This window comes from Nonomuraea sp. NPDC001699, assembly GCF_053596455.1.
On sequence record NZ_JBSFGF010000001.1, the window covers coordinates 54,436 to 110,411 of the forward strand.

52 protein-coding genes (2 of these 52 only partly in view) are annotated in these 55,976 nt (G+C 71.9%); 29 read left to right on the forward strand and 23 right to left on the reverse strand.

The features are described from left to right. Positions 1 to 681, reverse strand: the 5' portion of a protein-coding gene (locus tag ACWCSU_RS00330; RefSeq protein ID WP_449932535.1) for a class I SAM-dependent methyltransferase. The gene continues 501 nt to the left of window position 1, outside the view; the window shows 681 of its 1,182 coding nt (coding positions 1-681); its start codon is at positions 679 to 681; the stop codon falls past the left edge of the window. 42 nt (positions 682 to 723) lie between these two features. After that, a complete protein-coding gene (locus ACWCSU_RS00335; protein WP_449932537.1) occupies positions 724 to 1,218 on the reverse strand; it encodes a MarR family winged helix-turn-helix transcriptional regulator in 495 nt (164 codons plus the stop codon). A gap of 104 nt (positions 1,219 to 1,322) precedes the next feature. Here ACWCSU_RS00335 and ACWCSU_RS00340 point away from each other — a divergent pair, with 104 nt between their 5' ends. The 5 genes from ACWCSU_RS00340 (at position 1,323) to ACWCSU_RS00360 (ending at position 5,652) form a co-directional block, all read left to right on the forward strand. After that, on the forward strand, positions 1,323 to 2,177 hold the full coding sequence (locus ACWCSU_RS00340; protein WP_364085836.1) for an NAD-dependent epimerase/dehydratase family protein: 855 nt from the start codon (positions 1,323 to 1,325) through the stop codon (positions 2,175 to 2,177). A gap of 174 nt (positions 2,178 to 2,351) precedes the next feature. Then, positions 2,352 to 2,663: a co-chaperone GroES gene (groES, locus tag ACWCSU_RS00345; protein WP_139628731.1), complete on the forward strand. Its 312-nt coding sequence runs from the start codon at positions 2,352 to 2,354 to the stop codon at positions 2,661 to 2,663. Between the two features lie 69 nt (positions 2,664 to 2,732). Next, on the forward strand, positions 2,733 to 4,352 hold the full coding sequence (groL, locus tag ACWCSU_RS00350; protein ID WP_449932540.1) for a chaperonin GroEL: 1,620 nt from the start codon (positions 2,733 to 2,735) through the stop codon (positions 4,350 to 4,352). 467 nt (positions 4,353 to 4,819) lie between these two features. Continuing rightward, entirely contained in the window at positions 4,820 to 5,455 is a 636-nt protein-coding gene (locus ACWCSU_RS00355) for a sigma-70 family RNA polymerase sigma factor (protein WP_090930520.1), read from the forward strand. Then, positions 5,452 to 5,652, forward strand: a complete 201-nt coding sequence (locus ACWCSU_RS00360) for a hypothetical protein (protein WP_357705875.1) — start codon at positions 5,452 to 5,454, stop codon at positions 5,650 to 5,652. The genes ACWCSU_RS00355 and ACWCSU_RS00360 overlap by 4 nt, the downstream gene beginning before the upstream one ends. Here ACWCSU_RS00360 and ACWCSU_RS00365 read toward each other — a convergent pair. Continuing rightward, positions 5,613 to 5,990, reverse strand: coding sequence for a DUF5319 domain-containing protein (locus tag ACWCSU_RS00365; RefSeq protein ID WP_090930411.1), 378 nt, complete (start codon positions 5,988 to 5,990; stop codon positions 5,613 to 5,615). The genes ACWCSU_RS00360 and ACWCSU_RS00365 overlap by 40 nt on opposite strands. Before the next feature lie 39 nt (positions 5,991 to 6,029). Then, on the reverse strand, positions 6,030 to 7,040 hold the full coding sequence (locus ACWCSU_RS00370; protein WP_357705874.1) for a helix-turn-helix transcriptional regulator: 1,011 nt from the start codon (positions 7,038 to 7,040) through the stop codon (positions 6,030 to 6,032). 435 nt (positions 7,041 to 7,475) lie between these two features. On the opposite strand from ACWCSU_RS00370, the gene guaB reads away from it, so the two are divergent. The 4 genes from guaB to ACWCSU_RS00390 all read left to right on the forward strand — a co-directional run bounded on the left by guaB (position 7,476) and on the right by ACWCSU_RS00390 (position 12,128). Beyond that, entirely contained in the window at positions 7,476 to 8,957 is a 1,482-nt protein-coding gene (gene guaB / locus ACWCSU_RS00375; protein ID WP_357705873.1) for an IMP dehydrogenase, read from the forward strand. 4 nt (positions 8,958 to 8,961) lie between these two features. Beyond that, entirely contained in the window at positions 8,962 to 10,083 is a 1,122-nt protein-coding gene (locus ACWCSU_RS00380) for a GuaB3 family IMP dehydrogenase-related protein (RefSeq protein ID WP_357705872.1), read from the forward strand. 138 nt (positions 10,084 to 10,221) lie between these two features. Next, positions 10,222 to 11,439, forward strand: a complete 1,218-nt coding sequence (locus tag ACWCSU_RS00385; protein WP_449932544.1) for an RNA polymerase sigma factor — start codon at positions 10,222 to 10,224, stop codon at positions 11,437 to 11,439. A gap of 11 nt (positions 11,440 to 11,450) precedes the next feature. Continuing rightward, positions 11,451 to 12,128, forward strand: a complete 678-nt coding sequence (locus tag ACWCSU_RS00390; protein ID WP_449932546.1) for an SDR family NAD(P)-dependent oxidoreductase — start codon at positions 11,451 to 11,453, stop codon at positions 12,126 to 12,128. Here ACWCSU_RS00390 and ACWCSU_RS00395 read toward each other — a convergent pair whose 3' ends face one another. Beyond that, positions 12,129 to 12,695 carry a dihydrofolate reductase family protein gene (locus ACWCSU_RS00395; protein ID WP_449932548.1) on the reverse strand — a complete coding sequence of 189 codons (567 nt, stop codon included), beginning with the start codon at positions 12,693 to 12,695 and terminating at the stop codon, positions 12,129 to 12,131. Between the two features lie 70 nt (positions 12,696 to 12,765). Between ACWCSU_RS00395 and ACWCSU_RS00400 the strand changes: the two genes are divergently transcribed. Genes ACWCSU_RS00400 through ACWCSU_RS00410 form a run of 3 tightly spaced genes read left to right on the forward strand, consistent with a single transcriptional unit; the run spans position 12,766 to position 14,547 of the window. Further along, the gene (locus ACWCSU_RS00400) at positions 12,766 to 13,338 is read left to right on the forward strand and encodes a TetR/AcrR family transcriptional regulator (protein ID WP_449932550.1); all 573 of its coding nucleotides are present in this window, start codon (positions 12,766 to 12,768) and stop codon (positions 13,336 to 13,338) included. A gap of 1 nt (position 13,339) precedes the next feature. After that, positions 13,340 to 14,116, forward strand: coding sequence for a phosphotransferase family protein (locus tag ACWCSU_RS00405; RefSeq protein ID WP_449932552.1), 777 nt, complete (start codon positions 13,340 to 13,342; stop codon positions 14,114 to 14,116). After that, a complete protein-coding gene (locus tag ACWCSU_RS00410; protein ID WP_357705866.1) occupies positions 14,113 to 14,547 on the forward strand; it encodes a GNAT family N-acetyltransferase in 435 nt (144 codons plus the stop codon). Before ACWCSU_RS00405 ends, ACWCSU_RS00410 begins: the two co-directional genes overlap by 4 nt. Here ACWCSU_RS00410 and ACWCSU_RS00415 read toward each other — a convergent pair. The 4 genes from ACWCSU_RS00415 to ACWCSU_RS00430 are packed head-to-tail and all read right to left on the reverse strand — an operon-like array spanning position 14,537 to position 18,276. After that, positions 14,537 to 15,361 (reverse strand): class II fructose-bisphosphate aldolase, encoded by an 825-nt coding sequence (locus ACWCSU_RS00415; RefSeq protein WP_364085873.1) that lies wholly within the window; start codon positions 15,359 to 15,361, stop codon positions 14,537 to 14,539. The two genes, ACWCSU_RS00410 and ACWCSU_RS00415, sit on opposite strands and share 11 nt — an antisense overlap. Before the next feature lie 10 nt (positions 15,362 to 15,371). After that, a complete protein-coding gene (locus ACWCSU_RS00420) occupies positions 15,372 to 16,274 on the reverse strand; it encodes a 1-phosphofructokinase family hexose kinase (RefSeq protein WP_449932555.1) in 903 nt (300 codons plus the stop codon). After that, the gene (gene nagA / locus ACWCSU_RS00425; RefSeq protein WP_364085879.1) at positions 16,274 to 17,407 is read right to left on the reverse strand and encodes an N-acetylglucosamine-6-phosphate deacetylase; all 1,134 of its coding nucleotides are present in this window, start codon (positions 17,405 to 17,407) and stop codon (positions 16,274 to 16,276) included. The genes ACWCSU_RS00420 and nagA overlap by 1 nt, the downstream gene beginning before the upstream one ends. Next, positions 17,404 to 18,276, reverse strand: coding sequence for an SIS domain-containing protein (locus tag ACWCSU_RS00430; RefSeq protein ID WP_364085882.1), 873 nt, complete (start codon positions 18,274 to 18,276; stop codon positions 17,404 to 17,406). The genes nagA and ACWCSU_RS00430 overlap by 4 nt, the downstream gene beginning before the upstream one ends. 128 nt (positions 18,277 to 18,404) lie before the next feature. Here ACWCSU_RS00430 and ACWCSU_RS00435 point away from each other — a divergent pair, with 128 nt between their 5' ends. Both ACWCSU_RS00435 and ACWCSU_RS00440 read left to right on the forward strand, forming a co-directional pair. After that, entirely contained in the window at positions 18,405 to 19,175 is a 771-nt protein-coding gene (locus ACWCSU_RS00435; protein ID WP_357705861.1) for a DeoR/GlpR family DNA-binding transcription regulator, read from the forward strand. Positions 19,176 to 19,244: 69 nt separating this feature from the next. Beyond that, positions 19,245 to 20,981: a glycerol-3-phosphate dehydrogenase/oxidase gene (locus ACWCSU_RS00440; RefSeq protein WP_357705916.1), complete on the forward strand. Its 1,737-nt coding sequence runs from the start codon at positions 19,245 to 19,247 to the stop codon at positions 20,979 to 20,981. Positions 20,982 to 21,027: 46 nt separating this feature from the next. Here ACWCSU_RS00440 and ACWCSU_RS00445 read toward each other — a convergent pair whose 3' ends face one another. Both ACWCSU_RS00445 and ACWCSU_RS00450 read right to left on the reverse strand, forming a co-directional pair. Next, positions 21,028 to 23,082 carry a beta-propeller domain-containing protein gene (locus ACWCSU_RS00445; protein WP_449932558.1) on the reverse strand — a complete coding sequence of 685 codons (2,055 nt, stop codon included), beginning with the start codon at positions 23,080 to 23,082 and terminating at the stop codon, positions 21,028 to 21,030. 32 nt (positions 23,083 to 23,114) lie between these two features. Further along, on the reverse strand, positions 23,115 to 25,238 hold the full coding sequence (locus tag ACWCSU_RS00450) for a protein kinase domain-containing protein (protein ID WP_449932560.1): 2,124 nt from the start codon (positions 25,236 to 25,238) through the stop codon (positions 23,115 to 23,117). A 124-nt stretch (positions 25,239 to 25,362) separates the two neighbouring features. On the opposite strand from ACWCSU_RS00450, the gene ACWCSU_RS00455 reads away from it, so the two are divergent. Genes ACWCSU_RS00455 through ACWCSU_RS00475 form a run of 5 tightly spaced genes read left to right on the forward strand, consistent with a single transcriptional unit; the run spans position 25,363 to position 30,866 of the window. After that, the gene (locus tag ACWCSU_RS00455) at positions 25,363 to 26,868 is read left to right on the forward strand and encodes a succinic semialdehyde dehydrogenase (protein WP_449932562.1); all 1,506 of its coding nucleotides are present in this window, start codon (positions 25,363 to 25,365) and stop codon (positions 26,866 to 26,868) included. Next, entirely contained in the window at positions 26,865 to 28,523 is a 1,659-nt protein-coding gene (locus tag ACWCSU_RS00460; protein WP_357705857.1) for a GMC family oxidoreductase, read from the forward strand. The genes ACWCSU_RS00455 and ACWCSU_RS00460 overlap by 4 nt, the downstream gene beginning before the upstream one ends. Before the next feature lie 2 nt (positions 28,524 to 28,525). Then, the gene (locus ACWCSU_RS00465; RefSeq protein WP_449932565.1) at positions 28,526 to 29,131 is read left to right on the forward strand and encodes a TetR/AcrR family transcriptional regulator; all 606 of its coding nucleotides are present in this window, start codon (positions 28,526 to 28,528) and stop codon (positions 29,129 to 29,131) included. Between the two features lie 5 nt (positions 29,132 to 29,136). After that, a complete protein-coding gene (locus ACWCSU_RS00470) occupies positions 29,137 to 29,877 on the forward strand; it encodes an MBL fold metallo-hydrolase (RefSeq protein WP_449932567.1) in 741 nt (246 codons plus the stop codon). A 23-nt stretch (positions 29,878 to 29,900) separates the two neighbouring features. Beyond that, positions 29,901 to 30,866 (forward strand): PLP-dependent cysteine synthase family protein, encoded by a 966-nt coding sequence (locus ACWCSU_RS00475; RefSeq protein WP_449932569.1) that lies wholly within the window; start codon positions 29,901 to 29,903, stop codon positions 30,864 to 30,866. On the opposite strand, the gene ACWCSU_RS00480 is transcribed toward ACWCSU_RS00475, so the two are convergent. Continuing rightward, positions 30,841 to 31,554, reverse strand: coding sequence for an alpha/beta fold hydrolase (locus ACWCSU_RS00480; RefSeq protein WP_364085909.1), 714 nt, complete (start codon positions 31,552 to 31,554; stop codon positions 30,841 to 30,843). The genes ACWCSU_RS00475 and ACWCSU_RS00480 overlap by 26 nt on opposite strands. Positions 31,555 to 31,604: 50 nt before the next feature. Between ACWCSU_RS00480 and ACWCSU_RS00485 the strand changes: the two genes are divergently transcribed. The 4 genes from ACWCSU_RS00485 (at position 31,605) to ACWCSU_RS00500 (ending at position 36,376) form a co-directional block, all read left to right on the forward strand. Next, a complete protein-coding gene (locus ACWCSU_RS00485) occupies positions 31,605 to 32,603 on the forward strand; it encodes a LacI family DNA-binding transcriptional regulator (RefSeq protein ID WP_449932571.1) in 999 nt (332 codons plus the stop codon). Positions 32,604 to 32,709: 106 nt separating this feature from the next. Beyond that, positions 32,710 to 33,951: an MFS transporter gene (locus ACWCSU_RS00490; protein ID WP_449932573.1), complete on the forward strand. Its 1,242-nt coding sequence runs from the start codon at positions 32,710 to 32,712 to the stop codon at positions 33,949 to 33,951. A 10-nt stretch (positions 33,952 to 33,961) separates the two neighbouring features. After that, positions 33,962 to 35,452, forward strand: coding sequence for a DUF885 family protein (locus ACWCSU_RS00495; RefSeq protein WP_357705850.1), 1,491 nt, complete (start codon positions 33,962 to 33,964; stop codon positions 35,450 to 35,452). A gap of 39 nt (positions 35,453 to 35,491) precedes the next feature. Further along, positions 35,492 to 36,376: an SDR family NAD(P)-dependent oxidoreductase gene (locus ACWCSU_RS00500; RefSeq protein ID WP_357705849.1), complete on the forward strand. Its 885-nt coding sequence runs from the start codon at positions 35,492 to 35,494 to the stop codon at positions 36,374 to 36,376. Here ACWCSU_RS00500 and ACWCSU_RS00505 read toward each other — a convergent pair. Then, positions 36,321 to 37,274 carry a hypothetical protein gene (locus ACWCSU_RS00505; RefSeq protein WP_449932576.1) on the reverse strand — a complete coding sequence of 318 codons (954 nt, stop codon included), beginning with the start codon at positions 37,272 to 37,274 and terminating at the stop codon, positions 36,321 to 36,323. The two genes, ACWCSU_RS00500 and ACWCSU_RS00505, sit on opposite strands and share 56 nt — an antisense overlap. A 97-nt stretch (positions 37,275 to 37,371) precedes the next feature. Here ACWCSU_RS00505 and guaA point away from each other — a divergent pair, with 97 nt between their 5' ends. The 4 genes from guaA (at position 37,372) to ACWCSU_RS00525 (ending at position 42,465) form a co-directional block, all read left to right on the forward strand. After that, positions 37,372 to 38,919 carry a glutamine-hydrolyzing GMP synthase gene (gene guaA, locus ACWCSU_RS00510; RefSeq protein WP_449932578.1) on the forward strand — a complete coding sequence of 516 codons (1,548 nt, stop codon included), beginning with the start codon at positions 37,372 to 37,374 and terminating at the stop codon, positions 38,917 to 38,919. Positions 38,920 to 39,206: 287 nt separating this feature from the next. Then, a complete protein-coding gene (locus tag ACWCSU_RS00515) occupies positions 39,207 to 40,385 on the forward strand; it encodes a PP2C family protein-serine/threonine phosphatase (protein WP_357705846.1) in 1,179 nt (392 codons plus the stop codon). A 32-nt stretch (positions 40,386 to 40,417) separates the two neighbouring features. Beyond that, positions 40,418 to 42,004 carry a sensor histidine kinase gene (locus ACWCSU_RS00520; RefSeq protein ID WP_449932581.1) on the forward strand — a complete coding sequence of 529 codons (1,587 nt, stop codon included), beginning with the start codon at positions 40,418 to 40,420 and terminating at the stop codon, positions 42,002 to 42,004. Beyond that, positions 42,001 to 42,465: a response regulator gene (locus tag ACWCSU_RS00525; protein WP_357705844.1), complete on the forward strand. Its 465-nt coding sequence runs from the start codon at positions 42,001 to 42,003 to the stop codon at positions 42,463 to 42,465. Before ACWCSU_RS00520 ends, ACWCSU_RS00525 begins: the two co-directional genes overlap by 4 nt. On the opposite strand, the gene ACWCSU_RS00530 is transcribed toward ACWCSU_RS00525, so the two are convergent. From ACWCSU_RS00530 to ACWCSU_RS00575, 10 genes are all read right to left on the reverse strand, one after another. Further along, entirely contained in the window at positions 42,462 to 43,919 is a 1,458-nt protein-coding gene (locus ACWCSU_RS00530; protein ID WP_449932583.1) for a hypothetical protein, read from the reverse strand. The two genes, ACWCSU_RS00525 and ACWCSU_RS00530, sit on opposite strands and share 4 nt — an antisense overlap. Positions 43,920 to 43,947: 28 nt before the next feature. Continuing rightward, a complete protein-coding gene (locus ACWCSU_RS00535; protein ID WP_449932585.1) occupies positions 43,948 to 44,622 on the reverse strand; it encodes a polysaccharide deacetylase family protein in 675 nt (224 codons plus the stop codon). A 190-nt stretch (positions 44,623 to 44,812) separates the two neighbouring features. Further along, a complete protein-coding gene (locus ACWCSU_RS00540) occupies positions 44,813 to 45,511 on the reverse strand; it encodes a class I SAM-dependent methyltransferase (RefSeq protein ID WP_357705841.1) in 699 nt (232 codons plus the stop codon). After that, a complete protein-coding gene (locus tag ACWCSU_RS00545; RefSeq protein ID WP_449932588.1) occupies positions 45,498 to 46,730 on the reverse strand; it encodes a glycosyltransferase in 1,233 nt (410 codons plus the stop codon). Before ACWCSU_RS00545 ends, ACWCSU_RS00540 begins: the two co-directional genes overlap by 14 nt. Positions 46,731 to 46,854: 124 nt before the next feature. Next, positions 46,855 to 49,026 (reverse strand): hypothetical protein, encoded by a 2,172-nt coding sequence (locus tag ACWCSU_RS00550; RefSeq protein WP_449932590.1) that lies wholly within the window; start codon positions 49,024 to 49,026, stop codon positions 46,855 to 46,857. Between the two features lie 348 nt (positions 49,027 to 49,374). Next, positions 49,375 to 50,643, reverse strand: a complete 1,269-nt coding sequence (locus ACWCSU_RS00555) for an acyl-CoA reductase (RefSeq protein ID WP_357705838.1) — start codon at positions 50,641 to 50,643, stop codon at positions 49,375 to 49,377. Beyond that, a complete protein-coding gene (locus tag ACWCSU_RS00560; RefSeq protein ID WP_449932592.1) occupies positions 50,640 to 51,671 on the reverse strand; it encodes a LuxE/PaaK family acyltransferase in 1,032 nt (343 codons plus the stop codon). Before ACWCSU_RS00560 ends, ACWCSU_RS00555 begins: the two co-directional genes overlap by 4 nt. 190 nt (positions 51,672 to 51,861) lie before the next feature. After that, positions 51,862 to 53,178 (reverse strand): AMP-binding protein, encoded by a 1,317-nt coding sequence (locus ACWCSU_RS00565; protein ID WP_449932594.1) that lies wholly within the window; start codon positions 53,176 to 53,178, stop codon positions 51,862 to 51,864. Beyond that, positions 53,178 to 53,936, reverse strand: a complete 759-nt coding sequence (locus ACWCSU_RS00570; RefSeq protein WP_449932597.1) for an SDR family NAD(P)-dependent oxidoreductase — start codon at positions 53,934 to 53,936, stop codon at positions 53,178 to 53,180. The genes ACWCSU_RS00565 and ACWCSU_RS00570 overlap by 1 nt, the downstream gene beginning before the upstream one ends. Continuing rightward, positions 53,911 to 54,159 (reverse strand): acyl carrier protein, encoded by a 249-nt coding sequence (locus ACWCSU_RS00575; RefSeq protein ID WP_357705834.1) that lies wholly within the window; start codon positions 54,157 to 54,159, stop codon positions 53,911 to 53,913. The genes ACWCSU_RS00570 and ACWCSU_RS00575 overlap by 26 nt, the downstream gene beginning before the upstream one ends. A gap of 162 nt (positions 54,160 to 54,321) precedes the next feature. Here ACWCSU_RS00575 and ACWCSU_RS00580 point away from each other — a divergent pair, with 162 nt between their 5' ends. Together ACWCSU_RS00580 and ACWCSU_RS00585 are read left to right on the forward strand one after the other, a co-directional pair. Next, complete coding sequence (locus tag ACWCSU_RS00580) at positions 54,322 to 55,257, forward strand: hypothetical protein (RefSeq protein WP_357705833.1); 936 nt, start codon at positions 54,322 to 54,324, stop codon at positions 55,255 to 55,257. Further along, on the forward strand, positions 55,254 to 55,976 hold the start of the coding sequence (locus tag ACWCSU_RS00585) for a hypothetical protein (protein ID WP_449932599.1). The gene runs 1,002 nt beyond the window's last position; the window shows 723 of its 1,725 coding nt (coding positions 1-723); its start codon is at positions 55,254 to 55,256; its stop codon lies off the right edge, out of view. The genes ACWCSU_RS00580 and ACWCSU_RS00585 overlap by 4 nt, the downstream gene beginning before the upstream one ends.

The following is a 55,976-nucleotide window of genomic DNA, read 5'->3' on the forward strand; positions in this document are numbered from 1 at the left end:
CTTGACCTCGCCCTTCCAGGAGACCCATTCGGCCTCGGCGCCGTCGGGGATGAACTCGTACGGGATGCCGGGGGCGACCTTCAGGCAGGCCCGCGGAGCCCGCGCGACCAGGTCGAGCACGACCGGCCAGGGCGGTGAGTAGGCCATCGGGTCGAACGTCCGGCCCTTGCCGCTGCGGCGGGCCGGGTCGGCGAACAGTGCGTCGTACTCCTCGGGCCGGACCCGCGCCGCGTCGCCCGCGCGCACCCGCACCCGGTCGGCCAGCCCGAGCGCGTCGGCGTTGGCCGTGGCCACGGCGACGGTCAGCGGGTCGAGGTCGACGGCGTCGACCTCGCAGCCGGCGCGGGCGAGCGCCAGGAGGTCGCCGCCGATCCCGCAGCAGGCGTCGATCACCCGGGCGCCGCCCATACGGCGGGCGCGGTGGTCGGCGACCTCCCGGCGGGTGGACTGTTCCAGGCCGTGCGGGGTGAAGTACATGACCGCGGCGTCCGCGTCGAACTTCGCCCTGGCGCGCTCGCGCAGCGCCGCCTGCGTGAGCGCGGCGGAGGTGAGCGCCGCGTCGTAGGTGCGGCGCAGCCTGGTCGCCGCCGCCACCGGATCAGTCCCGGTCAGCTCGGCGGCCTCGGCGAGCGCCCGCTGCCCGTGCGGGGTCAGCAGTTCGCCGAAGGCGTCGAGATCCATGTACGCACTCCGCTCTCGGGATCGCTCACAACTCGGGACGGCTCACAGGGTGGTGTCGCCCAGGGACACCAGGAGCGTGCGCAGCAGCCCGGCCAGGGCTCCGCGCTCCTCCTCCGACAGCCCGGCGAGCAGCCGCTCCTCGTTGGCGGCGTGCAGGACGAGCATCTCGTCGGCGACCCTCTTGCCCTCGTCGGTGAGGGCGACCAGCGTCATGCGGCGGTTGCGCGGCGCGGGCCAGCGGTGGACGAGGCCGCGCCGGACCAGGTGGTCCATCCGGTTGGTGAGCGCGCCGGGGCTGACCATGGCGGAGGAGGACAGGTCCTTCATGCACATGGCGTCGGCGCCGCTGCGCAGCAGCGTGGCCAGCATGTCGAACTCCCACGCCTCCAGGCCGTGCTCGGCGAGGAAGTCCTTCACGCCGCGCTCCAGCAGGCGCGAGGCCCGTGAGACCCGGCCGATCACGCCCATCGGGGACACGTCGACGTCGGGCCGTGTCCGTGCCCACTGTCCGAGTATCGCGTCGACCGCGTCATCCACGGGGATCACCCTACCAAAGCTTCGACGTTGAAATGTTCGGGGTCGTGCGGTAGTGTCCACGACGTCGAAATGTTCAACATGGAAATGTTCGAGGTAGGTTCATCATGAAGGTGCTGGTGCTGGGCGCGACAGGTTACATCGGCGGCGCTGTGGTCGAGCGGCTGGCCGATCAGGGGCACGAGGTGGCCGTCCTGGTGCGGCCCGCCGCCGACGGGTCCAGGCGGGTGCCGGGCGTGGCGGACGAGCGCTACGGGGACCTGGCCGACACCGCCGCGCTGGCCGCCGCGATCACCCCGGACATCGACGCGATCGTGGTCGCCGCCCAGCTCGGCGGCGACAAGGAGGCCGACCTCGCCTCGATCGGCGTGCTCGTCGCGTCGGGCCGGAAGGTCGTCTTCACCAGCGGCGTGTGGGTGCTGGGAGCCACCGCCGAGGGGCACGAGGACAGCCCGGCCGACCCGATTCCGCTCGTGGCGTACCGGCACGAGATCGAGCGGCTGGTCACCGACGGCGGCGGCTCGGTGATCCGGCCCGCCGTCGTCCACGGGCGCGGCGGTGGCATCCCCGCCCTGATGCGCGCGCAGGCCGCCGAGCGTGGCGCCGGCGTGTACGTCACCGCCGGCGGCGAGCCGCACACCTGGACGTTCGTGCACGTCGACGACCTGGCCGACCTCGTCGTCGCCGTCCTGGAGAGGGGCGGCGCCCGCGTCTACCACGGCATCAGCGAGGAGGCCGTGTCCGTCGCCGACGTGGCCGAGGCGGCGGCTCGGTCCGCGGGCGTCAAGCCGCAGGCCGAGCCCTGGCCGGTGGCCGAGGCGGCCCAGGTGCTGGGGGAAGGCTTCGCCGAGGCCCTGGCGCTCGGCCAGCGCGTCAGCGCGACACGCACGCGCGCCGAGCTCGGCTGGAACCCCTCCCGGCCCGGTGTCGTCGCCGATCTGGTGGAGGGCTCCTACGTCTGATCGCTGTGAGCAGACGCGTTCGTGTTGACTGTCAAGGCCCTCTTGCATATGTTTCCTGTTGGCACTCTCACCTTGAGAGTGCCAACGTGCGACGAGGCAGGTCTGACACCCGCGACGGCAGGCCCCGCTGGTCGCCTCTTCTAGATCATTCAAATCTGAAGGGGAGGTCCGATCGTGACGACCGCCACCAAGGTTCCCGTTAAGCCGCTCGGCGACCGCATTGTGGTTCAGCCGCTTGAGGCAGAGCAGACCACCGCTTCCGGTCTGGTCATCCCGGACACCGCCAAGGAGAAGCCGCAGGAGGGCAAGGTCCTCGCGGTGGGCCCCGGCAACTGGGATGAGGACGGCGACAAGCGCATTCCGCTCGACGTCTCCGAGGGCGACGTCGTCCTCTACAGCAAGTACGGCGGCACCGAGGTCAAGTACGGCGGCGAGGAGTACCTCGTGCTCTCCGCCCGCGACGTTCTCGCGATCATCGAGAAGTAGGCCGGTTGTGTCGAGCCCCGGGCGCTCTTGAGGGCCCGGGGCTTTCGACGCCAGGAGAGGACTTTCAGCATGGCGAAGATCCTGCAGTTCGACGAGGACGCCCGCCGCGCGCTTGAGCGCGGTGTCAACGCCCTCGCGGACGCCGTGAAGGTAACCCTCGGCCCGCGTGGCCGTAACGTCGTCATCGACAAGAAGTTCGGTGCGCCGACGATCACGAACGACGGTGTGACCATCGCTCGTGAGATCGAGCTGGAGGAGCGCTACGAGAACCTCGGCGCCCAGCTCGCCAAGGAAGTAGCCACCAAGACCAACGACATCGCGGGCGACGGCACCACCACCGCCACCGTGCTGGCCCAGGCCATGGTCCGCGAGGGCCTGCGCAACGTGGCCGCCGGCGCCTCGCCGCTGTCGCTCAAGCGTGGCATCGACAAGGCCGCCAAGGAGATCAGCGACCGGCTGCTGGCCAGCGCTCGCGAGGTGGGCGACAAGAAGGAGATCGCCAACGTCGCCACCATCTCCGCCCAGGACGCCAAGATCGGCGAGCTGATCGCCGAGGCGTTCGACAAGGTGGGCAAGGACGGTGTCCTCACCGTCGAAGAGTCCAACGCCATGGGCATGGAGCTCGAGTTCACCGAGGGCATGCAGTTCGACAAGGGCTACCTGTCGGCCTACATGGTGACCGACCCCGAGCGCATGGAGTCCGTCCTGGAGGACGCGTACATCCTGCTCACCCAGGGCAAGATCTCCTCCATCGCCGACTTCCTGCCGCTGCTGGAGAAGGTCGCCCAGACCAAGAAGCCGCTGCTCGTGGTCGCCGAGGACGTCGAGGGCGAGGCCCTGGCCGTCCTGGTCACCAACAAGATCCGCGGCACCTTCACCTCCGTGGCCGTCAAGGCCCCGGGCTTCGGTGACCGCCGCAAGGCGATGCTCCAGGACATGGCCATCCTCACCGGCGGCCAGGTCGTCAGCGAGGAGGTCGGCCTCAAGCTCGAGCACGTCGGCCTCGAGGTGCTCGGCACGGCCCGCCGCGTCGTCGTCACCAAGGACGCCACGACCATCGTCGACGGCGCCGGTGACCAGCAGGCGATCGAGGACCGCGTCAAGGAGATCAAGATTGCCATCGAGCAGTCCGACTCCGACTGGGACCGCGAGAAGCTGCAGGAGCGCCTGGCCAAGCTCGCCGGCGGTGTGTGCGTGCTGCGCGTCGGCGCCGCCACCGAGGTGGAGCTGAAGGAGAAGAAGCACCGTCTCGAGGACGCGATCTCCGCGACCCGCGCCGCGATCGAGGAGGGCATCGTCTCAGGCGGTGGCTCGGCCCTCATCCACGTGGGCAAGGAGCTCGACGACCTCGGCCTGACGGGCGACGAGGCCACCGGTGTCGGCGTCGTGCGCCGCGCGCTGGTCGAGCCGGCCCGCTGGATCGCCGAGAACGCCGGCCTCGAGGGCTACGTGGTGACCCACAAGGTCGCCGAGCTGCCCGCCGGCCAGGGCCTCAACGCCGCCACCGGCGAGTACGTCGACCTGGTCGCCCAGGGCGTCATCGACCCCGTCAAGGTGACGCGGTCCGCGGTGCAGAACGCGGCTTCGATCGCGGGCATGCTCCTGACGACCGAGGCGCTCGTGGTGGACAAGCCCGAGGAGGAGGCTTCGGCCGCCGGCCAGGGCCACGGCCACGGCCACGGTCACTGACCCGCCTGGTTCCCCCGCGCCTGTACGGCCCGCACCGGTTCCCTCCGGTGCGGGCCGTCGGCTTTCCCGCCCCCGTCTGATTCCTCTGAACGCGGCCCGTCGGCTTCCGGGCCGTTCCTCATGCTCCGGTGCGGGGTGTCGGCCTTCCCGGCCCGTGCCGGCCCTTCCGGGGCTTCTGGGGCAGCCCGGAGGGGTTCGGGTGGGGCCGGAAATACGGTTGGGGCTCCTGGTGGCTGAGGGCATGCGGTGAGGAAAGTGAGGGAAGAGGTGGATTATTGGAGTAAACCGGGAGTGGAGGTTAAGCGTCGGGGGCTGGCAATTGTCGTGCATTTCGGGTTATCAGGTGAAATATTATGTCAGCTCTTAAGGCTTAGTGTGGTCATTCGATTACTGGTAGTTATCGCCGCTTCAATGTGACCAATCCGTAGCCGTTCGCCATGGGGACAGGCCGGATCAGTGCGGGCATCATGCCTATCGTGAGCGAGGGAAGCGTCGCCGACGCCAAAATTGGGGTAAGGCTCGCGTCGAGACTTCCGGCACGAACGGATGACTCCGACCTAAGGGAACTGACGAGCCTCGCCGTGCAGGGAGATCGCAGTGCGATCGAATCTCTGCTCGGGGAGTTGCGTCCCATGGTGGTGCGGTATTGCCGCGCCAGGCTGGGCAGGGTTTCAGGGCAATATCACATTGCCGATGACGTAGCCCAGGAGGTGTGCATCGCGGTGTTGTCCGCGTTGCCGCGATACCGGGACATGGGGCGCCCTTTCGCGTCCTTCGTGTTCGGGATCGCCTCGCACAAGGTGGCCGACGCGCTGCGCAGCTCGGTGCGCTCGGCCGTGCCCACCCAGGACCTGCCTGACGGGCCCGACGACGGCCCGGGGCCCGAGGAGACGGTGGTCCGCTACATCGAGGTCGAGCACGCGCGCAGGCTGCTGGCCAGGCTGCCCGACAACCAGCGGGAGTTGCTGCTGTTGCGGGTGGTGTCGGGCCTGTCCGCCGAGGAGACCGGTAATGTACTCGGTATGTCACCAGGTGCGGTCCGCGTAGCCCAGCATCGGGCGCTGGCCAGGTTGCGGCAGATGGCCGAGCTGGAGTCGGCTTGACGCCGGAGGACGACGAGCTCCATGCGCTCCTCGAGGCCGACGACCTGCGTAAGACCGACGAGCTGCTCGACGCGGTCGCACAGGGCCGGGCGCGTGACTCGTCCGACCCTGCGGTGCGGTTGCTGGGCGCGCTACTGGACGATGTCTCGGAAGTCGATCAGCGGCGCTCCTCCGTGTCGATGACGCCGTCGACGTAGCCTCGGGCGTACTCCCAGCTGACGTAGTCGGCGGGGTCGGGGTGGAAGGCCGGCTCGTGCACCTGCGGCTGGCCTTTCTCGATCATCTGGCGAAGGTTGCCGCGCAGCAGCTCCCAGTCGAAGAAGTGCTGCTCGCCGCACTCGGGGCAGTCGAGCACCAGGCCCAGCACCCCCTGCGGTTCGAGCAGGGAGCGAAAGACCTCGACGTCTGCCAGGTCGGTGATGGCCTCGTCGCGCTCGGCCGCGGTGAGTGGCTCGGCGTCGTCGAGAGCGCCCATCGCCGAGGACGGGTCGTTCGGGTCGTCCGCGAACGGGTCGCGGGGGACGTCTTCCAGCACCTTCCCACCATATGACCGAAGCGGCCCCGGCGGAGAGTATTAGCTGAGCCATCCCCGTCTGGCGGCCTCCACGCCGGCGTGGAAGCGCGACTGCGCGCCCAGCTCGGCCATGGCGTCGGCGAACCTCGCGCGTACGGTCCGGACCGAGACGCCGAGCTGGCGGGCGATGGAGTCGTCGCACACGCCCTGCGCGGCCAGGCGCAGCACCTGGACCATCCCGTCACCCCGGCGCCCCCACGGCAGGGGCACGGCGCGGCCCCACAGCTCGTGGAACAGCGAGCGCAGCACGCCGACGACGATCGGCGTGCGCACCAGGTAGAAGTTGTAGGCGTGGTCGGGCAGGTTGCCGCCCCAGAGCGCGGGCAGGCCGGCGACCTCGGGCCCGGCCGTCATGAACCAGCTCGGCACCCGGTCGAGTGTGCGCACCTTGCCGCCGGTGTCGAGCAGGCGGGTGAGCTGCTCGCGTACGCCCGGCAGGCTCAGCGTGGAGACCGGGATGATCACCTGGACGGTAAGAAGCTGCCGTTTCTGCGCATCAATCCATGGGTCCGCAAATTTACGAACAAAATCTGCCATTGTGCGCTCGTCGGGGATTGCGGTCAACAACTCCATCGGCGGCGATTGCACGGCTATGCCTACGACGCTCTCGTAGAGCACGTCCGCGCCGTTCACCATCTCCACCGGAAATGTTCCGCTCTGATAATCGCGACCGGCGTCGTAGTCGTGGATCAGCCCGCGGATCGAGCCGAGCGCGGAATCGATCCGCCGGCTCTCCTCGGCCAGCCGGTCGAGCCGCTCGGCGATGACCCGGCCGAGCGCCGCCGCCGGGTGCCTGGCCAGGTACTCGCCGGACTGCTCGTCGACCACCCCCAGCTTGACCAGGTCGTCGAGCTGGCGTCCGACCTTCTCGACGGGGCCGTCCATGGCCTGGGCGAGGTCGGTGCGCGTGGCTCTGTGCAGGCGCAGCAACGCCGTGTACAGGGCGGTCTGCGCCGGGTCGAGGCCCAGCGTCTCGAAGGGCTCTGCAACACGCCGAGGCTGGTTTCGCATTATGGGCGGCTCCGTCGGGGGGACACGGGCGTGCCGCGAGGATAACCCCCTGCCGCGTGCGTGTCCGGACCTTGCCCGGAATCATCGGCGGAACGTGCAACTTCGTGCAATTGCACGTTTTCACATTGCGCCGTGCCGCTGAGTGACGCAGGCTTTACCTAGCGTCGGCACCCTGAAGCGGGGCCTTGCGGCAGCCGCCATCAGGACGCGGAGGGGGGTTCGGTGGCGTGAACGCGCCGCGGGGCCTGGGTGCCGGTGGCCGGGGTATGGGGCGGATCACCGACCGTCCCATCCCCCGGCACTTTTGACGTTCCGGACGGCGAAGCCGGGAGGACGACGGACCATGGGGGTCGTCGTACTCCCGGCTTCGTTGCGTTTTGGAGGCAGGCCCTAGACTTAGGTCAATCAGCGCAGAGGTCAGGAGGGGGCCGAGGCATGTCCAAGTTCACCGAGATGGGTTTGACCTTCGACGACGTGCTGCTGGTGCCCGGCTACTCCGATCTCCAGCCAGGTGAGGCAGACACAGGGTCCCGCCTGTCACGGGACATCACGTTGTCCATCCCGCTCGTCTCCGCGGCCATGGACACCGTGACCGAGGCCCGCATGGCGGTCGCCATGGCGCGCCAGGGCGGCATCGGTATCCTTCACCGCAACCTGTCGGTCGAGGAGCAGGCCCAGCAGGTCGATCTGGTCAAGCGGTCCGAGGCCGGCATGGTGACCAACCCGGTCACCTGCAGCCCCGACGACACGCTGGCCGACGTCGAGCGGTTGTGCGCGACGTACCGGATCTCCGGGGTGCCGGTGACGGACGTGGCGGGCACGCTGGTCGGCATCGTGACCAACCGCGACATGCGTTTCGAGAGCGACCAGACCCGCCCCGTGCGCGAGGTCATGACCAAGATGCCGCTGGTCACCGCGCCGGTGGGGGTGTCGCGTGACGAGGCGTTCGCGCTGCTGCGGCAGAACAAGATCGAGAAGCTGCCCCTGGTCGACCCCGACGGCAGGCTGCGCGGCCTGATCACGGTCAAGGACTTCACCAAGAGCGAGCAGTACCCGCTGTCCACCAAGGACGCCGACGGCCGCCTGCTGGTCGGCGCGGCCGTGGGCGTGGGCGGTGACGCCGAGCTGCGGGCCAAGGCGCTGATCGAGGCCGGCGTCGACGTCGTCGTCGTCGACGTGGCCCACGGCCACTCCAAGGGGCTGGCCGACATGATCGCCAAGCTCAAGGCCAACAGCAAGGTCCAGGTCATCGGCGGCAACATCGCGACCAGGGCGGGCGCCCAGATGCTGGTCGACGCGGGCGCCGACGCGGTCAAGGTCGGCGTCGGCCCAGGCTCGATCTGCACCACCCGCGTGGTGGCCGGGGTGGGCGCGCCGCAGGTGACGGCCATCCACGAGGCGTCCAAGGCGTGCGGTCCCGCCGGGGTGCCGGTGATCGGCGACGGCGGCCTCCAGTACTCCGGCGACATCGTCAAGGCCATCGCGGCCGGCGCCGACACGGTCATGCTGGGCTCGCTGCTGGCCGGCTGCGAGGAGTCGCCGGGCGAGCTGATCTTCATCAACGGCAAGCAGTTCAAGTCGTACCGGGGCATGGGGTCGCTCGGCGCGGTGCGCAACCGCGAGCGCGGCGGCACCTCCTTCAGCAAGGACCGCTACGCGCAGGCCGACGTCGGCGGCGAGGACAAGTACATCCCCGAGGGCATCGAGGGGCAGGTGCCCTACCGCGGGCCGGTCGCGGCCGTCGCCCACCAGCTCATCGGCGGGCTGCGCCAGGGCATGTGGTACGCCGGCTGCCGCACGATCACGCAGATGCACACCGACTGCGAGCTCATGCCGATCACGGCAGCGGGCCTCAAGGAGAGCCACCCCCACGACATCCAGATGACCGTGGAAGCTCCGAACTATCACAGAAGGTAAGTTCATGACTCAGCAGGTGGAGATCGGCCGGGGCAAGACCGGGCGGAGGGCGTACGCGCTCGACGAGATCGGGCTCGTGCCCTCGCGACGCACCCGTGACCCGGAAGAGGTGTCGATCGCCTGGCAGATCGACGCCTACCGGTTCGAGCTGCCCGTCGTCGTCGCCCCCATGGACAGCGTGGTCTCGCCCGCCACCGCGATCGAGATCGGCCGGCTCGGCGGCCTGGCCCCGCTCGACCTCGAAGGGCTCTGGACGCGTTACGAGGACCCGTCCCCGCTGCTGGAGGAGTGCGCCGCCCTCGACGCCGCGGCCGCGACCCGCCGGCTCCAGGAGATCTACGACGCGCCGATCAAGGAAGAGCTGATCGGGCGCCGCATCGAGGAGATCCGGGCGTCCGGGGTGACGACGGCCGTCCGCCTGTCGCCGCAGCGCACGGTCCAGTACCACAAGGCCGTGATCGACGCCGGGGTGGACATCTTCGTCATCCGCGGCACCACCGTCTCGGCCGAGCACGTCTCGGGCCGCGCCGAGCCGCTCAACCTCAAGCAGTTCATCTACGAGCTCGACGTGCCGGTCATCGTGGGCGGCTGCGCCACGTACACCGCGGCGCTGCACCTGATGCGCACCGGCGCGGCGGGCGTGCTGGTCGGCTTCGGCGGCGGCGCCTCGCACACCACCCGCAACGTGCTGGGCGTGGCCGTGCCGATGGCCACCGCGATCTCCGACGTGGCCGCGGCCCGCCGCGACTACATGGACGAGTCCGGCGGCCGGTACGTCCACGTGATCGCCGACGGCGGCATGGGCACCTCGGGCGACATCGCCAAGGCCATCGCGTGCGGGGCCGACGCCGTCATGGTGGGCTCGCCGCTGGCCAGGGCGTCCGAGGCCCCCGGGCACGGCTTCCACTGGGGCTCCGAGGCCCACCACCCCGACCTGCCGCGCGGCCGCCGCGTGGAGTTCGGCCAGGTCGGGACGCTGGAGCAGATCCTCCACGGCCCCTCCAGCGTGGCCGACGGCTCGATGAACCTGATGGGCGCGCTCAAGCGCACGATGGCCTCCACCGGCTACTCCGACATCAAGGAGTTCCAGCGGGTCGAGGTCGTGGTCGCGCCGATCCAGCGCTGACCGACGTCCGCGACGGCTCCCGGGGGTTGCGACCTCCGGGAGCCGAGTGTTTTTCCGGCGGGCGCCGTGTCGATTCCGGGGGCCGCCGTTCGTTCAGGACATCCACAGGGACGCCCGTCACGGCGAGGTGGTTGCAGAATGTCCGACCGGGACGATCAGGTGGAACGCGCCTTCCGGGAGGAGTACGGCCGGGCGGTGGCCGTGCTCGTCCGCGCGTTCGGCGACATCGACGTCGCCGAGGAGGCGGTGCAGGAGGCGTTCGCGGTGGCGGCGCGGCAGTGGCCGCAGGCGGGCCCGCCGCCGAGCCCCGCCGGCTGGATCATCACGACCGCCAGGAACCGGGCCGTCGACCGGTTGCGCAGGGAGTCCGGCCGCCACGACAGGCACGTGCAGGCGGCGCTGCTGCACGCCCGGGACGAGCCCGCCGAGGAGGGGCCCGTGCGGGACGACCGGCTCCGGCTGATCTTCACCTGCTGCCATCCGGCGCTCGCCCCGCACGCGCGGGTGGCGCTCACGTTGCGGCTGCTCGGCGGGCTGACCACGGACGAGATCGCGCACGCGTTCCTGGTGCCGGCGGCGACCATGGCCCAGCGGCTGGTCAGGGCCAAGAACAAGATCCGGCAGGCGGGGATCCCGTACCGGGTGCCGGCGGCGGCGGATCTGCCGGACCGGCTGCGCGCGGTGCTGGCGGTCATCTATCTGATCTTCAACGAGGGGTACACGGCCAGTTCGGGCGAGCGGCTGGTCCGGGAGGACCTGTGCGCGGAGGCCGTCCGGCTCGGGCGGCTGCTTGCCGAGCTGATGCCGGACGAGCCCGAGGTGTGGGGCCTGCTGGCGCTGATGTTGCTGATCGAGGCGCGCAGGCCGGCGCGGACCGCGGGCGGGGAGCTGGTGCCGCTGGCCGAGCAGGACCGCGCGCTCTGGGACCGCGCGCTGGTCGAGGAGGGGCAGGACATCGTGCGGCGCTGCCTGGGGTGGGGGCGGCCGGGGCCGTACCAGGTGCAGGCCGCGATCAACGCCGTGCACGGCGACGCGCCGAGCGTGGGGGAGACCGACTGGGGGCAGATCGTCCAGCTTTATGACCTGCTGCTGACGTTCACGCCGGGGCCGGTCGTGGCGTTGCACCGCGCGGTGGCGGTGGCCGAGGTGGACGGGCCTGAGGCGGGGCTGACGCTGGTCGAGGGGCTGGAGGTGACAGGCTATTACCTGTTCCACGCCGTACGGGCCGACCTGCTGCGACGGCTGGGACGCGACGGGGAGGCGGCACGGGCGTACGGCGAGGCGATCGCCTGCGCGGGCAACGAGGTCGAGCGGGAGTTCCTGCGCCGCAGACGCGCGAGGTTGAGGGGGACGTGAAGGTGGACCGGGTGTGTGTGGTCACAGGGGCCAATCGGGGGATCGGGCTGGAGGTGGTCAAGCAGCTCGCGGCGGCCGGCGACACCGTCGTGCTGACCGCCAGGGACGAGCGCAAGGCCCGCGACGCCGCGGCGGGCATCCCCGGCGACGTGCTGGCGCGCCGGCTCGACGTCGCCGACGAGCGGTCGGCGGCCGGGCTGGCAAGTGAGCTGGAGTCGACTCATGGGCGGGTCGACGTGCTGGTCAACAACGCCGCCATCCATTACGACACCTGGCAGCGGGCCTGCGACGCGGACCTGGGCGTGGTGTCGGAGGCGCTGGAGACGAACCTGCTGGGCGCCTGGCGGGTCACCCTCGCACTGCTGCCGCTGTTGCGCGCCGGCGCGCACGGGCGGATCGTCAACGTCTCCAGCGAGGTCGGCTCGCTGGCCTCGATGGGGGGTGGCACGCCCGCGTACACGGTGTCGAAGACGGCGCTGAACGCGCTGACGAAGATGCTCGCGGCCGAGCTGCGCGGCGACGGCATCCTGGTCAACGCCGTCTGCCCGGGCTGGGTGGCGACCGACATGGGCGGCCCGGGCGGGCGGCCGGTCGCCGAGGGCGCGCGGAGCGTGTTGTGGGCGGCGGATCTGTCCGACGGCGGGCCGACCGGTGGGTTCTTCCGCGACGGGGTGCCGCTGCCGTGGTGATCAGCGGGTGTAGGTCATGAGGACCACACCGCCCTCGAACGGTCGGGTGCCGGTCAGGGTGAACGTGGTCGGCCGGAACGCCCCGTCGAACGCGGAGACGCCCGCTCCGGCCACCACCGGGTAGGACTTGATGATCAGCTCGTCGATCTCGGGCAGCAGGGCCGCGGCCAGCTTGCCGCCGCCGCAGAGCCAGATGTCGAGGCCGTCCTCCTGCTTCAGGCGGCGCACCAGGGCGAGCGGGTCGCTCTCGACCAGCTCGACGGCCGGATCGTCGATCTTGCCGATCGTGCTGGACACGACGTACTGGCGCAGGTGGGCGTACGGGCTGGTGATGCCGGCGTCGAGCGCCGGCTGGTAGGTGCCGCGGCCCATCAGGAGGGTGTCGAAGCGCTGGTTGGGCGCGTCGAGGCCGATCTGGGCCCTGATGTGCGTCGGCACGGTCTCGGGGACCTCGCCGTTGATGTAGCCCATCAGGGCGTCGCTCACGGGATAGAAGTCCACCTCGTGACCGGGGCCGGCGATGTAACCGTCGATGGAGACGCCGACGTAGTAGACAAGCTTGCGCATACGCAACTCCGTTTGAAGTACTATGAGTGAAGTGGTCACACCGTAGTACTACAGATGGAGTGGTGTCAACATGGTCCGACAGAACCTGGCCAGGCGGGCTGCGCTCGTCGACGCCACGATCGAGGTGCTGGCCGCCGAGGGCGCCCGCGGCCTGACCTTCCGCGCGGTCGACGCGCAGGCCGGGGTGCCGACGGGCACGGCCTCCAACTACTTCGCCAGCCGGGACGAGCTCTTCACCCAGGCCGGCGGCCGGATCTACGAGCGGCTCCAGCCGGACGCGCAGACCATCGCCGAGAGCCTGTCCGGCCCCCGCGACCGGGAGCGCGTGGTGCGGCTCATGATCGAGCTGGTCGACCGGATCTCGGCGTTCAGGCCGGGCTACCTGGCGCTGCTGGAGCTGCGACTGGAGGCCACCAGGCGGCCGGAGCTGCGGGCCGTGCTGACCGAGCGCATCCGCGCCGACGTCGAGGCCAACGTCGGCTACCACCTGGAGTCGGGGCTGCCCGGCGACGCCACCAGCGTGGAGCTGCTCTACCTGGCGATGAACTGGCTGGTGGTCGAACGGCTCACGCTGCCCGACGTGTTCGGCGAGGACAAGATCCGCGAGCTCGTACGGCAGGCGGTCGAGCGTATCCTGCCGTAGCATGGCCGATCTTGTGCACACCCATCTCCTCGACTTCGACGGAGACGTCGTCACCAAGCGCTACATCGACGGCAAGCCGGGCGCGGCCGAGCGCGAGTGGCGGGCGCTCACCCTGCTGGCCGAGCACGCGCCGGGCCTGTCACCGCGGCCGATCGCCTTCGAGGCCGGCGTCGTGCGCATGACCAGGATCGACGGCGCGCCCCTGCGCGGCCTGGCCGCCGAGGAGTCGCCCCTGGCCGCCATGGCCGCGGCGCTCACCGAGCTGTACGAGGCCGTCCCGTCGGGCGTGCTCCAGGCCGTCCCGGTACGTCCGTGGCAGATCGAGGCGGTCAGCGACTGGGTCAGGGAACGGGCGGCCGCCTGGCGGCCCCGCGACCCGCTGGCCGACCACGCGGTCGAGGAGGGCGCGCGCTGGCTGGCGGCCTGGCGTCCCGGTGAGGCGGGGGTGCGGCCGGCGTTCGGGGCGGGGGACGGCAACCTGGCGAACTTCCTGTGGGACGGCGTCCGCGTGCGCATCGTCGACTTCGAGGACTCCGGCCGTAGCGACCTGGCCCACGAGCTGGCCGAGCTGTCCGAGCACGTCTCGATGTGGGTGGACGGCGAGGTGGAGATCGCCCGCCGGTTCGAGCTGAGCGGGCCGGAGGAACGCCGGCTGCGCGACTGCCGCAAGCTGCAGAGCCTGGTCTGGCTGTTCCTGCTCTCGCACGACAGCCCGCGCAATCCCCCCGGCACCTTCGCTCGTCAGGTCGAGAGGGTGCTGCGATCATTGGGCGCATGAGACTGGCGCAGGAGGCCGACAGGGCCGCCGTCGAACAACTCGTCCACGACGCCTACCAGCCCTGGGCCGAGATCATCGGCACGCGGCCGCTGCCCATGGAGGCCGACTACCCGGCCCTCATCGCCGCGGGCCGGGTGCACGTCACCGACGGCCTCGAAGGGCTCGTCGTGCTCATCCCCGAGGAGGGCGCGCTGCTGGTCGACAACGTCGCGGTCCGGCCCGACCTGCACGGCAGGGGCATCGGCCGCGGCCTGCTGGCCTACGCCGAGCAGGAGGCCGCCCGGCTCGGCCTGCCCGCCCTGCGCCTCTACACCAACGTCAAGATGGCCTCGAACATCGCGCTCTACACCTCGCTCGGCTACGTCGAGACCGGCCGGGTCGATCTCGAAGGCCGCTCGGCCGTGCGGATGCGCAAGGAGCTCAGCCGGTGAGCACGCCCAGCAGGTGACTCACCTCGCGGGCCACGGCGTCGCGGCCCGCGTTGAGGTATTTGCGGGAGTCGACCACCCGCTCGTCGTGGGCCAGGTAGTCGCGTACGGCCCGGGTGAACGCCTTGTTCAGGTGGGTGGCGATATTGATCTTCTTCATGCCGTTGCGCACGGCCTCGCGCAGCACGTCGTCGGGCACGCCGGACGAGCCGTGCAGCACCAGCGGCACCGGCACCGCCGCCCGCAGCTCGGCGATGAGCTCCAGGTCGAGCACGGCGTCCTTGGTGGTCATGGCGTGCGAGGTGCCGACGGCCACGGCGAGCGCGTCGACGCCGGTCCTGGCGACGTAGTCGACCGCCTCGTGGGGCTTGGTGCGGGCGCCGGGCGCGTGCACGCCGTCCTTGCCGCCGACCTCGCCGAGCTCGGCCTCCACCCAGACGCCGCGCTCGTGGCACCAGGCCGCGACCTCGGCCGTGGCGGCCACGTTCTCCTCGTCGGGCAGGGCGGAGGCGTCGTACATGACCGAGCCGAGGCCCAGCGACACCGCCTCCTCCACCAGCGCGCGGTCGGTGGCGTGGTCGAGGTGGACCGCGACCGGCACCTCCGCACGGCGCGCGACGGCCAGCGCGGCCAGCGCGACGGGCTCCAGAGCGCCGTGGTAGCGCACGCAGTTCTCGCTGATCTGCAGCACGACCGGCAGGCCGAGCGCCTCCGCGCCGGCCACGATGGCGGTGGCGTGCTCCAGCTGGATCACGTTGAACGCGCCCACCCCAGCGGGGGACTGCCGGACGATGTCGCCGATTCCGGCGAGGGCCATGACGAGCTCCTTACGTGATGATGATCTGGGGGTGTATGTCGGCGTAGACCTCGCCGTCGAAGTCGCCGGCGACCGGCGCGGCGACGGCCGCCGCGCCCAGCGCCGCGGCCCGCCGCAGCCTGTCGGGCCACGGGGAGCCCTCGACCAGGCCCAGTGCCAGCCCCGCGACCAGCGAGTCGCCGGCCCCGGTCGGGTTCCCCTGGACGGTGTACGGCATCCGCGCCCGGAAGGTGCCCTCGCCCGTCACCGCGAGCAGCCCGTCGGCGCCCATGGAGACGACCACGGCCTCGGCCCCCCGCTCGCGCAGCGCGTGGGCGCCCTCCTCGGGGGTGCCGCCGGGGACGGCCCTGGCCAGCTCCTCGGCGTTGGGCTTGACGACGGACGGGCGCCCCTCCGGCGCGTGGCGCAGCGGGTCGCCGTCGGCGTCGACGATGGCCGGCACGCCCGCCCCGGCCGCGAGGGAGGCCAGGGTCGCGTAGACGTCGGCCGGCACGCCGCGGGGCAGGCTGCCGGAGATGACCACGGCCTCGGCGTCGGCCAGCAGCGACGTGTAGTGCTCCGTGAACGCCGCCAGCTCGGCCGCCGTGACCTCGGGGCCGGGCTCGTTGAACAACGTGGCGCCGCCCGGCTCGGAGACCACCAGCGTGGTGCGGGAGTCGGCGGCGACGCCGGTCAGGGCGGCGGGCAGGCCGGCGGCCCGCAGGTCGTGCTCGATCGCCTGCCCGGTGGGCCCGCCCGCCAGCCCTGTGACCAGGACCTCCTGGCCGAGGGCCGCCAGCACGCGGGCCACGTTGACGCCCTTGCCGCCGGCGCGCCGGTGGACGGCGCCGACCCGGTTGACGCCGTCCCAGGTGACGGACGGGACCTCGTAGGTCACGTCGAGCGCGGCGTTGAGCGTCACGGTGATGATCATCAGGGCTCCGTGATCCAGTCGCCGTTCTTCATCACGCCGTCGACCTCCAGCTCGCCGGAGAGCACGACCAGGTCGGCGGCCTTGCCGACGGCGATCGAGCCGATCTCCTCGGCCAGGCCGAGCACCCGCGCGGGGGTCAGCGAGGCCACCTGGACCGCGTCGGGCAGCGACATGCCCAGCTCCCGCACGCCGCGGCGGAAGGCGGCGTCCATGGTGAGGGTGGAGCCCGCGATCGAGCCGCCCTCGACCAGCCTGGCCACGCCGTCGCTCACGCGCACCCGCATGGGGCCGAGCACGTAGTCGCCGTCGCCGAGGCCCGTGGCCGCCATCGCGTCGGTGATCAGTACCGTACGGCCGGGGCCGGCCACCTCGTAGGCCAGGCGCAACATCGCCGCGTGCACGTGGACGCCGTCGTTGACCAGCTCGACCGTCACCCGCTCGTCCTCCAGCAGGGCGGCGATCGGGCCGGGCGCGCGGTGGCCGAGCTGCGGCATCGCGTTGTAGAGGTGGGTGGCGACGGTGGCGCCCGCCTCGATGGCGGCGATCGCCTGGTCGTAGTCGGCGTCGCTGTGGCCGAGCGCCGCGATCAGGCCCTCGCCGACGGCCGTGCGGATCGTGTCGAGGCCGCCGGGCAGCTCGGCGGCGACGGTGACCATGCGCGCGTGCCCGCGCGCGGCCTTGACCAGCCCGGACAGCTCCTGCGGCGACGGCTCGCGCAGCAGGGAGGGGTCGTGCGCGCCGCAACGCGCCTTGGCGATGTACGGCCCCTCGAAGTGGATGCCCGCCAGCAGCCCCTCCTCGCACAGCTCGGCCAGCGAGGAGGCGGCCCTGGACAGCCCGTCGAGCGCGTCGGTGACCAGGCTGGCCATCATCGTGGTCGTGCCGTGCCGCCGGTGCAGGGCCACGGCGTCGCGCGCCTTGTCCTGGTCGCCGGTCGGGAACGACCCGCCCGCGCCGCCGTGGTTGTGGATGTCGACGAACCCGGGGACGACGTGCCGCCCCCCGAGGCTCAGGCCGGGGCTGGGCGCCGATCCGTGGCCGACATGCGTGATGCGGCCGTCTTCGATGGTCAGCCATCCTTCGTGCACCCCTTCGGGGGTCACGATCCGGGCGTCGGCGAGAGTAAGGCTCATGAAGAAAGGATCACAGATCGCGTGAGGTGCATGGGCTCGTCGGGGTTCAGCCCACGGGCGAAGGCCCGCGCGACCGCCACCCGCTGGGCGCGCACCAGCTCGGCCATGGGGTCGAGGCCGCTCTCGACGAACGTGCCGCCGGTCGCCTCGACCTGCTCGCGCAGGCCCTCGGGGGCGGTGCCGAGCATCCAGGTGACGCGGCCGGGGCCCGCGATGCTGATCGGGCCGTGCCGGTACTCCATCGCCGGGTACGCCTCCGTCCACGACCGCGACGCCTCGCGCATCTTCAGCGCGGCCTCCTGGGCCAGGCCGACCGACCAGCCGCTGCCGAGGAAGCTGAACTGCTCGGCCTCGATCAGCTCGGCGGGCAGCGGCTCGGCCAGGGCCCGCTCGGCGTCGGCGATCGCGCCCGTGAGGTCCTCGCCGAGGCTGGCGCGGAGCATGGCGAGCTGGGTGGTGGCGAAGCGGGTCTGCACGACCGAGGTCTCGTCGGCGTAGTCGAGCACGATGACCTCGTCGGCGGCCGTCATGACCGGCGTCTTCGGGTCGGCGGTGATGGCCGTGGTGCGGGCGTCCGTCCTGGACAGCAGCTCCAGGACCTCGGTCGTGGTGCCGGAGCGGGTCAGCGCGAGCACCCGGTCGTACGAGCGGCCGACCGGCGCCTCGGAGGCGGCGAACGCGTCGGTCTCGCCCTGCCCGGCCCGCTCGCGCAGCGTGGCGTAGGCCATCGCGATGAACCACGACGTGCCGCAGCCGATGACGGCCACCCGCTCGCCGGGCTGGGGCAGCGCGCCGGCGGGCACGTCGGCCACGGCACGCCGCCAGCAGGACGGCTGGGACTCGATCTCGGCTTCGGTATGGGTGGTCACCGCGTTCCTCCCCGTAGTTGTTTGTTTCTGCCTTTTTTATACAGTAAAAGCGCATCTTTGTGCAGTGGTCGCTCAGACCTGTCCGTCTGTGCCACGCTTGATCCTGTCCGGATCTCATTGGAGGCTTCGTGTCCCGCTACGATCGCTGGAACGCCATCCTGGAGCTGCTCGCGCAGGAGGGCCGGCTGTCGGTGGAGGAGGCGGCCGAGGCGCTCGACGTCTCCACCGCCACGATCCGGCGGGATCTCGACCAGCTCGCCCAGCAGCAGATGCTCATGCGCACCCGCGGCGGAGCCGTCACCCAGAGCGTCAGCTACGACCTGCCGCTGCGCTACAAGACCGCCAGGCACGCCGACGAGAAGCACCGCATCGCCGCCGCGGCGGCCGGCCTGGTCACCCCGGGGGCCGTGGTCGGCCTCAACGGCGGCACCACGACCTCCGAGCTGGCCCGCACCCTCGCCACGCTGTCCACGCTGGAGAGCGGGTTCACGATCGTCACCAACGCCCTGAACATCGCCGCCGAGCTGACCGTGCGGCAGCACGTCAAGATCGTGGTCACCGGCGGGGTGGCCAGGCAGCAGTCGTACGAGCTGATCGGGCCGCTGGCCTCGGGCGTGCTCGAACAGGTCACCCTCGACGTGGCCTTCCTCGGCGTCGACGCGATCGACGTCGACCTCGGCGCCTCGGCCCACCACGAGGGCGAGGCCAGCGTGAACAACCTGCTGATCAGCAGGGCCGCCCAGGTCGTCGTGGTGGCCGACTCCTCCAAGGTGGGCCGGCGGGCCTTCTCCCGCATCTGCCCGATCGAGCAGATCGACACGCTGGTCACCGACGCCCGGCTCTCCGACGAGCTCACCGGCCGGCTCACCGACGCGGGCGTCAAGGTCGTACGCGCCTGAATCCGTCCGGCGTTACATGGAACCGGGCGTACGGGTAGGTACTGACCGCAGACGACCCATGGGGGGATGATGACGGCTGGTAGGAGTGTGGCCCGGCTCGGGCCGGCCGAGCGCGCGGCGGCGCTGGCGGAGATGTCCGCCCAGGAGTTCGACGTGGTCGTGGTCGGCGGCGGCGTGGTGGGGGCCGGGACCGCGCTCGACGCCGCGACCAGAGGGCTCGACGTGGCCCTGCTGGAGGCCCGTGACTTCGCCTCCGGCACCTCCTCGCGCTCGTCCAAGCTCATCCACGGCGGCCTGCGCTACCTGGAGCAGCTCAACTTCGAGCTGGTGCGCGAGGCCTTGCAGGAGCGGGCCCTGCTGCTCCAGCGCCTGGCCCCGCACCTCGTCCGGCCGGTGCCGTTCCTGTTCCCGATGACCCATTTCGGGTGGGAGCGTCCATACGTGGGGGCCGGGGTGGCGCTCTACGACACGCTCGGCTTCGCCTCCGGGCTCACCCGCGGGGTGCCGGGCCATCGGCATCTGTCCAGGTCACGGGCGTTGCGGTTGGCCCCGGCGCTGAAGAAGAGCGCCTTCACCGGCGCCGTCCAGTACTGGGACGCCCAGGTCGACGACGCCCGCTACGTGATGACCATGCTGCGCACCGCCGCCACCTACGGTGCCCGGGTCGCGCCGCGTGCCCAGGTGGTCGGGTTCCTGCGGGAGGGTGAGCGGGTCACCGGCGTGCGGGCGCGCGACCTGGAGACCGGCGCGGAGTTCGACGTACGCGCCCAGCAGGTCGTCAACGCCACCGGCGTGTGGACCGACGACATCCAGGAGCTGGTCGGCGGGCGCGGCCAGATCCACGTACGGGCCTCCAAGGGCATCCACCTGCTGGTGCCGCGCGACCGCATCCACTCCAGCACCGGCGTCATCCTGCGCACGGAGAAGTCGGTGCTGTTCGTGATCCCGTGGGGCCGCCACTGGATCATCGGCACCACCGACACCGAATGGACGCTCGACAAGGGCCACCCGGCGGCCTCCCGTACCGACATCGACTACCTGCTCGACCACGTCAACGAGGTGCTGGCGGTGCCGCTGACCCGCGACGACGTCGAGGGCGTCTACGCCGGGCTGCGGCCGCTGCTGTCGGGGGAGTCCGACCAGACGTCGCAGTTGTCGCGCGAGCACGTCGTGGCGCATCCGGTGCCGGGGCTGGTGATGATCGCCGGCGGGAAGTACACGACGTACCGGGTCATGGCGCGCGACGCGGTGGACGCGGTGGCGCACGGGCTCGACCAGCGGGTGCCGCGCTCGTGCACCGACCGCGTGCCGCTGGCCGGGGCCGAGGGCTACCAGGCGCTGTGGAACTCCCGCTACCGCCTCGCCCACACCTCGGGCCTGCACGTCGCCCGGATCGAGCACCTGCTCCAGCGCTACGGCTCGCTCATCGACGAGGTGCTGGTGCTGGTCGAGGGCGATCCGTCGCTGGGCAGGCCGCTGGCCGGGGCCGACGACTACCTGCGGGCCGAGATCGTCTACGCCGCCACCCACGAGGGCGCCAGGCACCTCAACGACGTGCTGACCAGGCGGACGCACATCTCCATCGAGACCTTCCACCGCGGGCTGGCCGTGGCCCAGGAGGCCGCCGAGCTGCTGGCCGGGCCGCTCGGCTGGGACGCCGAGCAGGTCAAGCGGGAGGTGGAGTACTACACCAAGCGCGTCGAGGCCGAGCGGCGCTCGCAGGAGCAGGACTCCGACCAGGAGGCCGACGCCATCCGGCTGGGCGCGCCCGAGATCGTGCCCGTCGTCGCGCCGGAGCGCGGGTGACCGTCCCGGCGGACCGGTCACCCGCCCTCGCGAGGGGCCGCGGGGGTCAGCGCAGCGCGATCCACCCCTGACGGGCCAGCGTCGTGGCGTCGTTGACCTGGAGGCCGTCCCAGGACAGCGTCCAGAGGGCGTCGCCGATGATGATCGAACGCTGGATGCCGGGCTGGTAGGCGTAGTCCTCGGCCTGGTGCGTCGGGTGCTTGATCATGCCGAGCTTCGTCACGGCCGAGTCGTCGATCTTCAGCACCAGCGCGCCCGACTCCTTGGGGGTCATCAGCGGGATCACCGACAGGCCGGTCTTGGGCCAGTACAGGAACGCGTGCGGGTCCCACTCGGCCTCGGAGCCCGCCTCCTTCTGGAAGAGCTGCGACAGCCTGCGCGGGGCGGCCGGGTCGCTGACGTCGAACAGCGAGACCTGCGTGCCGAGCGTCCTGCCCTTGTCGCTGGCCTCCTGGCCGATGCCGATCAGCCGGCCGTCGGCGCCCGGATGCAGGTACGCCGAGTAGCCGGTGATCTTCAGCTCGCCGGTCACCTTGGGGGCGGCCGGGTCGCGCAGGTCGAGCGTGTAGAGCGGGTCCACCTGCTTGAACGTCACGCAGTAGCCCACCGGGCCGATGAACCTGACCGAGTAGATGCGCTCGCCCCGGCCGAGGCCGCCGACCTCGCCGACCTTGGCCATGGTGTCGGCGGCGAGCACGTACACGCTGCTGGCGCTGTCCTTGCCGTCGGTGGAGGTGAGGGTGGTGGCGACGCGGAGGTGGCCTTCGTACTCCGACAGCGAGTACTGGTTCAGCAGGCGGCCGGGGACCTTGCCGGAGGCCACGTACGTGGGGGCGCCGGGGGCGCCGATGTCGAACCGGTGGACCTCGGTCTCCTCGGGCGGGGCCGTCGGAGTGGGGTCGGGGGCGGGCTCGGACGTGGCGGGCGTGGCGGGCGCGGACGTGGCGGGCGTGGCGGGCGTGGCGGGGGCGCTGCTGGTGACCGCCGGTTCGGCCGGGCCGGTGGTCACGGCAGGGTCGCTCGGCGTGGGCTCGACGGCCGGGGCCCCGTCGGTGGCCGTCGGCACGGGCTCGACGGGCATCGGTTCGGTGACCACCGGGAACCACCAGCGGGGGTTGCTGGCGACGTACAGGCTCTTGCCGCTGCCGTAGACGGTGTCGCCGTCGGCGGCCAGGCTGATGGGCTCGGTGCCGGTCGCGGCGACGTCCTGGGCCAGGTCGATGGTGTGGACGGTCAGCAGCGAGGTGCCGGTGTAGTCGGCGGGGTGGCTGACCCGCTCGCACTTGACCGTGTCCTTCTTGACCGCGCCGGACCCGCTGGTGATCTCGACCGTGGGCAGCCAGGCGGTGAGCGGCGCCTGGCGTACGACGGCCTGGTTGGCCTTCTTGCGGTCGGCCTCGGTGGTGTCCGGGCTCTTGGGCTCGGGGAAGGTGATGTCGGGCTGGCTGCGGGTGACGAGCCGGACCGTGGAGCCGATCATCCGGGCGTCCACGTACGAGCCCTGCGCCCGGATCGTGCTGAGCACCTTCGGCTGCCCGGCCAGGTCGACCACGACGTAGCGGGTCTCGCCGGGCGGCGCGAAGCGCTTGAGCATGATGTCGCCGCCGCGGAACAGCACCAGCGCGCGGTCGCCGGACAGCAGCAGGTCGGCGGGGGCGAAGGTCGGCTCGTCCTTCTTGGTGAGCTTGAGCGACGCGGTGACCTTCTTGGTCGCGGTGTCGATGATCCGCAGGTTGCCGTCCACGACCGTGACGATCCGGTTGCCGTCGGTCTTGATCAGGTCGGGCTCGTCCACGCCCGCCTCGTGCACGTTCGTGGTGGAGTGCTCAGGGGTGTCGGAGGTGGTCTTCGCCCTCGCGGTGGTGGCGGTGTCCTCCATGTACATGATCTGCGGGCCGCCGAAGCCCCAGGGGCCGACGTTCTCCGCGGCGTGCTCCCGCAGGCCCGACAGCATGTCGTCGCAACTGTCGTAGGCGACCAGGCGGACGGCGTCGAGCGTGACCTTCGGCACGGGCGCCTGGCCCGTCGCCGCCGAGGTGCAGGCCGCCGTGACCGTGGCGAGGGCCGCGGCGGTCACGGCCGTACGGATCAGCGTCTTCATGACCTCCTTGACGGCTGCGCGGGCCGGATGGTTCAGGAGCCCTTGGCCGGGTTGGCGGTGAAGACCGGGCTGAAGTCCACGTCGCCGGGCACGTCGAGGATCCTGCGCAGGAGGGTGCCCTTGAAGTCGACGACCTGGATCTCGTCCTTGGTGTTGTTGTCCTGTTCCCAGCAGTAGAGGCGGCTGTCGTCGTACCAGCCGAGCACCTTGTCGCAGTCGGAGGTGAACTTGTGCGTGCGGTCGCCCGACTCGGTGTCCCACACGCAGGTGTCGCCGTCGCTGCCGTTGGGGCAGGTGGACAGGAACGACTCGCCCGAGGGGGAGAAGATGTCCTGGGTGCCGGCGGGCAGCGTGCCGATCGAGCGCACGTCGCGCGTGGCCTTGCCGGCGGCGTCGAAGAAGCGCAGGCTGCGGTTCTTCTCGGGGCCGAAGACGTTGACCACGCCCTGGCCCTCGCCGTCCCAGCCGAAGGCGGTCTTGCGGACGGCGGTGTCGTCCACCATGACGATCCTGGCCTTCTTCGTGGCGACGTCCACGATGACGAAGCCCGGGTAGGTCCAGGTCCCGCCGCTCTTCCGCTCGATGTTGAGCAGGATCTTCGAGCCGTCCTCGGACCAGCCGCGGATGCTGGCGATCAGCGGGCCGCGGACGGTCTTGATCGTGGTGCGCTCGCCCGTCTGGCGGTCGCTGACGATGATGTAGTCGTAGTTGTCGTCGGTGTACTTGCGGCCCCGGGTGGCCAGGTAGCGGCCGCCTGGGGAGACGTTCGACTCCCAGTTGCCGGCGTACTTGCGGAACGGGCCGCGCAGCGAGTCCCTGGCGTGGTCGATCCAGTCGTCCTTCTTCTTGTCGTAGATCTCGTACGAGGTCAGGACGATGGCGTCGGAGGTGTTCTCGTACAGGCCGATCGCGGCGCCGGGCAGCGCCTGGCGCGGGCCCTCCTTGGGGACGGAGACCTCGGCGACCGACGGCGCGACCGACGGCGAGACGGTCGGGAGGCTCCGGTCGGACGGCTGGGCGGACGCGGGGGGCGTGCGGCCGTCGTCGGCGGCCACGGTCCCCCTGTCGTTGGCGATGAGCACGGCGAGCCCGGCCAGCACGAGTAAGGCGACGCCCAGCGTGACCCCGATGACCAGCGGCGCCCTGCTCTTCCTGGCCGGGTGCCCGGTGTGCACGTTCGGGTGGGTGGGCTGCGCGTACGGTCCGGCCGGACGCCACTGCTGCTGCGAGTACGGCTGCGGGCCCCCCGGCACGGGCCCGGTCATCGGCCCCGGCGGCGGCCCTTGATGCGGTCCCTGGAAGGGCCCCTGCGGGGGCGTGGTCATCGGTCCGGGCCGGGGAGGCCCGGCCGGGACGGCTTCGGCGGCGGCCGCCGCGAGGATCGGCGAGTTCGCCGGCATCGGGTGCTGGAGCAGGCGCATGATCACCTGCTCGGCCGTCGGCCGCTGCGCCGGGTCCTTGGCCAGGCACGCGGCCACCACGTCACGCAGCGCGCCGTCGAGCACACCCAGGTCGGGCTGCTGGTTGAGGACCCGGTTGATCACGGCGGGCATGGTGTCGCTGCCGAACGGCGCCCGCCCCGACGCCGCGTAGACCATCGCGCTCGCCCAGGAGAACATGTCGGCCGCCGGCCCGACGGTGTGGCCCATGATCTGCTCGGGCGGCATGTACGACGGCGTGCCCACGACCATGCTGCTGATCGTCGAGGTGGCGTTGAGCGCCCGCGCGATACCGAAGTCGATCACCCGCGGACCGTCGGCGCCCAGGATGACGTTGGCGGGCTTGAAGTCGCGATGGACGATGCCGGCCTGGTGGATCGCGGCCAGCGCGGTCGCGGTGCCGATGGCCAGCCGGTGCAGCGTGGACCCGGTGCGCGGCCCCTCCTCCTGCACCACCCGCTGCAGCGACGGCCCTTCGATGAACTCGCTGACGATGAACGGCCGTTCCTGCTCGACGCCGGTGCCGAGGACGGCCGCGGTGCAGAACGGCGCCACCTGCTGGGCCACCTGGACCTCGCGCAGGAACCGTTCGACGCTCACGTCGTCGCCGGACAGGTCGGGACGCAGCCATTTGACGGCGACGTGCGTGCCGGAATGATCTTTCGCGAGGTAGACGACGCCCTGGCCGCCCTCGCCAAGCCTGCCGAGGAGATCCATGCCGGCCAGACTCGCCGGATCTCCCGGGCGTAGCGGAGCGAACGATGGCATAAGAGGATTCTGACCCCACCCCGCGAATCCGCAAAAACTACCCGCCGGTAGCCAAGCGGAATATCCTTCTGGCATGCACGTCACGTCCAGCGGCAAGACCCGGCAGATCACCGCCCCCTTCACCGGCGAGCCGCTCGCCGAGCTGCCCATTTCCACGGCCGACGACGTACGCCTGGCCTACGAGCGAGCCAGGGCCGCCCAGGCCGAGTGGGCGGCCAGGCCCGCCGCGGCGCGGGCCAGACCCTTCCTGCTGCTGCACGACGCCATCCTCGACCGCAGGGACGAGATCCTCGACATCGTCCAGGACGAGACCGGCAAGGCCCGCAAGCACGCCTTCGAGGAGGTGCTCGACGTCGCCGGGTGCAGCCTCTACTACGCGCGGCGGGCCCCCGGCCTGCTCGCGCCGCGCGGCCGCAAGGGCATCTTCCCCGGCGCCACCCGCGTGGCCGAGCTGCGCCAGCCCAAGGGCGTGGTCGCGCTGATCTCCCCGTGGAACTACCCGCTCTCCCTGGGCGTGACCGACGCCGTGCCCGCGCTGCTGGCCGGCAACGCGCTGGTGCACAAGCCGGACACCCAGACCGCCATGTCCACGTTGTGGACCATCGACCTGCTGGCCGAGCTGGGCATGCCGCGCGAGATCTGGCAGGTCGTGCTGGGCGAGCCCGCCGAGATCGGCGACGCGCTGCTCGACGACGCCGACTACGTCGCGTTCACGGGGTCGACCAGGGGCGGCAGGAAGATCGCCGAGGAGGCGGCCAAGCGGCTCATCGGCTGCTCGCTGGAGCTCGGCGGCAAGAACCCGATGGTGGTGCTCGCCGACGCCGACCTGGCGCTCGCCGTCCAGGGGGCGATCAGGGCCTGCTTCACCAACGCGGGCCAGCTCTGCCTGTCCATCGAGCGGCTGTACGTGCACGCGTCCGTGTTCGACGACTTCGCCGCGCGCCTGGTCAAGCAGGTCGGGAACCTCAAGCTCGGCGCGGGCCACGACTGGTCGATCCAGATGGGCTCGCTCACCTCGCGACGCCAGCTCGACGCGGTCAGCGCCCACGTGGACGACGCCGTGGCCAAGGGCGCGACCGTGCTGACCGGCGGGCGGGCCAGACCCGACCTCGGCCCGCTGTTCTACGAGCCGACCGTGCTCACCGGCGTGCGCGACGACATGGACCTGTGCCGCAACGAGACGTTCGGGCCGGTGGTCGCCCTCTACCCCTTCACCTCGGAGGAGGAGGCGGTCGAGCTGGCCAACGACACCATCTACGGCCTGAACGCCTCCATCTGGACCACCGACCTGGCCCGCGGCCGCGCCCTGGCCGCCCGCGTCAAGGCCGGCACGGTCAACATCAACGAGGGGTACGGCTCGGCCTACGCCTCCTACGACGCGCCCATGGGCGGCATGAAGGCGTCCGGTCTCGGCCGCCGGCACGGCGCGGAGGGCCTGCTGCGGTACACCGAGTCCAAGACCGTGGCCTCGCAGGCGTCCTGGCTGGGCTTCGAGCCGCCCTTCGACCTGACGTACGAGACGTGGGCCGACGTCCTGGCCGGCACCCTCAAGACGATGCGGAAGCTGCGGATCAAGTGACGTTCGACGTACTGGTCATCGGCTCGGGGTTCGGCGGCAGTGTCTCGGCGCTGCGGCTGAGCGAGAAGGGGTACAAGGTCGGCGTGCTGGAGGCGGGCCGCCGCTTCGACGAGTCCACGCTGCCGGCCACGTCGTGGAAGCTGCGCGACTTCCTGTGGGCGCCCTGGCTCGGCATGAAGGGCATCCAGCGCATCCACGTGCTGCGCGGCGAACGCGGCACCGGCGTGATGGTGCTGGCCGGAGCCGGGGTGGGCGGCGGCTCGCTGGTCTACGCCAACACCCTCTACGAGCCGCTCGACCCCTTCTTCCGGGACCCGCAGTGGGCCGGCATCACCGACTGGAAGTCGGAGCTGGCCCCCCACTACGACCAGGCCAAACGCATGCTCGGCGCGGTCACGAACCCCACCTTCACCCGCGCCGACGACATCATGCGCAGGGTCGCCGACAAGATGGGCGTCGGCGACACCTTCCACCTGGCCCCGGTGGGCGTCTACTTCGGCGAGGACGGCGTCGACCCGTACTTCGGCGGCGCGGGCCCTGAGCGGCGCGGCTGCATCGAGTGCGGGCAGTGCATGACGGGCTGCCGCCACGGCGCCAAGAACACGCTGGTCAAGAACTACCTCCACCTGGCCGAGCAGGCGGGGGCCCGGGTCTACCCGGAGTGCACGGTCACCTCGGTGCGTCCGCTGCCCTCCGGCGGCTACCGGGTCGTCGCCCGCCGGACCGGGTCGGCGCTGCGCCGCCGTTCGTTCACGGCCAAGCAGGTGATCTTCGCGGCCGGCACGTACGGCACCCAGCGCCTGCTGCACAAGCTGCGCGCCACCGGCGACCTGCCCCGCCTGTCACCCAGGCTCGGCACGCTGACCAGGACCAACTCCGAGGCTCTGCTCGGCTTCGAACGCACCTCGGCGGGCGGCGAGAAGCTCAACAAGGGCGTGGCCATCACCTCCTCCATCCACCCCGACGCCGAGACCCACATCGAGCCCGTGCGCTACGGCGACGGCTCCAACGCCATGGGCCTGCTCCGCACCCTGCTCGTGGACGGCGGCCAGTCCCGCTGGCGCGGCCTGCTCCGGGAGGTCGCCGCGCGGCCCATGGAGGCGCTGCGCCTGCTCGACCTGCGCCGCTGGTCGGAACGGACCGTCATCGCGCTGGTCATGCAGGCCAAGGACAACTCGATCACCATCCGGCGCACCCGCTGGGGCCTGCGGTCGGCCCGCGGCCACGGCGAGCCCAACCCGACGTGGATCCCGGCCGGGCACGAGGCCGTACGGCACGCGGCGGCCGAGATCGGCGGGGTGCCCGGCGGCACCTGGCTCGACCTGTTCGACATCCCGACCACGGCCCACTTCCTCGGCGGCTGCGTGATCGGCGACTCGCCCGAGACCGGCGTGATCGACGCCTACCACCGCGTCCACGGCCACGAGGGGCTGCACGTGGTGGACGGCTCGGCGGTGTCGGCCAACCTGGGGGTGAACCCGTCGCTCACCATCACCGCGCAGGCCGAACGGGCCATGTCCCTGTGGCCCAACGCGGGCGACCCCGACCCCAGGCCCGCCCCGGGCGCGCCGTACGTGCGGCTGCCCCCGGTGGCGCCCCGCAGTCCGGCCGTGCCGGAGCGGGCTCCGGGCGCACTGCGTCTGTATACACTGTAAACGTGAGTGAGCGAGGGACGGCGGCGCGCATCGAGGCCGTGGCCCGGCGCATCCTGCTGGAGGAGGGCGCCGAGGCCGTCAGCATGCGGCGTGTGGGCGAGGCCGTGGGCGTCACCGCCATGGCCATCTACCGGCACTTCCCCAACAGGGAGGCCCTGCTGCGTGCCGTCGCCGACGCCGCCGCCCGCGAGCTGGCCGAGGCGTGGGCCCGCCGGCCCCGGACGGGCGGCCTGGAGGAACGCGTGAGGGCGGCGCTCGACGACTTCCTCGACTTCGCGCTCGGCAGCCCCCACCTGTACCACTTCCTGACCTCCGACGCCTGGGCGCGGGCCCGCCGCTTCCCCGACGACTTCCGCGACGGCCAGGGCCCGCCGTTCAGCGTGGTCGTGGCGCTGGTCGAGGAGGGCATGCGCACGGGCGTGCTGCGCGAGGACGACCCGCTGGAGACCACGCTCGCGGTCACGGCGAGCACCCAGGGCCTGGTCCAGCAGTACCTGAGCGGCCGGATGGGCATGGCGGAGCCCGACTTCCGCGCGCTCTGCCACCGCACGCTGACCCGGGTGCTCGACGGCCTGCGGAATAAACCCGCCGTGCCGCCGTGTCGTTGACGGACATGAAGATTCGTTACGCCGGTGGTCCTACCGCCGTCATCGAGCTGGGCGGCGTGCGGCTGCTGGTCGACCCCACCTTCGACGCGCCGGGCGACCACCCGGTCGGCACCAGGGTGCTCAAGAAGACGGCCGGCCCCGCCTTCGCCCCTGACGAGGTGGGCCCGGTGGACGCCGTGCTGCTCTCGCACGACCAGCACCCCGACAACCTGGACAATGCGGGCCGCGCGCTCCTCGCCACGGTGCCGCTGGCGCTGTCCACCGCGTCGGCGGCCGAGCGGGTGGGCGAGCCGGTGCGCGCCCTGCCCAACTGGAGCGAGACCGAGGTCGGCCCGGTGCGGGTGACCGGCGTGCCCGCCCAGCACGGCCCCGACGGGACCGAGCACCTGACGGGCGAGGTCACCGGCTTCGTGCTGAGCGGCGAGGGCCTGCCCACCGTCTACGTGAGCGGCGACAACGCCTCGCTCGATGTCGTACGGGCCGTGGCCGCCAGGTTCCCCCAGATCGACGTGGCGCTGCTGTTCGCGGGCGGCGCGCGCACCCCGCTCGTCGACGGCTTCCTGACGCTGACCAGCGAGGACGCCGTCACCGCCGCCGACATCCTGGGCGCGCGGCACGTCGTCCCGCTGCACTTCGAGCAGTGGGCGCACTTCACGCAGGGCCGCGACACGCTGGAGAAGGCGTTCGCGGGGCTCGGCGAGCGGTTCGTGCTGCTCGCCCCTGGCGAACAGGTGGAGCTTTCCTGACCTCGTCCTGACATGGTGGTCCGGTGAGCTGGAGCACGCGCGCGCTCGACGCGCTGGCCGCCGGGCCCCCCACCAGGCTGATCGACTTCCCCGTCCGGGTCCCGGGCGTGCGCCTGCTGCTGAAGGACGAGTCCGGCCAGCCGACGGGCAGCCTGCGGCACCGGCACGCCAGGGCCCTGTTCCGGCAGGCGGTGCTCGACGGCCTGGTCACCGAGGGCACCACCGTGGTCGAGGCCACCGGCGGCAACGCGGCGGTCGCGCAGGCGTGGTTCGCCCGGCGGCTCGGCCTGCCCTACGTCGTGGTCATGCCGGGCCGGCACGACCCGGCGCGGGCCCGCGCGGTGGAGGCGCTGGGCGGCGAGTGCCGGTTCGTCACGCCGCCCCTGGCCATCTACGACGCGGCCAGGCGGATCGGCGGCCACTTCCTCGACCAGTTCGGCCGGGCCGCGCCGCACGACCTGGCCGAGGAGCTGTTCGCCCAGGTCCGTCCCGACTGGGTGGTGACGGGCGCGGGCACCGGCGCGACCTCGGCCACGCTGGGGGCCGTGGCCGGGCGGTTCGGCTGCCGGGTGGCCGTCGCCGATCCCGACAACTCCGCGTACTTCCCGGGCTGGACGCTCGACGTGCCCGACTACGCCACCGGCATGCCCTCGCGGATCGAGGGCGTCGGCCGTCCGCGCGTGGAGCCGGGGTTCCGGCCCGACCTGGTCGATCTGGTGGTGCCGGTGCCCGACGCGGCGAGCGTGGCGGGGGCCCGGCTCATCAGGGAGGTCACCGGGCTGCCGGTGGGCGGCTCGTCCGGCACCGCGCTGTGGGCCGCGCTCGACCTGGCCGCGCGCATGCGGGCCAGGGGCGAGACCGGCACGGTCGTCTCGCTGGTGGGCGACGCGGCCGACCGGCACCTGGTGACGTACCACGACGACGCCTGGGCCGCCGCCAAGGGCCTCGACGTCGCCGCACGCCTCACCGAGCTGCGGAAGCGGGTCTGATCCAGCCCTCCAGCCCCGCCAGGAAGTCCTCGAACAGGTGGCGGTGGATCGTGTGCTCGGCCCCCGTGACCACGCGCACCTCGAACCCCTTGCCCCGCAACTCCTCCTGGAACGCCGGCGGCACCAGGAGACTCGGGTCGGCCACCTGCACCAGCGACGGCACGACAGGCGCGGGCGTGAAGTCCATGCCGGACGCCTCGACGAGCGACAGCGCCGACCCGCGGTCCCAGCGTGCGAGCATCTCGACCTCGACCGCCACCTCCTCGGCCGAGAAGCCGGGGTGCAGAGCGGCGATCAGCTCGCCGGTCTCGTCGGTGAACTCCGCCATCGACTCCAGGGCGCCGCTCTCCGGCGTCGGCAGGCGGAAGGCCGGATCGGAGTAGATCGCCCGTACGGGCATGAGCCGTTCGACGGCGAGGCCGAGCGTGAGACCGCCGAGCGAGTGCCCGATGGCCAGCTCGGGGTGCGCGGGCACCGACTCCGCCAGCGACGAGGCGAACAGCTCGGGCGGATAGGCGTCGGCGCGGGGGCTCTCGCCGTGGCCGGGCAGATCGACGGCGATGACCCGGTAGCCGCGCGCGGCCAGCTCGGGGCCCACCCGCCACCAGCATCGCGAGTCGGCCATGATGCCGTGGACGAGGACGGCCAGGCGGTCGCCCGAGCCCCATTCACGAGTGTGCAGCTTCATGCGGCAGCCTCTCCAGATTATACGTATAAGCAGTTGATACCATCCACCCCGTGAACACGACAAGGGGGGACCGCCCGCCGACCAGCGTCGACGTGGCCAGGGCCGCGGGAGTCTCACAGGCCACGGTCTCCTACGTGCTCACCGACAACCCCCACGCCCGCGTGAGCGAGGAGACCCGCAGGCGGGTCCGCGACGCCGCCGCCCGGCTGGGCTACGTGCCCGACGCCGCCGCCCGCACGCTGCGTACGGGCCGCAGCGGCATCGTGCTCATGCCGCTGTCGCGGGCCAGGGTGGGCCGGCTGGCGCAGCAGGTGTTCGACGAGCTGGAGGAGGAGTTCAGGGCCCGCGGCTACACCCTCGTCCAGTACGGCGAGCGCACCCTCAAGGGTGTGGCGGCGGCCAGGAGCTGGCTCGCCCTGCGGCCCTCGGCCGTCATCGTCGAGGCCGCGCGGCTGACCAGGCCCGCCGTGGACCTGTTGCACGCCTCGGGCGTCCGGGCCGTCGTCGGCCTGTCCGACCAGCCCTCGCCCCTGGTGCCGGCCGTGGTGTTCGACCACCGGGCCCTCGGTGCCGCGGCCGCCCGCCACCTGGTCGAACGGGGGAGCCGGCGGCTGGCGGCCGTCGTGCCCCGGGAGGAGGGCGTCGACGCCATGGGACGGGCCCGGCTGGCGGGGGTGCGGGAGGTCGTTCCCGGGGCCGCGCGCATCGACCTGGCCTTCTCCGAGGAGGAGGCGGGGCGGATCGTCCGCGCGGGCGACCTGCCCGACGGCGTCTTCGCCTACAACGACGAGTACGCGATGTTGCTGATCAGCGCGTTGCAGGACGCCGGTCTGCGGGTCCCCGAGGACGTCGCCGTCGTCGGCGCCGACGACCTGCCGATCTGCACGCTCATGCGGCCCCGGCTGACCAGCGTGCACTTCGACGCCACCGCGAGCCCGGCCGACCTGGCGGGCGAGATCGACCAGATCGTCCGAGGAGAGCGGCCGTCCGTGGCCGGCGAGGTCGTCGCCCGGTTCGCGCCCCGGCTGGTGATCAGGGCCAGCGCCTGAGGCGCGTAACGAGTTGGACGCGCGTCTTGTCAGCCCTTCCCGTGCGACCTACAGTCCAGAGCAATCGTCGGTGATACGTATCATCACTGCTCGGAAAGGTCCCCCCATGGCTGAAGTTCTGAGCGGCGCGCACAGGGACACCCGGCGTCTCGGGCCGCTCCACCTGACGCTTCCGCTGGCCAACGTCGCCGTCATGTTCCTGTGGATGAGCGTGGGCGCGTTCGTCCTGCCCGTGCACGTGCAGCGCATCACCGGCGTCAACGACGTGGCCGCGCTGGGCCTGGCCAACTCGATCGGCCCGCTCATGGCCACCCTCGCCAACCCCGTCTTCGGCCAGATCTCCGACCGGACCAGGTCACGCTTCGGCCGCCGCTCGCCGTGGATACTCGGTTGCGTCCTGCTCGGCGTGCTCGCCCTGTTCGCGCAGGCCAACGCGGGCAGCGTGCTCATGCTCGGCATCAGCTGGGCGGGCGTGCAGACCATCATGAACGGCTACCAGGCCGCCATGACCGCGATCCTGCCCGACCGGGTCCCGCCGAGCCGGTACGGCACCTACTCCGGCCTGTTCGGGCTCGGCACGCCGCTGGCCACCATCGCTGCGTCGATCATGTTCGTCGTGTTCCCGCAGTTGGCCGCCGGCGGGGCGTACTACGTGGCGATGGTGCTGCTGCTGGTCGCGGCGGTGCTGGTCGTGGTCGCGACGCCGGACACGTCCTCGGTGGGGATGGCGCGCGAGCCGTTCGGCCTGAGGGCGTTCCTGGCCGGGTTCGTACGCCCGCTGAAGAGCCCGGACTTCACCTGGGCCTTCGTGTCCCGCTTCGGCGTCATGCTCGGATATTTCGTCATCTTCACCTTCAACCTCTTCCTCCTTGAGGACTTCATCAAGATCCCCAAGGGCGAGGTGATCGCCACGATGGGCCTGCTGATGCTCATCGGCCAGGCCGCCACGCTGCTCGCGGTGCTCGTGATCGGCCCCATCTCCGACCGCCTCGGCCGCTTCCGGCTGTTCGCGCTCGTCGCCGGACTGTCCTCGGCGGTGTTCCTGGGCATCCCGCTGGTGATGCCGACGTTCGAGGGCATGATCGTCTACAACGTCGCGCACGGCATCGCGTTCGGCGTCTACCTGGCCGTGGACATGGCCCTGGTGACGAAGGTGCTGCCGGACCCCGACGACGCGGGCAAGGACATGGGCGTCATCAACATCGCCAACGCCGGGCCGCAGATCCTGGCGCCCGCCCTCGCCGCCGTCGTGGTGGGGACGGGCGGCTACCCGGCGCTGTTCGTCGTGGGCATCGTGATCTCGCTGGTCGGCTCCGTCGGGGTCCTCAGGATCAGGGCCGTGCGCTAGCGTCGGCGACATGACAGAACTTGACCCCAGATTGCGCGCGATCACCGACTTGATGGTGTCCGAGGCGCGCGAAGGGGGCGGCAGGCACGAGTACGACGGCCAGATCCAGGACCTGTCTCCCGAGGGCGTACGGGCCGGTCTGGAGCGCCTGGGCAAGGGCGAGGCGCCGGCCGACCCGCACGACGCCGAGCACCTGCAGATCTTCGAGGAGACCATGCGCGCCCAGCTCGGCGAGCTGGAGCTGCACCGCAGGAACCCGCTGATCCACCTGTCCAACCTCGACCTGGCCTGCTACGACCGCGACTACGGCCCCGAGGCCGAGCGCGCCGCCGCCAAGGCCGCCCACCTGGCGCAGTGGCCGGCCGCCGTGGACGCCGCGATCGCCTCGCTCGACCAGGTCGCGGCGCCGGTCGCCACGTCCCTGCTGGGCGCGGTGAAGGGCCTGGCCGCGGGCATCACCGACGAGGCCGCGATCGAGGCCCACGGCAGGCTCGTGGCCCACGTCGCGCGGGCCGCCGCCGAGGGCGACCCCGACGCGGCGCTCGGCGGCGCGGCCCTGGTCAAGCTCATGAGCAGCGCCGAGGGCCTGCCGGTCGACCTGGGCAGGCTGGCCGAGCGCGCCGACGCCGAACGCGACCGGCTCATGGGGCTGCTCGCCGAGTCCTGCGCGAAGCTCGGACGCTCCGAACCGCCCCTCGACGTCGTACGCGAGCTGGTCAAGGACCACCCCGACGCCGACGGCGTGATCGAGGCGGCCAGGATCGGCACCGAACAGGCCATCGCCTTCACCCGCGAGAAGGACCTCGTGCCCTACCACGACGGCGAGTGCCTGGTCGGGCTGGCGCCGGAGTCGCGCCGCTGGGCCATGGCCATGATGGCGTGGAACTCGCCGGGCGAGCCCGAAGGGCCCTCCTGGTACCACATCACCCCGCCGGACGCGTCCTGGAGCGAGCGCGACCAGGAGGAGTGGCTGGAGGTCTTCAGCGCCACCACGCTGCCCGCCATCAACGTGCACGAGGTGGCCCCCGGCCACTTCTCGCACGCCCGCGCGCTGCGCCGGGCCCCCTCGGACGTGCGGCGGCTGCTGCAGTCGATGGCCTTCGTTGAAGGCTGGGCGCATTACGCCGAGGAGTTGTGCGTCGAGGAGGGCTTCGCGCCCGACGACCCGCGCTTCGAGATCGGCGTCTGGGTGGAGGCCCTGATCCGGGTCACCCGGCTGGCCTGCGCGATCGGCGTGCACACCGGGCAGATGACGGTCGAGGAGGGCGCCAGGCGCTTCGAGTCCGACACCCACCTGGCCGGTCCCGCCGCGCTGTCGGAGGCCCGCCGTGCCTCCTTCGACCCGACGTACGGCCGCTACACCTGGGGCAAGCTGCTCATCCTCGACCTGCGTGAGCAGGCACGCGAGCAGTGGGGAGCGGGCTTCACGCTCCAGCGCTTCCACAAGGCGCTGTTCGACCTCGGCTCGCCGCCCCTGGGTTTGCTCGGCGCGATCCTGTAGCGTCGGGGGGACCGAGCGAGCGCTAGGGAGGTTCAGGCGGTGCGTGAACTGTCCGGCAAGGTCGCGGTGGTGACGGGCGCGGCCAGCGGCATCGGCAGGGCCCTGGCCGTCCGGTTCGCCGCCGAGGGCATGGCGTTGATGCTGGCCGACGTCGACCCCGGCGGGCTGGCCGGGACTGCCGCGCTCGCGGAGAAGGCGTCCGCCGGGCCGGGCGAGGTGCTCACGCAGGTCACCGACGTCTCCGACGCGGCCGCCGTGCGGCACCTGGCCGACCGGAGCTTCGGCGAGCTGGGCGCGGTGCACGTGCTGTGCAACAACGCCGGCGTCTACCAGGGCGGTCACATGTGGACCAGGACCGCCGAGGACTTCGCCTGGCTGCTCGGCGTGAACCTGTGGGGCGTGCTGCACGGCGTGCACGCGTTCGTGCCGCGCATGATCCGGCAGGACACCGAGGGGCACGTCGTCAACACCGTGTCCGTGGCCGGGCTGCTCGCCGCGCCGGGCGCGGGCGGCTACGCGATCACCAAGTACGCCGCGCTGGCCGCCTCCCAGTCGCTCGCCCAGGACCTCGCCACCGTGGGCTCCAAGCTCCGCGTGACCGCGCTCTGCCCCGGCGCGGTCCGGACGCGGATCGACGACTCCGACCGCTCCCGCCCGGCCGACCTGGTCACCACCCCGACGGACGACGAGTCGGCCGCCCGCGAGGCCGTCGCGGCGGCCATGGCGCGCGGCGTCGAGCCCGCCGAGGTCGCCGCCCTCGTCGTCCGGGCCATCCACGAGGAACGATTCCTCGTGCTGACCCACCCCGAGTTCGGCGACCGCCTGCGCAGGCAGACCGAGCTCCTGCTGGCCGGCGACCTGCCCGGCGCTACCAGCGGCGCTCGTGGACCAGCACGCTCACCACGCTCCCACGCCGGGGATTGACCAGCAGCCGGACGAAGTCGCCCGGCAGCACGTCCTGGTAGAACCGCTCCTTGGCCCGGTAGGCCGGCGCCCGCTCCGAGGTGCCGTCGTGCACCGCCACGTAACAGGTGCGCGAGGAGGTCAGGTCGTCGCCGTGCTCGGTCACGATCCAGCGCTTGACCACCCGGCCCTCGACCTCCTGCCGCTTGGCCGCGCCGCCGTCGCGGGGCGCGGGCTCGACCAGGACGCCGCGCCACCCGTCGCCGGTGAAGATCCACTCCTGTCGCGGGTCCACCGGCGCGGGCTCGGGCCCGGCGACCTCGCGGCCGAGTGGCGTCAGCAGGAAGCCGCGCCCGCCGAGCAGCAGCGCGGTCCCGGCCACGAACGCCCCCGCCGTGGCGATCCAGCCGGGCCACGACACGCCCGCCTGGGAGATGGTGACGTACCAGGGGACGGCGAGCGCGGCGGCCAGCAGCAGCGGCACGAGCATGCTCTGCCAGCGCCGCCGGGCCAGCCCGAGGTCGATGGCGCTCTGCCGCACCAGCGGCACGAACTCGGCGTCGAGGTCGCCGCTGTCCGGCATCACGGCGACGACCGGCGCCTGCGGCGCTCCCGCCAGCCGCGCGGCAATCCGGTCGAGCACCCACCGCTCGTACGGCCACAACTGCCCCTCGCCGTTCGCGGAGAGCGTGAGCCGGTCGCCCCGGATCGTCAGGAACCCGCGCCTGGCCAGGTCGAAGACCGTGGCGTGGAAGACCTCGCCGGCGCGCAGCCCGCGTAAGAGCTCGACGACGGACGGCGGCGCCTGGGGAGCAGGGACGGGAGGGGGAGAGGCGGCCCGGCGCGTCGTCAACCCGAACGCGGCGGCCAGCGCGGCGGCCCACACGGCCCACGCCAAGGCCGGCCAGACAAGATCCACCGTTCTGTGTTAGCACGAGTGCGGGTGTGAGGCCAGGCGTAATACCCGAGGCCGATACAATGAAGGCACCGCATTTCGCCTTTGGGGGGTTCTCACGGTGTCTGAATTCGACACAGTGCTGGTGGTCGACTTCGGCGCACAGTACGCGCAGCTCATCGCCAGGCGGGTGCGCGAGTGCCACGTCTACTCCGAGATCGTGCCCTCGACGATGCCCGTCGAGGAGATGATGGCCAAGAAGCCCAAGGCGATCATCCTGTCCGGCGGCCCGTCCTCGGTCTACGCCGAAGGCGCGCCGCCCGTGCCGCACGGCCTGTTCTCGACCGGCGTGCCCACGTTCGGCATCTGTTACGGCTTCCAGGCCATGGCCCAGGCGCTGGGCGGCGAGGTCGCCCGCACGGGCGTCGCCGAATACGGCGGCACCGCGCTCCAGGTGCTCGACGAGGGCGTCATCTTCCAGGGGCTGCCCGCCGCGCAGACGGTCTGGATGTCCCACGGCGACAGCGTGGCCGCGGCCCCCGAGGGCTTCGCGGTGACCGCGTCCACGAGCGAGACGCCGGTCGCCGCCTTCGAGCACCCCGAGCGCGGCCTCTACGGCGTGCAGTTCCACCCCGAGGTGCTCCACTCCGAGCACGGTCAGGCCGTGCTCAAGCACTTCCTCGACGCGGCCGGCTGCCGTCCGTCCTGGACGATGCTCAACATCGTCGAAGACTCCGTCGAGTCCGTGCGCCGCCAGGTCGGCGACGGCCGGGCCATCTGCGCGCTGTCGGGCGGCGTCGACTCCGCGGTGGCCGCCGCGATCGTCCAGCGGGCCATCGGCGACCGGCTCACCTGCGTCTTCGTCGACCACGGGCTGCTGCGCAAGGGCGAGGCCGAGCAGGTCGAGCGCGACTTCGTGGCCGTCACGGGCGTCAAGCTGCGCGTCGTCGACGCCTCAGAGCGCTTCCTGAAGGCGCTGGAGGGCGTCACCGACCCGGAGGAGAAGCGGAAGATCATCGGCCGCGAGTTCATCCGCGTCTTCGAGGACGAGCAGCGCGCCATCATGGCCGACGGCCCGGTCGACTTCCTGGTCCAGGGCACCCTCTACCCCGACGTCGTCGAGTCCGGCGGCGGCACGGGCACCGCCAACATCAAGTCCCACCACAACGTCGGCGGCCTGCCGGAAGACCTCCAGTTCAAGCTGGTCGAGCCGCTGCGCGCGCTGTTCAAGGACGAGGTCCGCAGGGCCGGCGAAGAGCTGGGCCTGCCGCCCGCCATGGTCTGGCGGCAGCCGTTCCCGGGCCCGGGGCTCGGCATCCGCATCGTGGGCGAGGTCACCCGCGACCGCCTGGCGCTGCTGCGCGAGGCCGACGCCATCGCCCGCGAAGAGCTCTCCCGCGCCGGCCTCGACCGGCAGATCTGGCAGTGCCCGGTGGTGCTGCTGGCCGACGTGCGTTCGGTGGGCGTGCAGGGCGACGGCCGCACCTACGGCCACCCGGTCGTGCTGCGGCCCGTGACGTCCGAGGACGCGATGACGGCCGACTGGGCGCGGGTGCCCTACGACGTCCTGTCGCGCATCTCCACCCGCATCACCAACGAGGTACGCGAGGTCAACCGGGTGGTCGTTGACGTGACGAGCAAGCCCCCGGGCACCATCGAGTGGGAGTGACGCCGTTGTGCTGACGGTCCGGGCCGGCTTCGGTCCGGACCGTTCGCATGTCCGGCCATGAGCGGTTAATGCAGGTCAGAGCATTGGTTATGGTGGAAAGAGGTCGATTCGCCGTGCCCGCCGGATCCTGGCCCGTGACGATTGCTCAGCCCGTGGACGCATACCGGAAAGTTTTCTGGGAAAAGTCGGTGAGTTTGGGCCAAATCTTGGCCGGAGTGGGCAGTGGGGCACCTGAGGCGTCGATTCGCTAGAGCTCGGTGCCGGTGACGAAGGGTGCAATTGCCAACATGGCCCATGCGAGTGAGGATGACCGGCAGCCGTTGGTGTTGCTCGTGGAGGACGATCCGCAGGATGCGCTGATCGTCCAGGCGCTGCTGGAGGACAGCGGCCTCGCCGTGCGGCTGGAGTGGGCGCGCTCGGTCGACGAGGCGCGCAGGGCGCTGGCCCGGCTGCGTCCCCAGTGCGTGCTGCTCGACCTCGGCCTGCCCGACTCCTACGAGTTCTCCGCGTTGTCGTCGGTGCTGGAGGAGGCCGGGGACGCCGCCGTCGTTGTGCTGACCGGCCTGGCCGAAGAGGGCGCGGGCCTCGCCGCGGTGACCGCCGGAGCCCAGGACTACCTGGTCAAAGGCCGGGTCGAGGCCGAATGGCTGGGCCGCACCCTGCGCTACGCCATCCAGCGCAAGCAGGCCGAGCAGGCGGCCGTGGCGCTGCACACCGAGCGCATGCGGGCCAAGGAGAACGCCCGCCTGGAGCGCGGCCTGCTGCCGTCGCCGCTGCTGCAGCAGATGCCGCTGGAGGTCGCCTCCCGCTACCGGGCCAGCCGCGGGTCGTCCACGCTGGGCGGCGACTTCTTCGACGTCGTCGAGACCGACGACAAGGTCGTGCACGCGGTGATCGGCGACGTGTGCGGCCACGGACCCGATGAGGCCGCGCTCGGCGTCTGCCTGCGCATCGCCTGGCGCGCGCTGGTGCTCAACGGCGTGACCGGCGTCCCCCTGCTGCGCCAGCTCGAACGCATCCTCCTGGCCGAACGGGCCGGCTCGGAGATCTTCGTCACGATGTCCACCGTCGTCCTGGAGCCCGACCGGCACACCATGCGCGTCTGGCGCGCCGGGCATCCCGGCCTGCTGCTGCACACGGCCGACTCGGTGCTCCTCGCCGACCCCCGCCAGGGGCCCGCGCTCGGCCTGCCCATCGAGGCCGATTGGGAGGAGGACCTGCTGGAGCTGCCCGAGGGCGGCGGCGTGACGCTCTACACCGACGGCCTCTTCGAGCGACGGCTGCCGGGGGAGGCGCCGCGCTGGCTGGGCGAGGAGGGCCTGCTGGAGCTGTCCCACCGGTGGACCGGCCTCGGCAGCGAGGCCCTGCTCGACGCGATCCTCGCCGACGTCGAGGCGGCCTCCGTCCACGACGCGACGGCCGACGACGTCGCCGTCGTGCACCTGCGCTGGAAAGACGAATCGTGAGCGGACAGGCGTCCGCTCCGGAGAGGCGGGCCGTGCAGAAGGTTTCCCGTACGCGGGCGGATGAGCAGGGCTGGCGGCGGCTGACCGTGCACGGCTGGTTCGTGCTGATGATCGCGGCCGTGTCGGTCCTGGTGGTCACCTGCGTCGTGGTCGCCACCGTGATGCTCGACCGCACCGCCCGGCTGTCGGACCAGGTCATCCTGCGCATCTCGCCGGCCAGGATCGAGGCCGCCCAGTTGCGCAGCACGCTCATCGACCAGGAGACCGGCGTACGCGGCTTCCTGCTGACCGGCAACGAGGACTTTCTTGAGCCGTACACGGCGGGCGTGGAGGCCGAGCGGCGCAGCCGCGAACGCATCGCCGCGCTCATCGGCGACCGTCCGGAGCTGAAGGGCGAGCTGCAGGCCGTCAGCGACACGGCGGCCGCCTGGCGGCGCGACTACGCCGAGCCGCTCACCGCCGACAAGCGGGCCGACGGCGTCATCTCCGCGAGCCGCATCGAGAGCGGCAAGCACGCCTTCGACGAGATCAGGGCGCTGCTCGACCGGCAGGACGACCGGCTGGCCAAGACCCGCCAGCGCGCCCAGGAGGAGCTGGCGCGGGTCGAGCAGGTGCGCAACCTGGCCTTCGTCATCATGCTGATCCTGTTCCTGCTGGCCGGCGTCGCGATGGCGGTCCTGCTGCGGCGGGCGATCGGCCGTCCGCTCGACGAGCTGCGCGAAGCCGCCCGCGACATCGCCGGCGGCGACTTCGACCGGGTCATCCCCGTCAGCGGGCCGGCCGACATCCGCGAGGTCGCGCGGGACGTGGAGTCGATGCGCACGAAGATCGTCTTCGCCCTCGACGAGTCCCGCAAGCAGCACGTCCTGCTGCGCGAGCAGGCGGCGGGCCTCGACGCCCAGGCCGAGGAGCTGCGGCGGTCGAACGCCGAGCTGGAGCAGTTCGCCTACGTCGCCTCCCACGACCTCCAGGAGCCGCTGCGCAAGATCGCCACGTTCTGCCAGCTGCTCCAGAAGCGCTACGGCGACGTGCTCGACGAGCGCGGCGTCCAGTACATCCACTTCGCCGTCGACGGCGCCACCCGCATGCAGGTCCTGATCAACGACCTGCTCACCTTCTCCCGCGTCGGCCGCCTGTACGACGACCGCAAGCCGGTCGAGCTGGAGGAGTCGCTCGACAAGGCACTGGTGGACCTGTCGACGGTGATCGAGGAGACCGGCGCCGAGATCGAGCGGCCCGACCCGCTGCCGAACGTGATCGGCGACCCCACGATGCTCGGCATGCTCTGGCAGAACCTCGTCGGCAACGCGCTGAAGTTCCGCGCCCCCGGCCGCGCACCCCGCGTCCGGATCACCTGCGAGCAGCGGGAGAAGGAGTGGCTGTTCTCGGTCACCGACAACGGCATCGGCGTGGACGCCGAGTTCGCCGATAAGATCTTCGTCATCTTCCAGCGCCTGCACAGCCGGGAGGCGTACAGCGGCACCGGCATCGGCCTGGCGATGTGCAAGAAGATCGTGGAGAACCACGGCGGTACGATCTGGCTCGACACCGGCCACACCGAGGGAGCCCGGATCAGCTTCACCCTGCCCGCCGTCACCGACGAAGGAGCACCCGAATGACCGTCCAGCCCATCGAAGTGCTCCTGGTGGAGGACGATCCCGGTGACGAGCTCATCACCCGCGAGGCGTTCGAGGACAACAAGATCCGCAACAACCTCCACGTCGTGCGCGACGGCCTGGAGGCGCTCGACTTCATCTACCAGCGCGGTGCGCACGTCGGCGCGCCCCGGCCCGACCTCGTCCTGCTCGACCTCAACCTGCCCAAGTACGACGGGCGGCAGGTGCTGGAGAAGATCAAGGGCGATCCGGAGCTGCGGGCGATCCCGGTCGTCGTCCTGACCACCTCCTCGGCCGAGGAGGACATCCTGCGCAGCTACAAGCTGTTCGCCAACGCGTACGTGACCAAGCCCGTGGACCTGGAGCAGTTCATGGCCGTCATCCGGCAGATCGACGAGTTCTTCGTCACCGTGGTGCGGCTGCCCGGCCGTACCCGGCTGCCCGACGGCCAGGATCTGGCCTAGCCGCCTTCCGCGGCGGGCGTGGCCCGGCGGCGCAGCGCCCGCCACGCCCACCTGGCCGCGGCGAGCAGCAGTCGTCCGACGCTCCCGACGAGCAGCGGCACCAGCAGCAGCCCGACGAAGATCGGCGTGGCCATGTACCGGAAGTCCTGCGCCGAGATGTTGGCCAGCACGGCGAGCTGCTGCCCGGCCACGACCGCCGCCACCCCGAGCACATAGCGGTTGCGCAGGGCCAGCGCCCCGAGCGCCACCGCCGCGTACGACAGGTAGGCCCACGACGCCCCCCGCCACAACACCCAGTCCCACTCCGGGGCCAGTGCCCCCGTCAGCCACGGCTCGGCCACCTGGTTCAGCTCGGCCGACAGCGGCCGGAGCGAGAACACCCCACGACCGGCGAAGTCCGGCACCTTGCCGGGCCCCACGTACGTGTCGGCGGTGGGCCGCCGGGAGAACCGGTACGTCATCCCGCCCACCACGAACGGGTCCTGCACCGGGCTCCACGCGATCGCCCCCCGGCACAACCGGGCGTCGACGATCATCCCGGGCTCGCTGGTCAGCAGCCGTTTCCACAGGTCGAGCAGCTCGGTCGCGTGCGCGTCGGCGGCCTGCCAGCTGAAGTCGCGGCGCCAGATGAGCAGGTTGACCGTGGCGCAGGTGCCGCCCTCCCACCACCTGGTGAGCGGCGCGACCGAGGTCATGAGCGCCTTGTCCCGCTCGGTGAACAGCTCAGGACGCTCCCTGAACGCCACCGCCACGTCGGCGAAGGCCGTGTGGTAGACGTACGTGCTGGACGGCGGCGTGATGCCGAACCGCGGGAACAGCAGGTTGGTGAGCAGCAGCGGCACGGCGGCCGCCACCGTGCCGACGAGCGCGAGGCGTACCCGTCGCGTGGCGACGACCACCAGCAGGACGACGACGGCGATGCCCACGACGAGGAAGCCGTTCGCGCGGAAGAGCCCCAGCAGCGTCATGAGCACGCCGAGCCCGGCCAGGGAGACCCGCCGGCGCGCGGCCATGCGCGCGCAGACCCCCGCGATCATGATCGCGCAGATCGTGAACGGCACGTCCTTCCACAGCGTGACCGTGAACGCCCCGACCGTCGGCGTCACCGGCGCCAGCACCGCCACCAGCGTCGTGGCCCACCGCGGCGCCCCCGACGCCCCGAGCGACCGCGCCAGATAGGTCAGCGCCCCCGCCATCGCCGTGGTCTGGGCGAACGAGACCGCCCCGAGGTCACCGGTCTTGGTGAAGCTCAGCCACAGCAGCGCGTCGTAGGCCACCGAATGATCGCTCATCCACGGCCCGACGACCGTGTGGCTGAGATAGAGCACCGAGTCGCGGCTGAACAGCCCGGGGTAGAAGGCCGCCCACCAGCAGGCGAGCACCGCCTGGATGATCAGGAAGGTCGCGAGCGCGCCCCACGGCCTGGGACGCGCTACGGCACCGACACTCTCCATGGCTCCAGCACTTCGGAGGGAGGCGTGCTCAGAAGTAGCTCACTCCGGACTCGGGCACCTTGCCGCGCAACAGCGTCGGGACGGTGACGAGGGTGTAGCCCTGCTTCTTGAGCTCCTTGAGGATCTCAGGCATCGCCTTGACGGTCTGCGGGACCGTGTCGTGCATGAGGATGACGCCGTCGCGCTTGGCCAGCTTGAGCACCGTCGCCTTGATCTTCCTGGCGTCGCGCAGCTTCCAGTCGAGGGTGGTGCCCGTCCACAGGATCTCGGCGAGGTCCTGCTGGTCGGCCATCCGCAGCACGCGCTCGTCGGTGTGCCCGTAGGGCGGGCGGTACATCTTCGGCCGGCGACCCGTGGCGTCCTCGATGAGGGCCTGCGTGGTGCGCAGCTCCTCGATGATGTCGTCGTCGCGCAGCGTCGGCAGCGAGGGGTGCGAGTAGGTGTGGTCGCCGATCGCGTGCCCCTCGGCGGCCTCCTGCCGAGCCAGCGCCGGACGCCGCTCGACCTGCTTGCCGACGAGGAAGAAGGTGGCCTTGGCCCCTTCCTTCCTGAGCACCTTGAGGAGCGTCGCCGTGTGCTCGCTCGGGCCGTCGTCGAAGGTCAGCGCCAGGCACTTGAGCCGGGCACAGTCGATCTTCGGGGCGGCGGCCGCGGGCGTGGCGGTCAGGGCCAGAGTGGCCGCGAGGAGGGCGTGAATCACCACAGGCGACAGCCTAGAACCATCCGGGCCCGCCCGTGCGCGCGGACATCGACTTGAGACCTGCGCCCTGCCTCGCGGCCTGCTCCGGCTTGGGACCTTCCGCGAGCTTGGGACCTGCCCTCGATCCGGCTTCGGCGTGGGACCTTCCGCGAGCTTGGGACCCGCCCTCGGCCCGGCTCCGGCAGCCCCGCGCCTACCGCCCCAGCCTGGCCCGCAGGAAGAGCGTCACGCCCTTCAGTGACCTGACCGGCAGATACCGCTCGGCGCGCACCACCATCGACAGGCCCGCGTTGACCACCGCGGGCGTCCGCTGCAGGTCGCTGCCCTGCGACCGCCGCCGGTGCCGGGCCACGAGTGGGCGCAGCAGCACGTTCCAGCTCCACAGCCGGTCCACCTTCAGCCCGGCCTTCTCCACCACGACGGTCAACGTGTCGCGGCCGTAGCGGCGTACGTGCCCCACGGCGTCGTCGTGCGCCGACCACAGCGCCATGTCGCACGGGACGGCGATCAGCGCGTGCCCGCCGGGCGCCAGCACCCGGGCGATCTCCTCGGTGACGAGATGATCCTCGTGGATGTGTTCGAGCACGTCGAACGCGGTCACCAGGTCCATGCTCGACGTCTCGAACGGCAGCGCCCGCGCGTCGGCGTGCACGGCCTTGAGCCCGCGCTCCCTGGCCACCTCGACCGCCGTCTCGCAGTAGTCCGTCGCGGTGGCGTCCCAGCCCGCCTCGACCAGCACCCGGGTGTTCCCGCCGCCGGCCGCGCCGACGTCGAGGGCCCGCCCGGGACGGCCGAGCTCGCGCAGCTCCCTGCGGAGGATCGCGCGCCGCTCCCGGTACCACCAGTGGGTGTCCTCCAGGTCGAGCAGCCGACGGATTTCAGTGGTTTCCATGTACCTGGTTCCTTGTGCGGGAGAAGACCCAGCGGTCCAGTGCGGTGAAGCGGATCAGGGTGAGCAGTCCGTACGTGGCGACCACCGCGCTCATCTCCATCAGCCGCCCGGCCCCCGGAGAGACGCTGCGCAGCCCGAGCACGGCGGAGGTGGTCAGGAGGTAGTTGGCCACGAAGAGCAGCGCCGCCCGGAAGTGCATCGCGGTACGCCGCCCGCCCAGCCGGTTGAACGTCCACCGCCGGTTGGCCTCGGTGTTGACGAACCCGGTGAGCACGAGCGCGCCCAGGTTGGCCGGCGCGGGCGCCCAGACGCCGCGCAACGGCAGGTAGATGAGCGCGTACAGCAGGACGGAGAACACGCCGATCGCGGCGAACGAGGCGAACTTCGCCAGCGTCACCGCCCTCGGCCGGGCGACCACCGCGTCGGGATGCGTGGGCGTGAGCTCCGAACGCGTCACCTCGACCTCGGCCCGGCCCATCGACATCGACCAGGCGACCCTGGCCAGCCCCTTCAGGTCGTCGATCGCGGTCCTGACCACCCGGACGCGCGAGTCGGTGTCCTCGATCCAGTCGACCGGCACCTCGTGCACGCGCAGGCCGTTGTGCTCGGCCAGCAGCAGCAGCTCGGTGTCGAAGAACCACGCGTCGTCCTCGATCTTGTCCATGAGCGGCCTGACCACGTCGGTCCTGGCCGCCTTGAACCCGCACTGCGCGTCGCTGAACCTGACCCCGAACCCGTACCGGAGCAGCGCGTTGTAGCTGCGCGAGACCACCTCGCGCCTGATCGAGCGCAGGGTGCGGGCGCTGTGCGCGAGCCGGGTGCCGATGGCGATCTCGGAATGCCCGCTCGCCACCGCCGCGACCAGCGGGAACAGCGCGCCGAGGTCGGTGGACAGATCGACGTCCATGTACGCGACGATGTCGGCCGGGCTCTCCCGCCAGGCCGCCTTGAGCGCGGCCCCCCGGCCCCGGATGTCGAGCCGGCGGGCGTGCACCCGCTCGTGCTCGGCGGCCAGCCCGGTGGCGATGTTCCAGGTGTCGTCGGTGCTGCCGTTGTCCACGACCGTGATGCGCCACGGCAGCGGGAACCTGTCCTCCAGGAACCCGGCCAGCGTGCGCACGCAGCCCGGCAGCGCCCGCTCCTCGTTGAGCACCGGGATGACGATGTCGACGGTCGCCAGGCCGGCCGAAGTGTCCAGGACGTTGGGGCTAGGGTCCATGGCGGCGCGCGTGTCCATAGAGTTCCCTGATCGCTTGTGGCGGTAGGTTCACGGAAATGGTGCTGGGGGCGTCCAGCGGGGCGCGTGCCGTTTCTCGTCACCATTCCATGAACGGGGACAAGCTTTACCCGGCTGTGAGCTCGTACACGGAGGAGTCGGCGTTGCGGAAGCGCAGTTCGGCGTATTTCCCCAACGCCGGATCATTGCCGGTGAACAGCCATTTGACGCCGTATTTCTGCCGGAGCCTGCGGACGTTCGCGGCCGACGGCTCGCGGAAGGCCGCGTCGTTGTCCGCGAGCCTGGCCTGGTCGGCGAAGGGCACCTGGAGGTAGGGGGTCACGAACAGCTCGGCGCGCGACAGCGTGCTCTCGGCGTACGCCCAGCCCTCGACCAGCACCCGGCGCTCGGTGAACCCCGACACCCAGAAGTGCCTGCTGTCGCACGTACGGCGGGGCGCCGGGTTGCGGCAGTGCAGGTCGGTGGCGACCACGTCGCCGGGCGAGGAGTGGTCGCGCAGCCACCGCCCGGCCTCCAGCGCCCCGGCCGGGATCAGCCGCTCGCGCTCCCACGACTCGGGCGCGACGTGCACGACCACCTCCCGCAGCGAGGTCGGCACGGCGTACCCCGCCAGCAGCGCCACCACCGCCAGCGAGAACCCCTTCCGCCGGAACGCCAGCACCACCACGGCCACCGCCGCGAGCACCAGGTACGGCACCATCACCCGCACCAGCGTCTCGCCCGGCGGCTCCAGCCGCGCGGCCACGACGGCCACCGCGACCCCCAGCCCGGCCAGGCCCGCGACCACCGCCCACGGCACCCGCCGCCGATCCATGGCCGCCGTCACCCCGCACACCGCGGCCACCGACAGGTACGGCCGCACCCCTTCGAGGAAGTAGAGCTGCGCGTCGGAGGGATGGCCGAGCACCATGATCGCGCCGATGCCCGCCAGCCCGATCCCGACCGGCAACAGCACCGCGGGGTCCAGCAGCCGCGCCTTCAGCCCCGCCACGCCGCCCCACACGCAGACCAGGCAGAACAGGTGGACGCCGGCGAACACCAGCACCGGCCCCCACGGCTCGGCGGCCAGCGCGGGCGGCTGCACGTCCGCCACCACCCCCCACAACGTGCGCATCGTGGCGAACGGCGCCACCACCGTGCCCTGCGCTCCCCGCCCGAACACCACGAACTGCGCGATCAGCAGGCACCCGAACGTGATCGCCGTCGGCACCACCCACTCCAGCCGCGGCCGCCGGTCCACCGGCAACCGCACGACCAGCACGAACACCAGCCCGGCCAGCAGCATCGGCAGGAACGTCGCCTTCGCCCCGGTCAGCGCGAGCAGCAGCACGGCCACCGCCGCCCACCCCTTCGGCCGCATGGCGGTGAGCACCAGCACCACGGGCGCGAACAACAACGCGCCGAACGTCTGCGTCGGGCTGGCCCACGCGGTGAACATCGACCGCGAGGTGAACACCACGCCCTCCTGCAGCGCCGGGGCGAACAGGAAGTACGTGACGCCGACCGCCGCGACCCCCGCCCCCCACCGGCCGCCGAGCCGCCGCCCGAGCACCGCCACGAGCACGACCATCGCGAACGTCATCGGCAGCGTGGACAGCCGGTAGACCAGCGTCAGCGGCTCGATCCCGGTGACCCAGCTCGTGGCCGCCATCTCGGCGTAGACGAACCAGTGGTAGGACAGCCGCTCGCCCAGCACCGACGGCACCGTGGGCGGCACGTGGTTCCTGACCTCGCCGAGCAGGGCCAGGTGGTAGGGCATGTCGACGTACGCGTCGGTGATCGGCACCCGGTAGAGCGACCGGGCGCAGAAGGCCAGCAGGTAACCGGCGACCCCCGCCAGCGACCAGGCGCACCACCAGGGCATGCGTTCGCGTTCGGCCCGGCCCCGCCAGTGACGCCGCAACCGCGGCACCACGAGGAACCCCCCGACGACCGTGACGGGCCAGCCCAGCACGAGCAGCGGCAGGCCCGCCGCGCGGGCGGGGATGTAGGCCAGGACCTCGACCGCGTACCCGAGTGCCAGCCCGGCGGCCACGTCCTCGGCGAGCGTCCGTCCGCCGCCGGTGAGGGCCCGCCACAGCAACGTCCCCGGCAGCGCCACCCCGAGCCCGACGTACGCGGCGAAGGCCGCCAGGTCCCGTACCGAAACCCCACACCACAGCAGCACCCACACCGCCGCACCGAGCACGACCCCCGCCGGCGCCCACCCCGACAGCCCCCGCCCCGGAAACCGGAGCCCCCGCCGCCCCGCCACCCCCTCCGCCAGAACAACCGTCATCCCACCAACCCCCTACTCAACCAGCCCCACAAACCCGACCCTCCCGCCGAGCCCCCAGCGAACGGGAAGGCACACCCGCTTCACCCCCGAACAACAGCCCCAGGCAGCGGACCAGCCGTTCCACCCGCAGCCGGCGGCCCCTCCGTCAGAACGTCGGCCGCTTCACCCTTCGGTCGGCGGCCCCTCCCTCAGCACCAAGCGGTGGGACAGAGGGCGCGGGCGTCTCGGGTTCCGGGTGGTGTGCCTTCGAGTGGTGGGACGGCCGTCAGCAGTCGCCTGGCGGCAGGCGGAGAGAGCGTCGTCATCGGTGGCCCAGCCCCGTGCGCGGCCGGTTCGTCCGACGAGGGCTCATCTGACCACGGTCACCAGTCGCGTGAACTCGCCCGGCAGGTCGACCCCGTCCCACACCCGGTGGAAGCTCAACGCGCTCCCCACCGGCACCATGCGATCGACCCCACGCCCGGCGAGCCCCCGGGCCAGCTCCTCCAGCTCACCCAGCGAGAACCCGAAGTGCGTCAACGTCTGGTCCTTACGCTCGACCATCGGGATCAGCTCCGCCAGAGTCGACACCCGCGCGTGCGCGAAGGTGCCCGCACCCAGCCACCGCCGGGGCATGGCGGCCGCCGCTGCCAGCGTGACGTTGGCCAGCGCGTTGCCCCGGAACTCGATCAGGTCCACCAGCCCGTCGGCGGCCAGCCCGTAGACCGAGACCCGCTTCTCCACCGCCATCGCCGCGTCGACCTCCCACCCGCGCCCGGCCAGCACCCGCGACACCTGCTCGGTGAAGTCACCCCGCGCCGCCTCGCAGTCGCCGTCGGCCCCCACCCAGAACACCGTCCGGGGCGAGGAGCAGGCGGCCTGGTCGAACCAGTAGCTGTCGTTGACGAACCCCTCGGCCGCCGCCACCCGGGCCGCGCGCGGCGCGCACAGCCACGCCGCCGCGCTCACCACCGCGAACGACGACCGGTCGGGAAAGGTCAGGTCGCGGGCGTGCGGCGCGAGCGGATGGCGGCGCACCTCGCGTACGGTGTCGTCGCCGCCCCAGATCACCCGCAGGTCGCAGGCCGCCGACAGACCTGCGGTGACGGCCTCGGCCCGCCGGTCGTAGGACACGATGCGCTGCGTGGCCGCCACCACCGGATCGGCGTCGGCCAGCGCCTCCCGCAGCGTGTCGATGATGACCTCGGCCACCGCCCCCGCGCGCGGCGACAGGCGGACGACGTTGCGGTTTCCCATGAGGGCCGACAGGGCCCAGGAGTAGACGAAGACGGTGTCGACGTTCGCGGGCGGCAGGTGGAAGACCAGGCCGCGCGGCACGCGTACGTGGGAGGTGCGCAGCCCTTCGAGGGTGCGGGCCAGCTCGCTGGGCCGCAGGAAGAACCCCAGCGAGCCCAGCTCGGGATGGCGGCGGGCCAGCGCGGGCCGCAGCAGCCGCTTGCCGAACGCCGCCAGGAACGCCCGCATCCGCTCGTCGCCCACCTCAAGGGGGACGCCCTGCCGCATCTGCGCGAGCAGGTCCTCGACGGCGACGGGCGAGGCGCCGGGCGGGAAGCGCACCACGACCCCGGCCGCGTCGCCCAGCCGCGGCATCCGGGCGGTGATCGATTGATCGGTCATCGGCCGCCCCGCCCGAACGTGTCGCTGCAACCGCGCGCCTCGGCCCTCGGCAGCCTGCCCAGTACGGTGAACCGCTTGCCCGGCCAGTGGCCGTCGTCGACGCCGTGCACCATGCCCAGGTCCTCCGTCAGCAGTGCGTGGCCGGGATAGGAGGTGGGCAGGGTGCTGACCACCTCGATCAGCCCCGGCACGCCGGGCGGGGCCTCCCGCCAGGTGTCGGGGTCGCGGATGACGACGTCGGCGAAGTCGGGGCAGTAGAGCCCGTCGCCGTCGGGGCCCTCCAGGAAGACCGTGCCGATCTGCTCGACCATGCCGTAGAAGTTGTGGACCCTGGTCAGCCCGCAGTCGGCCGCCAGCCGCCGGCGGAACCCGTCGTTGTCGACCGCCTGCTCGGCCAGCCGCTTCCAGCCGCCCGAGTGGATCAGCACCCCCTCGGACAGGTCGGCCCCCAGGTCGAGCAGGTAGAGCCAGACCATGAAGGTGAACCCGAAGATCAGGAACGGCTTCCCGCCGTGGCGGGCCAGGAACGCCTCGACGGCCTCCGCGTCGACCTCGCCCTGCTCGTCGAGGACGAAGGTGTGGTCTCTGCCGAAGTTCATCATCCCGAGCACCCCGGCTCCCCGGGCGCTCAGGGTCGGGTCGCGGACGACCGAGCGGCCGTCGACGATCAGCATCGGCAGCCGCCGCTCGCCCAGCACCGCCCGCAGGGTCGCGGCCAGCATGCGCGGTTGCGCGGCGGCCGCCTCCCGGTCGAGGTAGACCCGGCTCGGGCGCTGCCCGGTGGTGCCGCTGGAGGTCAGGACCCGGAACACCTCCTCGGACGGGACGCTGCGCAGCTCGTGCGTCTTGAACAGCCGCACCGGTAGCCACGGCAGGTCGACCACCCGCTCGTAGGGCGGACGGGAGTCGATCGCGTCGAGGATGCGCCGGTAGGGCGGGCACGCCCGCCGGTGCCGCTCGGTCAGCGCCGCCAGCTCCCCGGCCAGCACCGCCTCCCGCGCGGCGGCGTCGAGCGTGAACACACTCACCGCCCAGCCTCCCCCCACAACCCCCGAACACCGACCCCCACCGTGGCCAGCCGCATCGTCCACGCCTCCGGAACACCCGCACCGACCAAGGGCAGCCGCATCGTCCGCGCCTCCGGAACACCCGCACCGACCAAGGGCAGCCGCTTCACCCGCGCCTCCGGAACGCCCACCTCGACCGTGGACAGCCCCATCACCCGGCCTCCGGGTTCGACTCCAGTGTCCGGTAGTCGATCTTGCCGGTGGGCAGCAGCGGCAGTCGTTCGACGGCGCGTACGTCGATGCCGCTCCAGTGCAGCCGCAGCTCGGCGCCCAACCGGCGGGCCAGGTTGCGGCACCCGGCCGCATCGAGCCCCTCCGCCCACACCGTCACCCGGTCGTCGCCGCTGGTCGCCGCGACCGGCACGGTGTCGCGCAGCAGGAGCTCGACGTCGTCGAGGTTGACCCGTACGCCGAAGATCTTGGCGATGCGCCTGAGCCGGCCGGTGATGTGGAGGAAGCCCTCGTCGTCGAGCCGGCCGAGGTCGCCGGTACGCAGCACCCCGCCCAGGTCGTCGCCCCTGGCCAGATCGGCGGCGGTCTCGGCGTACCCCATCATCACGTTGGGCCCGTGGTAGACGACCTCGCCGTCGTCGATCGCCAGCCGCCCGCCGGGGACGGCCTGCCCCGCCGAGCCCGGTTTGTCGGCGAGCCGGTCGGGCGGCAGGACGGCGATGCGGGCCGTGGCCTCCGTCTGCCCGTACATGACGAAGAAGCGATCGGCCTGGGTGGCGAACAGGGACACCAGCTCGGGATTGAGCCGCCCGCCCGCCTGGGTGAGCGTGCAGATCGTGGGATGCTCGGCGCGGTCGAAGCGGAGCCTGCGCAGCATCTCGTACTGGTAGGGGACGGCCGCGAGCGAGGTGCACTTGTGCTCGTCGAGGTGCGTCCAGAAGGAACGTTCGAGCAGCCCGGCCTCGGTCAGGACGACCGTCGCCCCCGCGTGGAGGTGGCTGTTGAGCACGGACAGGCCGTAGCTGTAGTGCAGCGGCAGGCTCGTGGGCGCGATCTCGCCGGGCATGATCGACAATGCCGAGGCGATGGCGGCGGCGTTGGCCGAGACCGCCTCGCGGGACAGCCGCACCAGCTTGGGGTTGCCCGTCGAGCCCGAGGTGGCCAGGAGCACGGCCAGGTCGGGATGCGGGTCGGGGGCCTGGCCGCGGGAGCCCGGCGGGCCGTCGGGCGCGTGGGTGAACCCCACCAGCGCCGCGGGCCGGAATCGGTTCACCAGGTCGGCCAGGGCCGCGGCCGACAGGTCGGGGTCGAGCAGCGCGATCGGCCTGCCGGTCTGCCAGGCGGCCAGATAGCGCAGCACGGACGCCAGGTTGTTGCGCATGCCGCAGAACAGCGGCCCCGGCCGCAGCCTGGACAGGGCGTCGGCCACGCGGCCGACGCGTCGCGTCAGCTCGTCGCCGCCCAGCCCCTCCTGGTCGCCGGCGACGACGAGCCGGGCCTGCCCGGACGGGAACATCACGGCACCAGCCCGCCGTCGACCCCGAGCACCTGGCCGGTGATGAACGACGCGCCGGGCGAGAGCAGGAAGGCGACCGCCTGGGCGACGTCGTCGGGCCTGCCGATGCGCCGGAGCGGGGTCGCCCAGATCGCCGTCTCGCGGGCCTCCGGCTGGAGCGTCTTCAGCATGTCGGTCTCGATGTAGCCGGGGGCCACGCCGTTGACCCTGATGCCGGTCGGGCCCATCTCCCTGGCGGCGGCCACGGTGAGCCCGATGACGGACGCCTTGGTCGCGGAGTAGGCCGCCTGGTTGGCGCCGCCCGCGCGGCCCATGAGCGAGGAGACCAGCACGACGGCCGGGCTCTGCCCGCGCAGCAGCAGCCGGAAGGCCAGTTGCAGCGTGTGGGCCGGGGCCAGGGCGTTGGTGCGGTAGAGCTCGTCGAGGGTCTCGGCGCGGGCCATGGCCAGCGGGCCGGACGCGTAGACGCCGGCGTTGACCACCAGGGCGTCGAGCCGTCCGTGGCGCTGGGCGATGTCGCGCATGTGACCGGCGACCGCGGCCCGGTCGGCGACGTCGCCGTGGACGGACCACGTCTGGCCGCCGGTCGCCGCGGCCACCTCGGCGGCGGCCTTGTCGGCGCGTTCGGCGTCGCGGCCGTGGAGGACGACGGTGTGGCCCGCCGCGGCCAGGGTGGTGGCGATGGCGCGGCCTATGCCCCTCGTCGACCCCGTGACCAGGGCGACGCGGGCCTCAGACCGCGGCTGCGCCGATTCCATGCTTCTCCAGCAGCTCGCCCGCCTTGGCGAACGAGCTCATGTCGATCATGTCGTCGGTGTCGATGATGACGGAGAACTCGTCCTCCATCGCTGCGATCAACGCCATGTGGGCCAGGGAGTCCCACTGGGGGATGCCGCGGTATTCGAGGCGGTCGACGTGTGTGTCGGCCGGCAGGTTGAGCGCCGTGCGGAAGACGGCCCGCAGGCGGTCGAGATGACTCATAATGTCTCACTCTCTGTCCTCAAGCCATGACGAAGTGTAGCGGTGATTGCGGTGGCAGGAGAAACCAAACCCCCGACGTGAGTAATGGAAGCGTATAACGGCGCGTGGTCGTCGTTCGGGGCTGGGAATGTCCCAAGAGGCGCGCCAACCGCTACAGGGGGAATGATGGACGAATCCAATCACTGGTACGGGCACTCGCGCATTCTGGGCAGGTACTGCGACGTGCCGGACGAGACACCGAAGCGAATCCAGGGCTTCCTTCAACACGGATGGAACTATCTCCACGGATTTCCCCCGAACGACCACTGGTGCAGCCCCGGATATCCCCGTTTCGTCTGGTCTGACGTGCTTCGTCGTCGAGGCTGGTCGATGGGCAGACGTGGCCACTATCTCATCGGCGCGCCCTGGATCTACCTCCTTCACCTGGAGCCGGATCTCGGCGTGGTCTCCGAGCGGAAGGGTACGATCTGGTATCCCTTTCATGGCTGGGAAAAGTCCTCCGTGATCGGGGACCACGCTCACCTCGCCGACGAAATCCGAAATGTCGAGACCGAACCGGTAACTGTCTGTCTATATTGGCTGGAATATGCGAATCCGGACATCCGGCGGGCGTACGAATCGAGGGGATTCAAGGTCATCTGTCACGGTGAGCGCGGCTCCCGGTGGGAGACCAAGGGGCGCGACTTCCTGCGCCGGCAGCTGATCCAGTTGCGGCGCCACCGCAGGGTGGCCTCCAACCGGCTCGGCAGCGCGCTGTTCTACGGCGCCTCGGTCGGCTGCGAGGTCGCCGTGTACGGAGACCCGATGCAGTACGAGGACGAGCGCCCCGAGTACGGCGGCACGGCGCGCCGCATGCGGCTCTGGCCCGAGCTGCACGGCACGCACGTCGATCCCGAGCTGGCCGCCGAGGTGGCGCGGCAGGAGCTGGGATTCGAACATCAGGCGACACCGGAGGAGCTACGGCGAATGTTCGGATGGAAGCGGGTGCCCGGAGGAGCGCCGGCAGGAGGAGGCGCGGCGGGAGCCGGGCGGCCCGAGCCATGGGCGAAGGCGACCGCCTCAGGGCGGCCGGTCCTGCTCCACGGGGTGACGTCATGAGCGAGCGCGTGAACGAGGCGCCCGACAACGTCCGCCTGATCGGCGGCGAGATGCTGCTGTGGTCGGACCTGTCCAACATGGCCGGCGTCACCGACTGGCGCGGCGCGGCCCTTGAGCTGGTCGGGCGGATGATCCCGGCGACCGGCCGGGTGCTGCTGGTCGGGCCGCATCCGCAGGTCCTGGTCGACGACGTGGTGGGCCGGGCGGGCGAGACGGCCGTGCTGCTGCGGTCCTACCCCGACGCCTGCGCCCTCGGCGAACGGCATCCGGAGCTCGCCGTCCACTGCGGGCGGCTCGACGTGTTCGACGCGGACGAGCCGTACGAGCTGGTGCTGGCGCTCGACGGGCTGCTGCGCACGCACTCGGCCGAGGCGCCGGCGGCGGCGTGGATCGAGTCGCTGCACGCGCTGTCCGCGCTCGTCGCGCCCGGCGGGCGGCTCGTGCTGGGCGTGCGCAACGACCTGGGCGTCGACCGGTTCATCGAGGCCAGGCCCGCCGACCGGGAGGGCGGCGACGACCAGTGGGCCCCCCACGGGTTCGACCCGAGCTACCCGAGCGGGCCGGGCGCGCTCGACGGCGCCCTTGAGGCGGCGGGGCTGAGCGTCGAGCGCTGTTACGCGGCCTATCCGGGGCGGCAGGCCCCCCGGGCGCTGCTGGCGCGCGAGGCGCTCGCCTTCGACCTGCCGGAGGCGGTCACGTTCCCGCTGAGCGCCAGGGGC

What these genes read in the sequence shown, in the direction of transcription:
- nagA (WP_364085879.1), bottom strand. Translation starts at nt 17,407, where the DNA reads ATGAGCCTTACTCTCGCCGACGCCCGGATCGTGACCCCCGAAGGGGTG.
- ACWCSU_RS00580 (WP_357705833.1), top strand. Translation starts at nt 54,322, where the DNA reads ATGATGGACGAATCCAATCACTGGTACGGGCACTCGCGCATTCTGGGC.
- ACWCSU_RS00540 (WP_357705841.1), bottom strand. Translation starts at nt 45,511, where the DNA reads ATGGAAACCACTGAAATCCGTCGGCTGCTCGACCTGGAGGACACCCAC.
- ACWCSU_RS00570 (WP_449932597.1), bottom strand. Translation starts at nt 53,936, where the DNA reads ATGGAATCGGCGCAGCCGCGGTCTGAGGCCCGCGTCGCCCTGGTCACG.
- ACWCSU_RS00545 (WP_449932588.1), bottom strand. Translation starts at nt 46,730, where the DNA reads ATGGACCCTAGCCCCAACGTCCTGGACACTTCGGCCGGCCTGGCGACC.
- ACWCSU_RS00440 (WP_357705916.1), top strand. Translation starts at nt 19,245, where the DNA reads ATGACGGCTGGTAGGAGTGTGGCCCGGCTCGGGCCGGCCGAGCGCGCG.
- ACWCSU_RS00470 (WP_449932567.1), top strand. Translation starts at nt 29,137, where the DNA reads ATGAAGATTCGTTACGCCGGTGGTCCTACCGCCGTCATCGAGCTGGGC.
- ACWCSU_RS00400 (WP_449932550.1), top strand. Translation starts at nt 12,766, where the DNA reads ATGGTCCGACAGAACCTGGCCAGGCGGGCTGCGCTCGTCGACGCCACG.
- ACWCSU_RS00395 (WP_449932548.1), bottom strand. Translation starts at nt 12,695, where the DNA reads ATGCGCAAGCTTGTCTACTACGTCGGCGTCTCCATCGACGGTTACATC.
- ACWCSU_RS00575 (WP_357705834.1), bottom strand. Translation starts at nt 54,159, where the DNA reads ATGAGTCATCTCGACCGCCTGCGGGCCGTCTTCCGCACGGCGCTCAAC.
- ACWCSU_RS00555 (WP_357705838.1), bottom strand. Translation starts at nt 50,643, where the DNA reads ATGACCGATCAATCGATCACCGCCCGGATGCCGCGGCTGGGCGACGCG.
- ACWCSU_RS00405 (WP_449932552.1), top strand. Translation starts at nt 13,340, where the DNA reads ATGGCCGATCTTGTGCACACCCATCTCCTCGACTTCGACGGAGACGTC.
- ACWCSU_RS00410 (WP_357705866.1), top strand. Translation starts at nt 14,113, where the DNA reads ATGAGACTGGCGCAGGAGGCCGACAGGGCCGCCGTCGAACAACTCGTC.
- ACWCSU_RS00370 (WP_357705874.1), bottom strand. Translation starts at nt 7,040, where the DNA reads ATGCGAAACCAGCCTCGGCGTGTTGCAGAGCCCTTCGAGACGCTGGGC.
- ACWCSU_RS00550 (WP_449932590.1), bottom strand. Translation starts at nt 49,026, where the DNA reads ATGACGGTTGTTCTGGCGGAGGGGGTGGCGGGGCGGCGGGGGCTCCGG.
- ACWCSU_RS00450 (WP_449932560.1), bottom strand. Translation starts at nt 25,238, where the DNA reads ATGGATCTCCTCGGCAGGCTTGGCGAGGGCGGCCAGGGCGTCGTCTAC.
- ACWCSU_RS00340 (WP_364085836.1), top strand. Translation starts at nt 1,323, where the DNA reads ATGAAGGTGCTGGTGCTGGGCGCGACAGGTTACATCGGCGGCGCTGTG.
- ACWCSU_RS00515 (WP_357705846.1), top strand. Translation starts at nt 39,207, where the DNA reads ATGGCCCATGCGAGTGAGGATGACCGGCAGCCGTTGGTGTTGCTCGTG.
- ACWCSU_RS00495 (WP_357705850.1), top strand. Translation starts at nt 33,962, where the DNA reads ATGACAGAACTTGACCCCAGATTGCGCGCGATCACCGACTTGATGGTG.
- ACWCSU_RS00490 (WP_449932573.1), top strand. Translation starts at nt 32,710, where the DNA reads ATGGCTGAAGTTCTGAGCGGCGCGCACAGGGACACCCGGCGTCTCGGG.
- guaB (WP_357705873.1), top strand. Translation starts at nt 7,476, where the DNA reads ATGTCCAAGTTCACCGAGATGGGTTTGACCTTCGACGACGTGCTGCTG.
- ACWCSU_RS00420 (WP_449932555.1), bottom strand. Translation starts at nt 16,274, where the DNA reads ATGATCATCACCGTGACGCTCAACGCCGCGCTCGACGTGACCTACGAG.
- ACWCSU_RS00380 (WP_357705872.1), top strand. Translation starts at nt 8,962, where the DNA reads ATGACTCAGCAGGTGGAGATCGGCCGGGGCAAGACCGGGCGGAGGGCG.
- ACWCSU_RS00565 (WP_449932594.1), bottom strand. Translation starts at nt 53,178, where the DNA reads ATGTTCCCGTCCGGGCAGGCCCGGCTCGTCGTCGCCGGCGACCAGGAG.
- ACWCSU_RS00445 (WP_449932558.1), bottom strand. Translation starts at nt 23,082, where the DNA reads ATGAAGACGCTGATCCGTACGGCCGTGACCGCCGCGGCCCTCGCCACG.
- ACWCSU_RS00455 (WP_449932562.1), top strand. Translation starts at nt 25,363, where the DNA reads ATGCACGTCACGTCCAGCGGCAAGACCCGGCAGATCACCGCCCCCTTC.
- ACWCSU_RS00385 (WP_449932544.1), top strand. Translation starts at nt 10,222, where the DNA reads ATGTCCGACCGGGACGATCAGGTGGAACGCGCCTTCCGGGAGGAGTAC.
- ACWCSU_RS00355 (WP_090930520.1), top strand. Translation starts at nt 4,820, where the DNA reads ATGCCTATCGTGAGCGAGGGAAGCGTCGCCGACGCCAAAATTGGGGTA.
- ACWCSU_RS00530 (WP_449932583.1), bottom strand. Translation starts at nt 43,919, where the DNA reads ATGGAGAGTGTCGGTGCCGTAGCGCGTCCCAGGCCGTGGGGCGCGCTC.
- groL (WP_449932540.1), top strand. Translation starts at nt 2,733, where the DNA reads ATGGCGAAGATCCTGCAGTTCGACGAGGACGCCCGCCGCGCGCTTGAG.
- ACWCSU_RS00480 (WP_364085909.1), bottom strand. Translation starts at nt 31,554, where the DNA reads ATGAAGCTGCACACTCGTGAATGGGGCTCGGGCGACCGCCTGGCCGTC.
- ACWCSU_RS00415 (WP_364085873.1), bottom strand. Translation starts at nt 15,361, where the DNA reads ATGGCCCTCGCCGGAATCGGCGACATCGTCCGGCAGTCCCCCGCTGGG.
- ACWCSU_RS00525 (WP_357705844.1), top strand. Translation starts at nt 42,001, where the DNA reads ATGACCGTCCAGCCCATCGAAGTGCTCCTGGTGGAGGACGATCCCGGT.